The sequence below is a fragment of the Paenibacillus gorillae genome, assembly GCF_000513275.1.
GTDB lineage: Bacteria > Bacillota > Bacilli > Paenibacillales > Paenibacillaceae > Pristimantibacillus > Pristimantibacillus gorillae.
Map to the genome: position 1 here is coordinate 1 of NZ_CBVJ010000033.1, position 57,671 is coordinate 57,671.

A 57,671-nucleotide genomic window follows, 5' to 3' on the forward strand; every position below is an offset into this window, starting at 1 on the left:
TCGCGTCACGCAGCATCCGCTCCACGCCATATTCCTTCATATAACCGTACCCGCCGAACAACTGAACCGCCTCCAGCGTTACGGCTATCGCCGTTTGGGCGGATATTTTACGCGCAATAGCAGCTTCTCGCGCACATGCCAGCTTCTCGCTCATGCGCCATGCGGCCTGGTAGACGAGAAGCCGCGCCGCCTCCACTTGCGTTAACATATCGGCAAGCTTAAAGGCGATGCCTTGCTGCCGGCTAATCGGCTTGCCAAACTGCTTGCGCGTTTTGGCGTAATCGACAGCGGCGCGTAGCGCCCCCTGAGCGATGCCCACCGCTTGGGCAGCCGCCCCGATATTGCCGATTTCGACGACGGAAGCAGCGATCGCGCGCCCTTGACCTAGGCGCCCCAGTTGGTCGGTGTCCTCGACTAACCGGCAATTCTCACATTGCAGCAAGCCTGTGCTGAAGCCCTTAAGACCGATCTTGGCACCACCGGGTACAGCATGAAAGCCTGGTGTCCCTTTTTCTATCACAAATGCAGTAAGCTTCCCCCGTTTTCCTCCCTGTCTATGAATGCGAGCAAATGTAATAATCAGATCGGCAGTCTCTGCATTTACAGCCATATTGGTAACGCCATTCAATCTATAACCGCCTTGAAGCGAATTATTAGGCTCTGCGATAAGTGAACCTTCGTCCGGCGGCGGTGCAGCGAATCCGCCAAGAAGACGGCCTTCCGCTAATGCAGCGAGCCTGCTGTTGAACTTCCCGTTACCGTTATGACAGGCATAATGTCGAATTGGCCACACTGCATAACCAGTGTGCGCCGCCAGCATGGCCGCCGATGATGGGCATGCCGCTGCGAGCTCCTCCAGTACAATCGCATAGTCGAGCACTGTGCCGCCAGCGCCGCCATACTGCTCCTCCAGCGGAATTGCTGCCAGACCCATAGCCGCCATCTTGCCCCAAACGCTCCGCCCCACACCCCCGCGCTCATCCCGCTCCCGCGCGAAGGGCGCAAGCTCCTTTTCCGCGAAGGCGCGAACCGCCGCCCGCAGCATTTCCGTTTCCTCGCTTAGCTGGAAGCGCAACCTCCCACCCCCTTCATCGCTGTAACCTCACTGGTGGACAAGGATCGACGGCTTTTGCGGATGATATAGGATATGAATTGGACAATCGTAAAAATAACCCGGTTTCGGCATAAAAAAATAGAGGGCATGCGCCCTCTATCCTTAAGCCAATATTATTTTCAAACCTTCAAGCTTCAGCTGATCCATGCGGACCACCCAATCTTTGAACGCTTCATACGTCTCCTCGGATAAACTGAACAGCTCCTGCAGCTTTCTAGCCAGCTGTTTCTCATCGTCATTGTAATCCCCATCGGCGAACACGAGCAGCAGTATTTCTGCGAAAAAGATACGCTTTACTTGCTCATCCTGCAAATCCCCGATAATTTCTTTAATGTCCCGATGATCCTGGCATTGATAATCTGCTTCCGAAATATTCATCTCGTTCATAAACAGCCGGATGTAGTCCTTTTCCTTCGTGTTTATGCAACCGTCAGCCTTCGCCACCCGATTCGCCAAATCCAGAAATGCTATTTTATGTTCCATATGATGAAGAAAGTGCAAAAACATTTGCGTTCACGCTCCTATGTCGAATTTAAATGTCTGTGTATGGATTCGACGCAGAGATTCGCATTTCCTACTCTCAGGAGCAGATTTATTCAACTATTGCACCTGTTTCTCTAAAAAACGATTAATTTCAGCGGTCTGCAAGTTGTTGCTGCCGTCCAGCAGCTTCAACAGGCTCTGTATCGAGGAGAGAAACACGCTGCCGCCGTTTCCTTTCTTGACCGCTGCCTCATAGGCCGCCCGAACTTTAGGATTAATGGCTGTCTCGCCTTTCGGACCAAAGCTGTCATAAACCGGTGTGTTGCTCGCGCCGTAAAATGTGCGGGACTTCAGAAGCTGGAAATGCTCCTTAATCACGGTCGCCCGGTTCGATTTCGGATATTGCTTCAGAAAAGTTTCCAAAGCCACCGTACGTGAGATCAGCTCATCCCAGCCGATCACAATCGCACCATCGAAAGCGACGGGGCTGTTGGAAGCGACAGCCATTAGATCGATGTATGACGCTATATCTTTGTTAATATGACTCTGGAACTGCTTAAAGCTTTGGTAATGCATAACCGGGTAATACATGCCTTCACTCGTCTCCAGTTTATATCCTTTGTCTCTGGCTTCTATAAGCAGAGCTTTCGTTTTCGCATCCGTCGTTGCCCCGATCAGCGCATCCAGCGAAATCCCTTTTTTACGATACGCTTTATCGATTTCTTTCTGAATATTTTGCGGGTAGAGCTTCTCGGAAAAAGCAGGCAAATGCGCCAGCTGTGCATTTTCCAGATGCAGCGTCATAATTGTCGCCTGTGTTTTGCTTACCCGGTTAATGTTATTAATCAGATAAGCGCGTGCTTTCGCTAATGTCGCAGGCTTGCTCACATATTTTTCGAATTGCTTGTAGATGGAAGCTGCAACGCTGGCATTGACAGTGCCGCTAGCCGTTGCGGAAGCTGCTGCTGCATGCAGCGGACTTTTTGCAATAACAGCTGTACCAGCCGTCAGCGAAAGCGCCAAACCTAATACGAGTGTCTTTTTCAATAGTTGATGTGGTTGATTGAATGCTTTCATTTTGGAAAGTCCTCCTTTATCACCCGCGTTTGCAGGCTTCGTACCCATACAGACGTAAGGGCCGCCCTAAAGGTTACGGTTTTTATCCAATTTTACAAATCCCTATCATTTCCTCCTATAAAAAAGAAGCCCTCTAAGCGAAGGCTTCTGCTAGACTCATTAGTTAATAATGAAGTGTAATTATGGAATGTATTGCTGTACGATACGTACCACTTTACCGTCTTTTACCGTTATGTGATAAGGGAAATCTTTCAGCTTGATCGATTCATCCTTACTGAAATGCTCGGCAAATGCCGCCAGCGAAATTTGCTCATCCCACTGGATGTCTGCATTTGCAGCATGGCCATCGCGATCATAGATTTGCATCAGCACGACAGCATCGTCTGCAATAGGCAGAGTTTTTACAGAAGGATCGTCGTTAACAATATAATAACCATCCGGCGGAGCATCCAAACCGGAATCTCCTTCTCTCTCTCTGAACTTCGCAGTCGCAGCATCGCCTTCATACCATTCTATTGAATCGAAATCTAGCGAATAGCCTTTATCGGAATGGACAAGCCGTTCCACATAACCAGTCTCCATGCTTGGTGTCTGAACGACGGGTGCATATTCACGGCTTCCAGCCATGACAAGACTGACAGAGGTTAAACAAACAATTGCAACGAGGGCAAACATCGTATATTTTTTCATCGGACCAGCCGCTCCTTCTAAGGGGTGTAGATTTATATTCGTCTTGTATATAGAATATAACGTTCATGGGCTGCAAGAAGTTACAAAAAAGCTACAGTCCATAAAAAAGATTTATCAAACACAAGTTATCCCTTAGATAGGCGACATGTATCTGCCGTAGCCAGGCTCAATCTCCGTTGCTTTCCCGTCTGCAATCGATAGAAACACGACGTTTTCCCCTTCAGCTCCCATCCACTTATATCCGATTAGAACGCCGTCCTTTGTGGCAGCCGCAAGCAGAAACGAGAATTGCTCCGGCTCGATAACGCCGCCGTCATCAACTCGCCATGTCGAATTCTCATCATAAGTGGCAGGAAAATCATGAAACACCCATTGCTCACCATCGCTGAAAGCGAGGCTAGCGAGCATGTTATCGCCTTCCCGGGCGAATACGACGAGATAAGCGTGTTGATCAGCACCGATCGCTTGCAATGGCGACACCGATTTCACTTTGCGGCCTTTAAGCTTCTCGATATCGGCTTTCAAGGCTGCAGGCTCCGTCTGCTGGTCCGCTTCACGAAGCGGGAGAAGCATATTTTCGTTCAGCAAGCTTTTATCTATAATAAAATAGCTCTCATTATCGGTCGCTTGACTTCCGATAACGTCATACAGCCACCCTCTTGATTGGTCGAAGTTTTGTGAGGTCTGTCTTCCGTTATCTGCTTCCGTCTCTTCTTGGCTGCCGGCATACGTTACAGTAACGACGCGGCCCTGATCCCCAATTGCAATCAAATTCCCTTTCGGCGGTTGCCCGCCGTCGCCACGTTCGGCAAGCAGCTTGCTGCCCGTGGAATTGGCAAATCCGAAAATCCCTTTCGAAAGAACCGAAAGATCCGCAAGTTTGTCGGGAGAATTTGGCGTTTCTGACGGCTCCAGTGATTGTTCCGGCGTTGAAGCAGGCGTCGGTGTTTCATTGCTCACGGCTGTTGACGATGATGGCGAAGCGCTGCTTGGTCCATTTGGACTTGTTGCCCCGCACCCCGATAGAACGAATACGGCAGCAAATAAAGTAATCCATAATTTTCTCAACCTAATCCCCCCGACGATTCAATCCTGCGTTAATTACCCACTCAGACGAGATAAGCTGGAAAAAGGGTGCAGCTCTGCACACTCCAAGTTTATACAACTTTCCCCCACTTCTGTCTAAACAATTCGTAAATAGAACCATATACAAGACCGTTAATGGCGCCCGAGAACGTAAACAGTGAATCCTCCAGCCTAAAGCTGCTCTCGAACGACGTGCCTACCGATAGATGAAAGATCATAACGGCTCCATAACCTGCAACCATATGCGCAACAATGCGAAAAAATGCGCTTAAAGAATCGCTTTTCCGAATCATGCTATGAATGAGCAGCGATAGCGGTACGCCGACTACAGTCGTCATCACAAAACAAAACATACAGACTATAAGTACAGCTCCAAAATTGAAACACAATAATGAAATCAACAGTGCGCTGGCAAAACTGCCCGCAAAGATCGAAATCGCAATGGCAGCAACCTTATCGTCGATACGCATTTTATTCCCTCCCATTTTGTAACCAAACGCTGCAACTGTGCAGCTTTCTGTTACATCTTATCAACGGGAACGTTCATGCGAACAGTTCTATCTTTCGTAGTCCCGCTAGTGATTAGTGTGCATACGGGCGAAAATCCATTTCTTCCTGTCAGCCGCTCTTCGATATCTGGTATCATTGTAGATATACGACATATTTCGAAGGAAGATTGATTGCATGAGCTTTATCGTTTCCAAACGAATTATTAAACTGCTATGCGGAAATGAAGCCTACAACGAAGGCGAGCATTACGCAGGCCAACATAAAGTTGCCATGATTATGAGCGACCCCGACTCCCATCGCTACAAAGCAGAGATTGCTGGCGGCGGCAGCCGTTACCGCGTCAACGCGGAGATTGACACGAACGGGGATGTGCATGCGACCTGCAACTGCCCGCCCTTTTATTCGCGATCTACCTATTGCAAGCATATCGCCGCCCTATTAATTCATGTTCATAACGAGGCGGAAAAGGGCTTCGTGCCCGTTCGCGCCTTCCCATCGCTGCTTCACCCCGAGCCTCAAGAAGACCGGTCCGGGGCTTTAACTCCGCGCTATACGGACGAGGAGCAAGCGGCGGACAGCATCATCCGTTTGTTCGAAAATAAGCGTCTACCGGCAAGCGGCGCCGGCCGCCTGTTCGATTCCCGCATCCCGCTTGAGGTGGAGTTTGCCGTTCACACGATACCCTACGGCAGCCGCAAGCATGTGCTTGGCATCGAGCTGAAAGCCGGACCGAAAAGGATGTATATCGTTCAGCATATTCAAGATTTTCTGGAGAAGCTGGAGAAACGGCAGCCGTATATGTTTACGAAAAGCTTCGTCTATGATCCCGAGCAATACTGCTTCCGGCCGGAACAGGATGCTGTGCTGCAGCTGTTCATTCAAATCACCAAGCAAGAGAAGCTGCTTCGCGGATCGGCCATGACGCCAGGCAAATCTTCGGTGTATCCTTCCCGCAAAGCGGGCTCGGGCAATGAGCGGATGCTCCTTATTCCGCCAATGTGGTGGAACGCCGTATTGCCTTTGCTTACAAGCTCCCCGGGAGTTTTGCTTGTTCACGACTATGGCATTGCAGAAGGTATCCGGATTAGCGATCAGGCTCTGCCTGTGAAGTTTCAGTTCGACCAGTCCGAGCGCCAATCCGATTCTAGCAGTTATCAATTGACGGCAGACGGCTTAGAACAGCTGACCGTGCTGGGCGATTACGGCGCTGTAATCGGTGCCGGTGGGGAATTGTTCCAGCTGCCGCCAGAGCAGCTTGCCAGATTGTCTGAGCTGCAGCTCATGCTGGAGGGCTCGTTCAAGGGACAAGTGCAGATTGCAGCCCCGCTTATCGAGCCTTTTATGGAAAAGGTCGTACCCGGGTTGATGAAGCTGGGCTCGGTGCATATCGCGGAGCCGGTCGCCGAGAAGATCGTACACACCCCGCTGAAAGCGAAGCTGTTCCTTGACCGCGTGAAGGACAGGCTGCTGGCAGCACTTGAATTTCACTACGGGGAGATTGTCATTAATCCGCTGGAAGCTGAAGCCGGCCGCTCCCGTTCCACTGACCGCATTCTGATGCGCGACGGCGAGCAGGAACGGCATATATTGGAGCTGATGGACAGCAGCGGCTTCCTCAAGACGGAGAGCGGCTACGTCACCGCCGAGGAAGAGACAGAGTATCATTTTCTGTATCATATCGTTCCGCAATTGGAGAAATTGCTGCGGGTATATGCAACGACAGCCGTTAAGATCAGACTGCATACGGGTACCATACCTCCGAAAATATCGGTTCGCTCCGATGAGCGGATGCACTGGCTGCAGTTCACCTTCTCGATAGACGGCATTCCCGAGTCGGAAATTCGCGAGGTTATTCAATCCGTGGAGGAGAAACGCCGCTACTACCGGCTGCCGAGCGGGGCTTTAATGCCGCTTGAGCATGAGCAGCTGCTTGCAATGATTCGCGTATTGAACGAAGTGGGCATCCGGTCAGGTGATCTGGACGGCAACGGTGTCCGCCTGCCGATCGTCCGCGGCCTTCCGCTTATCGATGCCGACACATCGTCCAGAGGCGTCGTCAAGCTCGATAAAAGCCTGCGAGAGCTGCTAGAAAACTTGCGCAATCCGGATCAATTCGAATTCGAGCTCCCGGACGGTCTTCATGCAACACTGAGAGAGTATCAGAAGTTTGGCTTCCAATGGATGAAGACGCTGGCGAATTACCGGTTCGGGGGGATATTGGCTGATGACATGGGACTGGGGAAAACGGTGCAAAGCATCACCTATCTGCTCTCGGTCATTCCGCAAATCCGGGAGGAGAAGAAACCGGCGCTGATCGTCTGCCCTGCCTCTCTCGTCTACAATTGGCGCAACGAGCTGAAACGATTCGCTCCAGAAATTAACGTCATCGTCGCAGACGGGACCAAGGCGGAACGCCATGCATTTATAAACAACGCTCCAAGCGGAGCCGCAGATATTCTCATTACCTCGTATCCGCTGCTTCGGATGGATATTGAACGGTATGCGAGGCAAAATTTCCATACGCTGATTGTCGATGAAGCCCAGTTTTTCAAAAACCATTTGACGCAAACGGCGCAGGCCGTCAAGCTGCTGAATGCCGATTACCGCTTCGCTCTCTCCGGCACGCCGGTAGAGAATCGGCTGGAGGAGCTATGGTCGATCTTCGAGGCTGTATTCCCGGCTCTGCTGCCGGACCGCAAGACTTTTAACGAAATGCGTCCAGAGCTGATCGCGAAGCGCATACGGCCGTTCCTGCTGCGCAGGCGGAAAGAGGATGTGCTGAAGGAGCTGCCGGAAAAAATCGAAACGCAGCAAATTTCCGAGCTGCTGCCGGATCAGAAGCGGCTGTATGCCGCCTATCTGGCTAAGCTCCGGCAAGATACGCTTAAGCATTTGAATAATAAAACGTTTGAGCGCAACAAAATCAAAATTTTGGCCGGCTTGACCCGGCTTCGCCAGCTATGTCTCCACCCTGCCCTGTTCGTGGAGGATTATGCCGGCGGCTCTGCCAAGCTGGAGCAGCTGCTTGACTTAATAGAAGAATGCCGGGCATCCGGGCGGCGTATGCTCATTTTCTCCCAGTTTACCGAAATGTTGAAATTGATTGGCCGCGAGCTGACTTCAACGAGCAGCCCGTTCTTTTATCTCGACGGGCAGACTCCAGTGTCAGACCGGGTAGATCTATGCAATCGATTCAACGATGGCGAACGGGATTTGTTTCTCATCTCGCTCAAAGCTGGCGGAACCGGCCTGAATCTGACTGGGGCTGACACCGTCGTTCTGTATGACCTATGGTGGAATCCGGCTGTCGAACAACAAGCTGCTGACCGTGCCCATCGCATGGGGCAGAAAAACGTCGTCCAAGTCGTCCGCCTGATCTCGCAAGGAACCGTCGAGCAGAAAATGTACGAGCTTCAGCAAAAGAAGCTTAACCTGCTGGATAATCTTGTACAGCCTGGTGAAGAAGCGCTGTCCGCCTTAACGGAGCAGGATATTCGCGAGCTTCTGCAGCTATGAATAGAGCTAGGAACAGCGCTGCCATCCGGCAGCGCTGTTTGTCCTTTTACCGCCCAACGCAAAAAAAAAATCAGCCAGAAGAATGGCTGATGCTAATGTCCGCCAAGCCGCTCCCGGCGCTGCTTAACGGAATGATTCCCTTACGGTTGTGAAAATACGATTTCCACTTCATCACGATTCTGATACAACTGCCAGTACTTCTCGGCGATGACATCCGGATCATAGAACGTTTCCTTCGCTACGTAGCCGCCGATCGTAACGGTGCCGACGTACACGCCATGCGGCTTAAGTTCCTCAGCGAGCGAATAAGCGAATGACCGGACGCCCGCTTTGCCAATCGACAAAGCAGAGTACGCAGCATTTGGATAGATACCGAAACCGCCGCCTGTAATCAGGATGGTGCCTTCCTTGCGGTCGACGAATCCAGGAACAACCTGCCGAACGCTGCTCAATGCGCCTACTACATTGACTTTAAATTCGTCGATCAATCGTTCTTCCTCCAGTTGGGAAGGCAGTCCGGACGAGATTACGGCAGCGTTATAGACAAGAACATCCGGCTCTCCATGCTGCTCCCTAATGGTCTGGAACGCTTCGGCGATGGATGCCGGATTTCCGGCGTCTCCTGTTATGCCAAATGCTTCGACGCCAAGCTCTTTGAGCGCATTGGCTTGCTCCTCTAGCGACGACTCTCTGCGTGCAACAAGCCCAATACGAAATCCGTTATCCCCGAATTTGCGTGCCACTGCTGCGCTGACTCCAGAGCCTGCACCAACGATTACGACTAGCGGTTTACTCATATCTCTACACTCCCTTGCGTCATTTTCTATAACTTACCATTCCCATCGGAATTAATCTAATAGAAAATTTGAGAGCTCGATTATATTTTTCAATGCAGGTCCGACTAAGCAGCCATCCTAACGCCGAAGCCGGCAATTGGGCCAGTATGCTGCATGATAGCTTTCTCCCGCACAGCCTGCTGCAGCTGCAGCGCTTTATTCTGCACGAGGCCAACCGCAATCGCTGCATGCGAAGCGTCATGCTGAACGAGCGCGATCAGCGAATTCGTATCATTTAACCGGTATGCAGCGGCAAGCGAACGAATGTAGAGCTTCATTCCCTCTTCCTTCGGCTCTGGCAATCCTTCGCTGAGAAGCTCCTTCCGAATAACAGCTAATGATCTCCGGGCCCGGTGCAGCGCTGCCTTCACAGCCCCTTCACTAGTCTGCAGAAGAGCTGCCGTTGCATCTATCGAGTAACCCATCGTTTCCCGAAGCACGAACACAAGCAGCTGCAGCGGCGACAGATGTTTCTGAAGCACATGCAGCAACGCTTCAATTTCGGCAAAATCATCCTCTGCCTTCGTATCTGCGGCATGGCTATCCGTTTCCAGACGGGCACTTCTGGCTTTTCTCCGAACCCGGTCCACCCATGTCGTGCGTGCAATGCGCAGCAGATAGGCTTCCGCATTCGCATGCCCCTCACCATTAAGCTTGCTAATCGCTTTTAGCCAAGTTTCCTGCGCCAAGTCCTCAGCTTCATGACGGGAAGCGGTGATCGCCATGCAATATCGCCCCAGCGCCGCATCCAGCAGCTTTGTCGTCTCCTCGCCCAGCCGGGCAGCGGGATGTTCAACTCCCTCTTGATTCCATCCGTTCATTCCAGCACCCCCTTATTCAGTAAACGAATTACCCGCTTCAAAAGATACGCCTGTGTTAAAAAAATAAACCGGATTTTTTTCGTGAAAAATCGTATCCTGTCAGGTCGTTAATTCGTCTTCCTAGCGAAAACCAATTATGAAACATGGAGGAATGTCAAATGAGTTCATATGTCCCTTATGTAGTGGAGCAGACGAAAAACGGCGAGCGCTCCTACGATATTTATTCCCGTCTGCTGAAGGATCGGATCGTTTTCCTGGGGTCCGCTATCGATGACCAGACGGCAAACAGCATCATTGCCCAAATGCTGTTTCTAGCGGCGGAAGATCCAGAGAAAGAAATCTCGCTGTTCATAAACTGTCCGGGAGGCTCAACAACAGCAGGCTTCGCGATCTACGATACGATGCAATTTATTAAACCGCCTGTTCATACGATTTGTATCGGCATGGCCGCTTCCTTTGCCGCTATTTTACTGCTGGCAGGTGAAAAAGGCAACCGGTTCGCGCTGCCAAGCAGCGAGATCATGATCCACCAGCCGCATGGCGGCGTACAAGGGCAAGCATCCGATATCGCCATCAGTGCCAAGCGGATCTTGGATACCCGCGCCAGATTGAACCGGATCGCCTCCGACCGGACCGGCCAGCCGCTGGAGCGGATTGACCGCGACATGGATCGCGATTACTTCATGTCAGCTCAGGAGGCCGTTGATTACGGCATGATTGATAAGATCATCACATCGCTGTAATACAGTCTGATACCCCCCATAGTACGGCCAATCCAAATTAATGATCACTCCAACCACCTGCACCGGTTGGCTGATGGACCTGATTACACAAAGGGGCTGTCTCGGCCTGGCGCGAAAACGCCAGTCGTGACAGCCTCTTTGTACAGTTCGTGCTTGCAGGAAAATGTGCCTTACACCCGCGGGCGCAAAAGCTCTCTTTTCTCGCCGAACACTTTCATTTCCAGATCCTCGATCCGGCGTTTAATCATAAATTGATCGTATGATTCCTTGTTCTTCAACAGTTCAACATGAATAGCGGCGAGATCCGCTTCATATTTGAGAATCAAATCCTGCATCCGGCTATAATCCTTTATGATTTCATCAAGAAAATCATCCACCTCATCCGGATTGTAGCCGCGGAATTTTTTCTCGAATTGCTTCGCATGAACAGCGTTTGCAGTTAATGTAATGCCATAGTTGCCGAGCTCGCTCATAATACGTAATACCCCTTTCAAGCGCTTTTCAAATCAATCAATAAAAACTTTATAGTATTAACTATACGATGTTTGAGGGTGTTTTGCCAAATCTTTGACCTTTCAACTTGAAAAAACGCAGCAAAACCGTGCAGTATTGCGGTTTGCGGCAGCTCTTACCTGCTGACTAGACCCCCATAGAATGCGGCCCAGAGCGCTTTTGCTTTCGTTTCAACCATTCAGGCAAGGCAATGCCGACGAGCACCAGCACAACGCCGGCCCATTGGAGTCCGCTAACATGCTCATGCAGGACGAATGTCGACAGCAGTACGGCCACTGGAAGTTCGGCTGCACCCAGAATGCTGGCCATTCCCTCTCCGATATGGGGAATGCCGACCGCGTATAATAATGGCGGTATAAACGCTCCAAAAAATCCGAGCAGCGCTCCAAATAGCAGCAGCCCCTCGAATAAATGCCCGTTGAACAGAAAATGCGGAGGAAATAAGATGAACGCCAAGGCAACCGAGCCGGTGCTCATCCATGCGCTGCGATATGCCGGATGTGCGTCCGGAACTGCTTTGCCGCTGAATAATATCATGAGCGAATAGCTGATGGCGGCCAATAGCCCCAGTCCCATGCCCGTCAGATTGAATGATGCCCCTCCGGGAGCCGCTAATCCTGCTGCCAGCGCTGTTCCGATTAACAGGACGACAAGTGAAATCAAAATCGCCCTGTTTGGCCTTTTACGCTGAATAATAGCTTGCAGGACGACACCAATCCAAGTGAACTGGAATAGCATAATGATAGCAAGCGATGCCGGAATATACTTGAGCGAGTGATAATACAGCAAACCGGTCACCCCAGAAGGCACACCTGCCAGCACCAGAAGCAGCTTATGCTTCCATTCCAGCTTCCGCCACTTTGCGGACGGATCAGACAGACTTTCAGCCTTGGCACCTCGCTTTTGCTTGAATTTGATAAATGCTGCCAATAGCCATGCCAGCAGAAAACCGAATGACAGCTGGCTGCCAACCACCTCTCCCAGCGTAAATCCGTGGTCGTAGGCGTGTACGACGATGGTCGATAGAATACCATAGCTCATGGCGCCAGCTAGGACGGATATCAAATATTTCATGGGGTTAAATGTCCTCCTGTCTAAGCGTTCATGCCTCTATAGAACGCAAAAAAACCTAACTGCGGCGGGAAAAACCGCTTGGCGGTTCTCTCCGATCATTCGCAGTTAGGAAGTTAAGGCTCCCTGTAGGACCCCCGCCCTTCTTGCTTCAATATGCGGGGTTATACGAGACATGAACTGTTCACAAATTAATCTTTTTCATATCGTCATATGCTACATGACAGGTGAGTTATTGTCAATCGGCTAATAATCGCCGCATACTGAGAAGCAGAAATAAAAAACTTGCAGTTCGTGAAAAAAGGGTATAGAATGCTCATTAATCAAGCGTTATTCGAATAGCATTGACAGGCAATGACGGAGAGAGTAAGCAAGGTTACATTCCTGACAGGGACGGTGCGCCACCGATTGAGAGCCGCCGAGCGAATGTCCTGGCCGAAGTTCACTCCCGAGCCGGAACTTGAAGGCAAGTCCTTTTGCGGCTTGCAGTAGAGCTCCCCGTACTCTCTGCGTTAAAGAGATCAAAGTGAGATCGCGCGCCGCCTTAGAGCTCAAGGCCAGCCGATCTAATTAGGGTGGTACCACGGCTTCTCGTCCCTTGCGGAGAGGAGCCTTTTTTGCGTTCATTTTCATAACAAAACAATAAGGAGATGTTCAAATATGAGCTATAACCATCTACTCGTCAGCCGAGGAAAACAAACTGAAAATACATCGATTCACCTCGGGTCTACAATCATTGGGGGCGGACAACCGGCGATGATCGCCGGCCCTTGCTCCGTGGAAAGCTATGAGCAGCTTCGCTCTGTCGCAGCACTGTTGAAAAAAACAGGCGTTAACGTCCTTCGCGGAGGTGCCTTCAAGCCGAGAACTTCTCCTTACGATTTCCAAGGGCTTGGTCTTGACGGACTGAAGCTGCTGAAAGAGGTCGCCGATGAGTTTAACTTAATTACCATTAGCGAAATCGTCGATCCTAGACATTTGGAGCTGGCTGGCGATTATATCGACGTTATCCAGGTCGGTGCTAGAAACATGCATAACTTCGAGCTGTTGAAAGAAGCCGGACGATTGTCCACGCCGATTCTGCTCAAGCGCGGTTTGTCGGCTACGCTGGATGAATTTCTGCATGCTGCGGAATATATTTTGTACGGCGGGAATAAAAACCGTCATGCTTATCGAAAGAGGTATCCGCACCTACGAACGGGCGACGCGCAATACACTCGATATTTCGGCGGTTCCATTGCTCAAGCTGGAGACGCATCTGCCGGTATTGGTCGATGTGACGCATTCCACCGGCCGCAAAGAAATTATGGCGCCTTGCGCCAAAGCTGCCCTTGCAGCAGGCGCTGACGGCGTTATGGTAGAGGTACATCCAAACCCGGCTGCTGCCCTCTCCGATTCCGCCCAACAGCTGGACTTTGAGCAGTTCGAAGCTTTCTACAGTGAAGTCAAACGGTCTGGGCTGCTCTCCCCGGCTGCTTCAGCCGGAATTACAGTTTCTTGAAGTCGCTTTTCATAATTTTGAGCACGAGATTCGGCCATTCCGGGTTCGCAGGACAATATTTGCGGGCGATCTTCTCCACAGTTGTATAGCCTTTGTTGACGTAGTTTTTAGAGAGCAGCTGTCCGAACTTCAGTACGCTGTCACCCTTCGTCTCAAAAGTGAATGCGCGGTTATGGGGATTGCTGCCGGTAGCGTTTAAGCCGAACAGATTGATTTTTGATTTTTAGCCAGCTTGCTTTGCCGTTGCCGCTCTCAAGCTTCATGACGGCAATGGTAAAATAAGCGTTAATGCCGTATTCCTCTTCGATTTTTAATATCGCTTGCTCCAAGTTCTGTCCGGCGAGTGCCGTATTATCGAGAATTTCGGCGATATGTGATTCGGTCAGTCCCGAATCAGCACCAACAATCGAGGATGGCTTGAGAGGTTCTGTTTCTTTCTCCTCCGGAAGCGGCTGCGGAATTGTTATACGCAGCGTATCCTCATTGCGCAGGTAGGCTTGTTCAATGACTTGCTGCAGCCGTTCCGGGGTTTCTGCTGCTGAGGCGGACTGATGAAGCTCCTTGACGTAGCGGCCATGCACAAAGCCTCCGTCTTTAAGAGCCACCCAGCCATTATCAAGCGAACGATCGATGACAAGCTTCGTCCCCTGCTTAACGACCTGGACGATTTCTGAATTGGCATTGGACTCAGAGCGGATGTTCAAATAATGTGCCGTTACCTCGTAGACAGGATCAGCGGGTTGCGGTTCGATGGCGGGCTTATTGCCTGCAGCCTCATCGGCAGGTATGCTGCTTGAAGTCTCGCTCGTTACATCTATTGGCAAGTCGCTAGCTGCTTGCGGTTCCGTAGACGCTGATGAAGCAGATTCATCGGAACTGCTCGCTATATGTACGGATGGTCTTTTCTCCGGCTGGGGAGCTGAGAATGAGAAGTTGTCAGCCGGTGCCTCCAACTGGGGCAGGGACAGCCATTCTTGATCTAGAGAAGCTGTTAAGGAAACACCTTGGGACTTATCAACAGCGGCTGACTTGCTATATGGATCGGGAAATTGCATACCTAAAGTCGTGAGTAAGGCTGCACAAAGCACATAAACGAACCATTGCAGATTCCGTTTTTTACGCATATTCGTACCTCTCCCTTCATCACCTTGCGATATAGGATAGATTGTACACACGAGATATTGCGAAGCATGTCAAACGTTCTGATGGCGCCGTTGGTATATTTGTCGATAAACAAGCTGTATTATGGCCGATATTGACACATGCACGCAGCTCAAAATATTCGTCTTGCCGGAACCTAGCAAATACTGATAGATTAGCCGCAGAAAGCTCTTTCCCGGCCTGCGGTTGTCCGTCCCGCTCTATCAAATGGAAATCTTTCAACAAAAAGCGCGAATGACGAACATTAAAATTATTAGAAAATTCGGAGACGAACCGTCCCGTGCCCGGCTTATACAGCATAAATAGCAAAGGAGCAGAGGAAATTCCTCTGCTCCTTTATTTGTAATGGTTTAGTTAGCTGTGAAAGAAACGCTGTTTGCTGCAGCCCAGCTGCCGGCTGGCGTTACTTCATAAGAGACACCTGCAGCCAGCTTGCCGCCGTTCTGTAGTTCAAATACGCCAACAGCGCCTTTACGCGTCTGTACTTTGTACTGAGCGGTTAACGTTGTCCCGTCCGAGCCTTTCAATTGAATGGAACGATAAGCAAATAGCTCATCCATCGGATCGGCCTTGAGCGTAACGTTCAAAGTAGCGGAATCAGTCTGTGTGACGGACTCAATGGCAAGCGGCTCGATTGTTCCCGCTACAAAACTGCCGCTATCCAGCGTGAACCAATCCGACGATACGGTGTATTTCACCCCAGGCTGAAGTGTCATCCCTGCAGGCAGCCGGAATTTCGGCTCTTGCTTGCCATCCGTCGATTGTGTAAAGCCGACATAATTAACTGTAATCGGCTCCCCGCCCTCCGGCGTCAATACAGCTTGCCGTGAAGCCAGTGAAGAAATGATCTGCATCGCTTTGCCATCCAGCGTATTGTTCTCGCCCATCACCACCGCGTTCGCGCCGCGGCCGCCGGCATAAGCCGAGATCAGGTAGCCGTAATCGATAACGCCGTCCGCCCGGAAAGAATCGACCTCGAACGTATCCATCGCTACTTGACGGGTAGCGTTCAGCTTAATTTTTTGCTGGCTGGAATCGACCTTGAACGTTTGCTTGCCTTTGTAGTTCAACGTGTACACCGTATCGGCTTTCATCGTATGAACCGGTACGATGTAAGTCGCGATAGAGCCCGTCTTCAACCGGGGCTGATTATTAAGCTTCAATCCGTTATCGAAGGCAAAATTTGCAGTCGCAACAGCCGTTTCCTCATCCGTAAGCGTAAGCGGTGCATCGAATGTAACTTCGAACGTGATCGCATTCAGCGCCTTAATGGATTGAATTTGAGCCGTTTCTTTACGGATCGCTTGTTCGGACAGCACTAACAGCTGTGCGGTCTCTCCACGTGTCAGCTTTGTCTGGCTGATACCGATGCCGTCCATCCAGTAACGAACCGAATTGACGTCGCGCTGCAGCGCTTTTGCAATCATCGCGGCAGCCTCTCCGCGGTCAGCCAACTGGTTGGGCTGAAAGCTTTCTTCATCTGTTATCAGGCCGTTCGCAACGGCTTTCTCTACATATTTGGTATACCACTTGCCTGATTCCGAAGCTTCAGGCGCCGATCCGAGCGTCAAGACGATCATTTTCACAAGCTCGGCATTCGTAACATCCTTCTCCGCTCTCAGCTTGCCGTCTTCATAGCCTTGAAGCACGCCCTTTTTCACCAGATGCTGTACGGCTTGGTCAACCTGCTGGTTAAACGCAGCGGCAATGGACTGCGGTGCTGTCCCTGCTGCTGAAGCTGTTGTCATATGAAAGGGGAGCAGCGCTCCTCCGCCAATAATTGCTGTTAAAGCTGCGATTGCCGTTTTCCGCTGAATGATGTTCATCTTTATCTCTTCCTCTCGCTCAAAGTGTTGTTCGGTACATGCATTAATGATAGAACAGCACTCTAAAACGGAGCATAAAGATGTATAAACTTTTTATAAACAAGGTCATAACTTTGTTCAAACAAGAAGCGGAATCAGACGGTAAAGCGGTATCCGGCTCCCCATACGGTCTCGATAAATTGCGGATTTGAAGGATCAGCTTCGATCTTCTCACGAATGCGGGAGACGTGAACGGTTACCGTCGCAATGTCGCCGGTCGATTCCAGTCCCCAAATCTTTTCGAACAAACCCTCTTTGCTGAACACACGGTTCGGATTTGCCGCCATAAAAGCCAGCACCTCGAATTCTTTTGCGGTTAAAGCGATTTCCTTCCCGTGCAGGAAGACCCGGCGTGCCGATTTATCGATCCACAGCTCCCGGATCTCGATCCGATCAGGCTCCTTCTTGCTGTCGGTAAACCGTTCATAGCGCGACAAATGGGCTTTTGCCCTCGCCACTAGCTCGTTTGGACTAAACGGCTTCGTCACAAAATCATCGGCGCCGAGGCCAAAGCCGCGAATTTTATCCACTTCTTCTTTTTTGGCCGACACAATCAATATGGGAACATCAAGCTTCTCCCTAATCTGCCTGCATATTTCGAATCCGTCCGTTCCCGGCAGTTGAAGATCCAGAATGATCAGCTGAAAGCTTCCGCTTAATGCCAACGCCAAGCCTTCACGACCGTCATGGGACATCTCCACGGCAAAATCATGCAATTGAAAATAATCGCGCTGGAGCTCAGCGATATAAGGGTCATCCTCTATAATTAAAATCCGTTTCATAGCTGCATCACCGACGATCCTCAAATATTTTTAACGTAAAATAAATGCTTGTTCCTTGCTGCGGCAAGCTTTCCGCCCCAATTTCCCCGCCATGCCCTTCAATAATTTGCTTGGCAATGGCAAGTCCAAGCCCGCTTCCCCCTGCTGCTTTGCTTCGAGAAGGCTCTTCCCGGTAAAACCGTTCGAAAATATGCGGCAGCGCATCAGGCTGGATGCCAGGACCGTTGTCTTTGATCTGCACAATGGCAAAGCCGTCCTTCGCATCCAGTCCGATCGTAATCCGTTTAGGATGGCTGACCATATATTTCAGACAGTTACTGAGCAAATTAACGACGACACGCTTTAGCTTCTCCCGATCCGCCAGCACGAATAGCTCCTCTGCCCCTTCTGCCAGCCAGCTGACCTCGACTTGCTCGTTATCCAAATCAATCGCAAGCTCCTCGATGAGGTTCTTCAGAAAAGGAAGCAGCATCAGCTGCTCGAACGAAAACGGCTCCTTGTTCAAATCCAGCTTGGAGTAAAGCAGCAGTTCATCAACGAGCTGTTCCATATCAGACGCCCGGGTATGGATGGCTTCTACATATTTGTCCAGCTTGTTCGGCGTATTCGCCACCCCGTCGCGAATGCCCTCCGCATACCCTTTAATGGTTGTAATCGGCGTCCGGAGATCATGCGAAATGTTCGAGAGCAGCTGCTTCCGGTTCTCCTCATAATGGAGCTGTAATTGGACAGAATCGTATAGCTGCCTGCGCATTTGATCAAAGGTGAGCACGAGCTGCCCCACCTCATCGCGCGAGCTTGAATGCAGCCGAAACGTTAAATCTCCGTCGGTAATATGCTCGGCAGACTGCCGTAGCGCATCTAGCGGCTTGATGATTTTACGGGTCACGTAGCGATACAACAGCCAGCCAGTCAGCAGCAAAATGGCTGTTAGCATCCCGATCAGTATCGGCAGAAGCGTGCGGATCATCTCTGCGAACGGGCTGCGCTCCCGGATAACGAAGATGCTGCCCTTCTCGCCGGTTTCGGATGAGAAATGAAAAATCAAATTTCGCGTAAGTAAAAAAAACGGTTGCCGACATTCATCGTATTGCGGATCGAACGATTGCTCAAATCATATGCAGGCAGTGCTGCCTCCATATCGACATTATGGAGCGTCGGCGTTTGATAGAGAATGCCCTCTTCATCACGAACGACAAGACCAGCCTGCACCATTTTCAGCTGCTGGTCGTAATCTTCAAGCAGCAACTGCTCCTTCAGACGCTTGGGGTCATGCTTGGCCAAATATTTGAGGTCAATGAACAGATTATCTTCTTCATCAGAAAGCGGATGAACGGAATAGTGTACTTTATAAAATCGGCTGATACTGCGGAAATCACCGGTTACCGCAACCGACAACGAATATGCAGCCAGCGCGAACACGATAACGGACACGACGACTACCGACATGAACGACAGCAGCAGCCGAAAGCGAATGGACAATGCCGATGCCTCCTTCAAAAGTCTATTGTTCCCTATTGTACTATCCCGCTTCTTAGAAATCTATTAGTAAAGAATAACGAATCAAAATGCAAATCTGCATGTTGTCAGCTGCTTTTTTGTTGATTTATCGCTTCAAAATGCAATAGTGCAGTTTGATTGGCCCAAAATAGCCCCATAGCGCTAAATGGAGTGATTTCAAATGCACTTTTGCATTTTGAACAGTGTTTTGGAGCATTTATCGCTCATCAGCCTGCACTTTTACATTTTGTTCCTTATTTCGTGGGGTAAGGTTAGCGTGAACATCTGACTTCACAACTAGAAGCGTGAGTTAAGCCTAGCGGGTACCGCAATGTCGGCGAATGAACAAGTAATCTGTACTCGGAGGCAATGTCGTAGTGGATGTATACTGTATATGGGCCATTCACCAGTAATCCATATCTTTAAATGTCACTAACTATTAACGCTATTAATAACTTGGTCCTACACAGCGGCTCTTCTCCTCTTACTTCAATCATAAACACATCGCAGCCCTCCATTTTCCAGCATTCATGCTATAATAGAACAGTCGTGTTCACGAGCCTGCCGTTGTGCGGGCGATTCAGCCGATAGGAGGATAACGATGGATATTGTTCAAATTGCCACTCATTTAATTGACGAAGATACGGAGCAGCCCCGGTACCAATTCGACGAAGAAGCGCTGCAGGAATTAATGAACAGCATAGACGAGCTCGGCCTGCTTTCTCCTATTAAAGTAAGGGAAACCGCGGGCGGCCGGTACAAAATTATATATGGCAACAGACGCTATAAAGCTTGCAAGACGCTCGGCCGGCCCGCCATTCCTTGCATTGTCTCGACGGTAACGAACGAGCTGGACATTTACTTGGAGCAAATCGCGGAAAATTTGACGCGGGAAGGCTTCTCTCCAATTGAAGAGGCAGAAGCATTCCATAAGCTGCTGAATGATCCGAAGTTCAGCAGCTCGACGAAGTTTCTATCCAGCAAGCTTGGCAAGCAGGAGTCCTATATTAAAAACAAATGCGAGCTGCTGAAATTCAGCAATGCGGTGAAAAAGCTTATCGTCAGCGGTACGGAAATCCGTAAGGATAAACTGACCGAAGACCAGCTCTTGCCGCTTAAGGATTTGCCGATGGAGCATCGTGACCCGCTCGCGCTGATCATGGCCCGCGATGAAATGCCGGTAAGTGATGTGAAAAAAATCGCAAAGCTCTTTAAAGACAGCGAGATTACCGCTTCTACAAAGGACAAGCTGCTTTACAAGTCAGGACCTGGGCTGCTCGAAACCTGGTATACGATCCAGCATAATAAGGCGGAGAAAGCCAAGCAGCCTGCAGAAGTGAAACCGAAACCAGGCAGCAAGCCAGAAGCGAGCAAACCGGATACAGACAAACCTGATGCAGTCACAACAGCTACAGACATAACAGCTACAGGTAAGCCGGAATCACCGGTGCAAATGGACATTGCGATCACTCCGCCAGAGCCTGCGAAGGTTCCAGAAGTAAATTCACCGTTCATCGCACAGCAGCTCCAGCAATTGCTCGCCGCGCTTCCTCCCCATTCGGCTCTGCTGCCGGAGGCGCTGCAATCTTTTCAAGAGCTTAGTACCGAAGAGAGACAAGCTTTGCTAAGCGGTATCGACTCGCTGCTTGTGAGCCTGCAAAGCCATCTGACGGAGTGGAATAAAATTAAGAGCTTGACGCAAACGCAATAACGACATTGCACAAATAATAAGCCAGCCCTGCTGAGCTGTCCCGCTGTTGTTAACACGGTTAACAATTGGGTTGCAGTTCAATGGGACTGGCTCTTTTTTCACCTTATATATGACGGTCAGGGTCGATCCCCTTCGTTTCGGGAGCGAACAGCAATACCGTTGCCGCCCCAATGAGAATCGCGATAAAGAAGACGATAAACACGGCCGTCAACGAAACGCCGCCTGCAACCAGCACACCGACCAGATAGGGACCTATGACGCCCCCTACCCTTCCAAACGAAGCCGCAAAGCCTACTCCTGTTGCCCTAACCGAGGTTGGATATAACTCCGGGGTATACGCATACATCGCGCCCCAAGCACCCAAATTAAAGAAGGATAGGCTGATTCCGGCCGTTACAAGCATCGCTTCCGAGCTTGCGGTTCCAAACCAGATGGCGCTGAGAGCAGTCATTGCTAAATACGACACTAGAACGAATTTACGGCCATATTTTTCAATAAAATAAGCAGCTGTAAAGTAGCCTGGCAGTTGAGCAATCGTGATGATCAATACATATTGGAAGCTTTTCAGCAGGCCAAAGCCCTTCAATACCATAACGGTCGGCAGCCACAGAAACATGCCATAGTACGAGAATACAACCGTAAACCATAACACCCATAACGCCGCAGTCGATTTACGATAGGGACTGGACCACACAGACTCCATTCGATCGCGAAAGCTTAACTTGGCTCCAGCTTGCTGCATAAACCGCGGGGAATCCTGAACAGCTTTCCGTAAGTACAAGGCATATAGGGCAGGAACTGCTCCGATCACGAAGGCCATTCTCCAGCCATAACAGGGAATAACGAAATAGGAGATCAGCGCCGCTAAAATCCACCCGCCAGCCCAGAAGCTCTCCAGCAGCACAATAGCTCGTCCCCTATCTTTAACGGGCACAGATTCAGATACGAGCGTAGAAGCGACCGGCAGTTCTCCGCCTAGACCAAAGCCGGCAATAAAGCGCAAGAAGCATAGGACTACAAAGCTCACTGCCAGTGCTGACAAGCCGCTGGCGACCGAGAAGATCAACAACGTCCATAACAAGATCGAACGCCTGCCATAACGATCCGCAAGTGAACCTGCAACAGCTGCTCCTACAGCCATACCAACGGAGTTAATCGCGGCCATCAGTCCGATCTGCTGGGCTCCAAGTCCCCATTCTACGCTTAATGCCGCAGCAATAAAGGAGACGAGTCCGACATCCATCGCATCGAACATCCAGCTTAAACCGGTGCTGACGAGCAGCTTGCGAAGCTTTGCATCACGGAATAATGTTCCTGCTGTATCATTGCCCATATAGCCAGCCTCCAGCAATAGATCGATTTTGCTGTAATTTGCCCGGCTAAAGCTTGCATTATGTGAAGGTAAACGCTCGCCCTAATTTTCCGAAAGCTGTTGCAGCACCTCGTTGAACCGATCCGGATAATCGGTATGTACGCCGTCTACTCCCCAATTCACTGCCTTCTCCATATTGATCTGATAGTTGACGGTGTAGGCGTAGACGAGAAGCCCCGCCCCTTTCACCTTCTGAATATAGGAAGGGTTGATCTGTTGAAAGTTTAAGCCGATGCCGGAAGCATACGAGCTAATATCCTGAAGCGCAGAGCTGCTTATAAAGGCCGGTGTGTTGTACCACATCAATTGGAAAAGATCGATGTCCGCGTTGAGCTTGTGAATTTTCCGCAGGCTGCTCTTACTGAAAGACTGTACAACTACATGATCGGCCAATCTGAATTCGTCAATCAGCGCAATCATCTTTTCCTCTAAGCCCGGATTGGTCTCCGGCGCCTTCGTCTCCAGCATATAATTGGTTTCGCTTCCGAATGTCTCGAATATTTCGCGAAGCGTAGGCACTTTTTCATTCGCAAATTCTTCCCTTGCATACATCGGATGAAGCTCATTAAACCATGAACCGGCATCCAGCTCCTTTATATCTGATAAATTCATCGAAGTTACTTTGCCCTTGCCATTGGTCGTGCGGTTGACCGTCTCGTCATGCATCGCGATGAGCTCGCCGTCCTTCGTCATTTGCAGATCGATTTCAATATAATCGGCGCCTGACCGGATGCCCATGCGATAACCCGATAAAGTGTGCTCTGGAGCATAGCCTGAGGCTCCGCGATGAGCGACAGTGGCCACCTGAATCTGATTCGAGAACCAGCTCTGAATCGACAGCGGTTTTCCTATAAAGGAGAATACGGCTGCAATAAGAGCCAGAACGAGTAATACATGAAGACCGTAAAAATACAAAGATGGTACCTGCTTTTTGCGCAAAACGGTAATTCCTCCTGATCCCGAAGCATAGATGCTTGTTTGTTGGCATGAGACAATGCTGCCTATAAATACAATAACATGAATATGATGAGCCGTCAGGGAGGCGATTATGAAAAGCACCAAGCAGCAACCTTATATTTGCATCTTTATTTCGATGTCTGACATTAAGAAATTTATCTGGATTGACTTTATCGCAAGTACTTTCATCTACTATGCGTTGAAAATTCCGTCCCACTCCTTAATCGCAGCGACGGCTGGCAGCATGGTTGCTCCAATAATTATCCGCCAATCGATTATTATTCGCGGCCGATTGAAATCGTATGCCGCGTAGAACGATTGTAGTATGGAACTTTAGTGGAAGCAGGCAACTTTCTATAAAGAAACGAATAAAGCAGACATGCGTTCTCCCGACCCGCTGCCTGCTTTATTTGCTTTACTCTCCTATTCCCGGCGTTCCTCACGCAGCGGCCTTACATCAGCAGGCAGCAGCTTTGCTTGCCGCTTTTCCGCTGTGAAATGTCCCCGATAACAGAAAACAGTGCCGATCAGGGAGCTGGTGACTTTAACTGATATGCAATAGCGCTGGGCAGTATCGTCATACCATTCCTCAACATCCGCAATTCCCGTTAGCATTCGGGGGAGCCGGAACCCCATCATCCCTTCGTAAAAACGCTGATCGCCGGAGCGGATACGAATCCCTCCTTTGTCCGTTACAGACAATGCCAGATCGACCGCCAGATGCTGCTTATCTCCCAAGTAATCGACGATCTGCTCTCTTTCCTCGCTATAGATCATCGTTGCATCGAATCGGCGCACTTTATTATTGAATTTGAATTTGCGGATCCAAGTGACCGTCTCTCGTCCATACCGGTCGCGATACGCAAAGTTTTCGATCGAAAACGGAATTCGTTTGCCGCCTTGCGGAAACATAATATGCCTTGAAGCACCTAGCATCAGCGGGAAATACGCTAGTTTATTGTACCAAATAAAATCCATCTCCCCGCTCCCGATAGAAGCAACACCGTCGGAGCTGCTGAAGCCAAAGCGTTCCTGAATACGCGGATGAAGCCGGCGGAACTCATCGCCCAGCATTTTCTCATAAATGGAGACGTATGCCGGAGCAGCCTCGAATATTTTTGCAAGAATGGCCATTATCCAACACTCCTATCATTAGGTTTGCGCAGACAACGGCTGGCCTGCGGCAGCTGACGGGTAGTCAATGCTGTAGTAAAAGCGAGTGCAATCATAGGCAAGCTTAGCGTCAACGGATTGAATGGCGATAGGGCAATTGTGGGGTTTCCCAATATCGCCCCAAGGGGCAGCAGCAACAGCAATACGGATTGCCAGACAAATATGGACGTCTTCCGATGCCATCTCACCGTCACCAGAGCGATAACGATTTCACCTGCCCCAAGCAGCTGCAGCATAATACGCTCCAAGCCAGTAAACCACCCTAACTGCTCCAGCATCGCCAATTCCCCGTATTCAGGATATAACAGCTTCGGTACAATCCCTTCATAAAGCCATAGTACGGCTAGCATTGTCAGCGAAACATAATGTACAATTGCCCGTTGGATGCTGACGGAAGGCGGTATCCGCTCTTCCAGCCAGATGCGCAGCATGTCGAAGCTCCAGGCAGTGGCATAGCCGAACATCGGTCTGAATACGATACGGTCAAACCATTGGCCCGCCGCTCCCCATCTCGTCTCATAATCATACTGCGTCAAAAAGGTGACCCTATCGCCATGCGGCCGGTATTTCCAAAAGCCTGAGCCTTCCTTTATAAGGGAGATCTGCTGCCCGGAGCCAAACCGAAGCGTAGAAGTCCGTTCTCCGCTTCTTTTGTGAAAGATCGCCTTCGTCTCACCCGTTCCGGATACAGCCAAGCCAAATCCGATCCTAGTCCGATATAGAAAACGCTGCGGAAGCCCCTCATCATCCGGCTTCGGCAAATAGGCAATTTCCGAAAATCGCAAATCCCATTGCTGATGCAAATCCGGCGATTGGGTATGAAGCCAAAGCGCTTCTATATCAGCTGCAATTTCAGTCTCAACATAGACCGGTTTATTGTGCATTCAATCCGCTCCCTGCTCTTCATCTTCCAGCGATCGGTTCCGCATAGCCGCCGTCGGCAGTGGACAAGACTCCTCTACACGGCCGAATACCTTATAACGAGTTCCGGCGATGAGCGAATACACAACATTACGGAGCGGAGCGGGAACAATGACAGCTCCATACAAAAGCGGCCATGCGCCATCCAGCTGTCTGAGCACGCGCAGCGCAGCATCCGATTTCGTATAGTAACGGCTGCCGTCGATCATGACGAACGTATCCAAGTCTTCCGTGGATAGACCGCCTGCCTGAAGCAGCCGCTGACCTGCCTTTGACTGAAGGGCCGCGAAACGGAATCTTTCCTTGCTGTCCCGCTTCGTTACGAAACGGGTAATCCAGTGGCACAATACACACTCGCCGTCTACGAGCAGCGTGATCTGCCCTGCGCCCCCTTCTGCATCTCCTTCAATCTTGCCCCTGCTCATCCCAATCGCTTCCTTTCTGCTCTAAGTGTATCCCGTTTTTTCCTCTGGAGGCAGTTCCAACTTCTATAGAACGGTACGGAAAGAGGGTACTACATTCCGTAGTACCCTCCCCAATGGAACGATCAATGCAAGCCTTTGCGCTTTACTTTCGCGACCGCTTCCTTGCTGCTGCGCACGCCCAGCTTCTTGAGCATTTTGTTTACTTGATTTTTCAACGTACTCTCTGCTTTGAACAGCTTTTTCTCAATTTGCGGCTGGGTATAGCCCTCTTCAATCAATTCGAATACTTCGCGTTCCGCTGCGGTTAGTACGTTCAATTGCTCCTCCCGCTTCAATCGCGACAGCTCCTTCAATAGGGCTTCCATCGCCGCAGGATTCCGATGAGCACTTCGAATGGCGTGAGGCAGCTCCTTGAAGCTCGCCTTCTCAATATAATTGATCGCACCTGCCGTGAACGCTTGCGTCATAACGGCTTCATCGCTCAAAGAGGTCAGCATAATAAGCTTGGCCGGATTAATGTCTTGCATTTCGATCGCAAGCTGAATGCCGTCCAGCCGGCTGCCGCTCAGCTGGATATCAAGAAGGGCGACGTCAAACTCAAGCGTACCGGCAAGCTGCAGCGCCTCAGTCGCGCCTTCCGCAGCACCAACAACAAGCAAATCCTCTTCTTTATTCAAGTACGCGGTCATCGCTTTGATCCAATCGGGATCATCCTCGACGAGCAGCACTTTAATATGGCTCATTTCCCATCCTCCGCTCCTGATAGCTTGGCCGGAAAAAGCAAGGCAACAGAGGTTCCCGCGCCAATCACGCTGGTTAGCTCCGCCGTTCCTCCACTTTTGCGCATTACATTGTAAACGTAAGAAAGTCCTAGGCCAAAGTTGCTGCCCCGATTTTTTGTACTGTAAAAGGGTTGGAACACCTGTGCGATGGTACTCGGTGGTACGCCTTCTCCTGTATCCTGAACTATTAATCTGAAACTCTTCTTCTCTGCTGTTAGCCGGATCGTGAGCAAACCGCCGTCCTGCATCGCCTCAATCGCATTCATCAGAACGTTGCCGAGTGCTTCGCTGACGTGAAGCGGGTCTCCAAGTAGCGTCGGCCGGACCACATAATCAACTGACACGACAATTCCCGCTTGCTCGAAAACGGACCCATGCTGCAGCAGACAACGATCTGCTAATTCATCCAGCCGGTACCTCTGCTTAGCCAAAACGAGCTCTTTAGTCTGGCTATGCATCCGTTCCGCCATTTGCAGCAAATGGTCCGAAGCATTGGCAATGATCTGAAGATGCTGCTTGGATACGGCGTCACTGTCCGCCAGCGAGTACTTCAGATTTTCTGAGCTTAAGGCGATTTTGCCGATTTCGTTTTTAATCGAATGGTTGAGCAGCGTCGTCCCGGAGCTTGCAGTCTTCATTGCGTCTTCCAGCGGATCACGCTCGAACCGGAGCTTCACGCCAAGCACGCCAATTGCAAAGCTGCCTAGCAGCGCAACGGTAAGCGAGAACAATATAAAAAACGATATATAGCGGAAAAATTGAAAATCCGGAATAAATATATTCGCAACGTTAATAAAGACGAGCACCGCGATAACGGTAGGAACGATAATGACAGTAACAATCAAGCGGCTCCTCCGCCTCTTCCTGTCCTCTTCCCGCCACAATGCCCATAGCAGCAGAAAGCATGCCGTTAAATAATAAGGAGCGGTCCATAGTAACAATAGTCCGTATGGAATTTCGAATACCTGCCTGCCGGAAGAAGCCGCTAGAATTGTAGCTGCCGGAGGCAGGAGCAGCAGCAGCTTGGCGTACAGCCGTGCCTTCTTGCTCCGAATCGACTCCGAATAAACGATGCTGAACAGGAGCACTCCATATGGCGTGATTGTATGATTCAACAGTTGAACGGCATGTCCCGCCGCCCTGTAACCGGCTTCATACAGTGTATCTGCAACGCCGCCGATTGAAGCGAAGACTAGAAACGCCGCCGCCCATCGGTTCGGCTCGCTGCGCGGATTCGCGGCAGCCACGACGGCCGCCGCCGCAAGCAGCGCGAAAAAATAAAAAAGCATAGCGATACCGCCTATTCAAGTAAGTGATAGCGTAATCGTATCATAAGCGATTACAGTCATCACCTGTTATTTCACGCATTGGGCATTTTCCCCATCATATAGGTGATGAGCAGCTTTGCCGTATTCACAACTGCATCGGCATGCGTACGCTCCATTCCATGGGATGCATGTACGCCAGGGCCGATAAGCGCAGCACGGACATTGCTTCCTCCCCGCAAGGCAGCAGAGGCGTCAGAGCCGTATTGCGGGTAAATGTCCACCGCATGCTTAATGCCCGCTGTTCTAGCAAGCTCAATAAGTTTTGAAGTCATTTCATAATCATACGGTCCTGATGAATCTTTGGCACAGATCGACACATCATGCTCCGTGGTCGTCAGATCGTCCCCAATCGCTCCCATATCGACCGCAATCAGTTCCGTAATATCAGAAGGCATATAGGCGTTGCCATGACCAACCTCTTCGTATGTGGAAAAGATAAGTTTGACGGTACGTTCCGGACGAATGCCTGATCTCGACATCCATTCCAGCACGCCAAACAGCGCGGCTACACTCGCTTTGTCGTCCAGATGGCGGGACTTGATCCAGCCGTTCGCAAGAAACCGCGTGCGCGGGTCCCATGATACGATATCGCCCGGCTGGATGCCAAGCTTCGATACGTCCTCCTTGGAGGCAACCTCCTCGTCAAGACGAATCTCCATGTTCGCCTCTTCTCGTTTCCAGTCACGAGCTTCCGGATAGACATGGACGGAAGGCTTGGTCGACAATACCGTCCCTTCATATTGACGGCCGTCGCGTGTATGAATCAGACAATATTCGCCTTCCACTGTCTGCATTGCATATCCGCCGATTGGCGTAAAGCGCAGCATGCCATTTGGTTTTACAGAGCGAACCATAGCGCCAAGTGTATCGACATGGGCCGTGAGGGCGAGCGTATTGCCGCTGTCTTCCAAAGTGCCAGGAATGGTAATGATGCCATTGCCTTTTGGCGTCCGCTCCATCGTCCAGCCCAGCTTGGCAGCATCCGCTTCCAGCAGCTTCATGATTGCCATACAGTAACCACTTGGACTTGGCGTAGCGAGAAGCTCCGCCAATCGCTCCAATATGTAAGCTCGATTCAAGTCAGGTTGAAATGTATTTGTCATCTTACTCACTCCTTCAGCTCTATCCCGTCATTTTACCATATCCTATGCACCGGCTAAAATATGGAGTAAAATCACTTTGTTGTACTTATTCGCTATCTGATAATTTCATGGAGGACTTCGTATGCTGCTCAATCCACATACACGATATGTATTTATAGCAATCAAATGGCTTGCTTTAGCAATCGCAGCCGGACTTCTCGCCGGTACGGCATCCGCAGGTTTTCTGGCATTACTGGAAGGCGCTACAGAACTTCGCATGACACATGGCTGGCTGCTGTGGCTGCTCCCGATAGGGGGAGCTATCGTCAGTTGGATGTATTCACGGTACGGGAAGGAAGCTGGCAAAGGCAACAATCTGCTGCTCGAACGGATTTACGAGAGCGGCGGTACTGCGGTGCCGCTTCGAATGGCGCCGCTCGTGCTGTTTGGCACGGTCGTTACCCATCTGTTCGGTGGCTCGGCAGGTCGCGAAGGCACAGCCGTACAAATGGGCGGCAGTCTGGCGGACGGATTAAGCAGGCGTATTGGGCTAAGCGCCCCTGAACGTCAAATCCTGCTCATGTGCGGCATCAGCAGCGGCTTCGGCTCCGTATTCGGCACACCGCTTGCCGGCGCGGTATTCGCACTAGAGGTCGTCGCCCTCGGCTTTTTGCATTATCGTGCAGCCATTCCTTGCTTGCTGGCCAGCTTTGCAGGCCACTTCACTGTACTTGCATGGGGTGTCCGGCATGCCTCCTATTCCTGGGGCGAGGTTCCCGCATTCAGCTTGATGCTTCTCCTGAAAATAGTAATAGCCTCCATCCTGTTCGGGCTGACAGCGTGGCTGTTCAGCGCTTTGACGCACAGGATAAAGGCTATGATGACAAAATGGTTTCCGAATGCCCCGCTCAAAAGCTTCATCGGCGGCGCAATTATTATCGCGCTCGTCTTTGTCTTTGGCACTCGGGATTACTTGGGCTTAGGCCTGCCCTTATTAGAGCAGTCCTTCGAGCAAGCCGCCTCTCCTATAGTATTCATAGCGAAGCTTCTCTTCACGACAGTTACTCTTGGAGCAGGCTTTCAAGGCGGAGAAGTGACGCCGCTGTTCGTGATCGGCTCTACACTTGGCAGTACGCTTGGCGGTCTGCTTTCCGCCTCCGTGCCCTTGCTTGCCGGGATCGGCCTAATTGCCGTGTTCGGGGCAGCAGCCAATACGCCGCTCGCAAGCGTCGTGATGGGCATCGAGCTGTTCGGCATCGACGGCTTTGGGCCGCTTTATATGCTAATCGGCTGTGCCATCGCCTACTTCTGCTCCGGCCGCGGCGGCATTTATAGCTCACAGCGGCCCCGATTTCAGTTCATGGATCTTAGAAAATAAATACGAAGTAGATAACGGCCGCAAGTACGATCCGATAAATCGCAAACGGCAATAACTTAATGCGGTTAATTAGTTTCAGGAAGAAACGGATCGAGATTAGCGCCACAACAAACGCCGCAATAAAGCCGACGATGAAGAACGGCAGTGCATCCATCGTAAAGTATTCCAAGTTTTTGTACAGCGACAAGATACTGGCGCCGAACATAATCGGCACGGCCATAATAAAGGTAAAGTCAGCCGCCGTACGGTGGCTGAGTCCCATCAGTACGCCCCCCGAAATGGTTGAGCCGGAACGGGAAAAGCCTGGCCACAGCGAGAAGCATTGAATGAGGCCGATAACGAGCGCCTGCTTGTACGTAATTTGGTCGACCGAATCGACCTTCGGTTTTTTCGAGCTGTAAAAATCCGCGATAATCATTAATATTGCACCTACTACTAGACCAATCAGTACGGTAGCAGTCGAGAACAAATAATCATCGATATAATCTTCAAACAGGAGACCAAGAACAGCTGCCGGAATTAAACCAACGATAACTTGCGCAAGCTTCAGACGCTTTTGACCTTCGACTGCTGTTGGAGCCGCTTCTCCGCCTCTAAGGCCCTTCTTATTGCCTAACAGCTTGTTTAAACCAAGCAAATCAATAAATCTTTGGCGGAATACGATAATGACCGCTAGAATGGAGCCAAGCTGAATCACGACTTTAAACGTATTGGCTACATATTTCGTTAGAAATTCCTCGGATTTCAGCCACATGTCGTCGACGATAATCATATGTCCCGTTGACGAGACCGGCGCAAACTCCGTAAGTCCCTCTACCATGCCGAGAATAAATGCTTTTAAAAGTTCAATAAAATCCATTGCTGCTTGATCTCCTTTGTTTAACGGGTTATATTCCTTGCGCTGCCGCGCAATTCCTTATTCATAATAGCATATTGCGATTACCTGCGCGCTCCTTCGAGCTTTTTCGCAATTTACGAAGCTGTGACCATAGTTCCAGCAGTCAGCTCATTCTTTTCCTCAAATTCCGTAAATACCGCTGCCGGATAAAATAAAAGTAAGCCAGCTGAGCGGCTACAAAGCTTGCCAGCACAATTATAAGCTCAGCAGCAACGGACAAATAGAACATTGTCTGCAGCGCTGCGAACGCGAACAGGCTGTGCACGACTGCCACACCTGTCGGAACGAAGAACAGAATAGCAAGCTGCCTCGTTACGATAACGGCCAATTCTTTATCCGTCAGGCCCAGCTTGGCAATCATCGCATATTGCCTGCGGTCATAATCCAGATCGGAGTATAGCCGGAAATAAAGGAAGCTTCCTGCGGCAAGGAAGAACATAGCTCCTATCAATAGCGAGATCAGCAGCATCATGCTGTACAAGCTTCTCTGCACCTCATACAGCGTTCCGCTTACCGTGATGGCATAAGGCGCCTCAGTCTGGTAACGGACGAGTCCGTCTTTCGCCAATTGTGCACCAATCCCTGCTGTCTCCTTATAGTCCGGAACATAGAACCCGGTATACCGGTCTACGGAATCCGGCACGATGCGTTCAAATAAGGCGTCGCTTACGACGATACCGCCGAATTGGGCTTCAAGCTCAATGTCCAGTTTAGCTGATAAGTAGTTCGGAATTGGAACCTGCGACGTGTAGCCGATTTCACGAATCGTTATGCCGGGCTGGTCAATAAGCAGATAGCTATCCTTCTTGCGGGCGGCTATAAAGCTTCTCTCACGCTGTGTGGTCAGAATGACGAGTCCTTCCCCGTCCTCTAGCGGTTTCTCATCGAAAGTATGTCCTGCCAGCTCGACTGCCGTCTTGTAGTCTGAGAGCCGGATGATCGGGAGCGTCTGCAGCCGCTTGGGCGTGCTGGTACCCCGAACCTCGACATAATGAATTGGCATCTCTGCAACCTTGTACGGAATTCCCTTCGACGCCAATTCCCCTTTCAATTGCTCCACATGTTCTTCTTCCACCTGACTGCCCTGCTTGGCTATATAAGCGATCGCCGACGGGTAATCGTCCAGAAAGGATCGCAGCAGCGTATGAGTGGAAGCGAATACCCCTACGGAACAGAACGAGACTGTCGATAAAATCGTCACCATGAAAAACATCCGGGCATTATCCTTGAACCGATGCGCCAGACTGGCAATTGTAACGACATTGGTGCGCCGCCAGGACAAGGGACGATACTGCTTCAGTCTTTGAACGGCCAAGCCAATGAACTGTGCATACAGTAAGTATGTTCCGCAGACCGTCATAGCTACGACTGGAATCACGCGATAATAGACCGTGGTAGCGACCGACGTAGCTGCCAGCACATAGCTTGCGGCAAGCAGCAGGATCGCCAGTAAGGCAAGTGATGCCGACGGTTTTTGGTTCGCCTTCGGCCGCTGCCCTGCCTGAAACAGATCCACAAGCTTGCTGGACCCCAGCATCGCAGATGTAATGAGCGAGATGGCAACAAACAATGCGGTGAATGATCCGATGGTCCAAAACAGCGGAGACGCTGTTACTTGAAACGGCAGGGATGGAATGTCGAGAAAAGCACTGCATACCATCAGGAACAGCTTTCCGGTCAACAAGCCTGCGACGATGCCAAGTCCGATAGCTGCAATTCCGATCAGCATATTCTCCCAGAAGACGAGGCTGCCGAGCTGCCGTGTCGTCATTCCATGCATCCGGTATATGCCAAACTCCCGGCTGCGGCTGTTCAGAAAAGAACTGACTGAATACAGCACGAACAGAAAAGCAAACGCGTAGAGAATCCATTCTGCTCCCACCATCGCATTCACAGCCGAGTCTGCCAGCAAACCGTCTTTAATGGCCGGATGGCTTGTGAACAAGGCACATACGAAAAAGATCATGACGGAGAAAGCACTGCTGATGAAATAAGCGGCATAGGTTCGTTTGTTGCGTATGACGTTTCTAAGGGCGAACGAAAGAAAGGTCACGAATGTCGCCTCCGAGCAGCGACAGCATGTCGATGATGTTCTGGAAAAACTGCTGTCTGCTGTCTCCTTTATAAATTTCGTTATAGAACCTTCCGTCCTTTACGAAAATAACCCGGCTGCAGTAGCTCGCTGCCACCGCATCATGCGTCGCCATCAATACGGTTGTTCGCTCCTCCGCATTCAAGGCAGAAATCAACGACATCACATCGCCTGCCGATTTGGAATCCAGATTGCCTGTCGGCTCGTCGGCCATCAGCAAAGCGGGATGGTGAATTATCGCTCTAGCGATTGCCGTACGCTGCATTTGCCCGCCAGACAGCTCGTAAGGAAATTGTTCGCCGTTTGCAGTAAGCGACAGCTTCTGCATCACTCGCTGCAAGCGCTGCTCTGACTCTTGGACTGGAATTCCGTCGAGCAAAAGCGGCAGCGCGATATTTTCCTCCACCGTCAGCGTATCCAGCAGATTGAACTGCTGGAAGACGAAGCCAAGCTCCCGTCTGCGGAAAAGCGCCATCTCTTCCTTATTTAGTGAGTGCGGGTCATGTCCGCGCAGGCTGACTGAGCCTGCCGTCGGTTCGTCGATTGTTGCGATCACGTTCAACAACGTTGTTTTCCCGCTGCCGGAAGGCCCCATAATGCCTACAAATTCGCCTTCCTCAACAGAAAAGTGCAGATGATCCAGCGCTGTACGGGCTACTTTTCCCTCATAAATTTTTGTTAATTGATTCACCTCAAGCAATGCCAACTCGCCGCTTCACCCCCTGCCGCCCTCTTGCAACCAGTATATCGAATACTGGTACGCGCTTTCTATTTATGCAGCTTACAGTTTCCTTACTAAATTGTAAGGTTAGATGCCATTATTGAAGAAACGCTTGTTAAACCGGATCGTTACCGTCGTTCCTTCGCCAGCCACAGAATTGATCTCAACAGTATGCCCTAGCTTTTCGCATATTTGCCGGACCAAATACAAGCCCATGCCCGTCGATTCTTCGTATCTTCTCCCGTTCTCTCCTGTAAAGTAGGCGTCAAACACTTTCGGCAGATCGCTTTTCGGAATACCGATGCCTTCGTCCCGTACTTCAAGAAGGGTCTGCTCCCCGCTTAGATAAGCGTTAAAATAAACCTTCGTACCTTTGCCCGCCGTATAGCGAACGGCATTCGTAATTAGCTGAGCGATAATGAAGCTTAGCCATTTGTCATCCGATGCGACCGTTAATTGCTTGCCGATATCGATTTGCGGATAGACGCTGCTGCGGATGAACAGCCGTTTGTGGCTGGAGGTTGCATTCCGAATGACGGTTTCAAGGACTAGCTGCTCAACATGCAAGTCATGCTCGAAACGATCGAGCCTCGACGTGTAGAGAACCGTCTCCAGCCCCTTGCGAAGCCTGTCCAGCTCGTCGCCGATGGCGCGAAACCGGCTGTCATCCTCTTCTTGTATCAATAAATGAATGACCGAGATCGGTGTCTTCATCTGATGAACCCATTGATTGACAAATTGGCTATGCTCTTCGTTCTTATGCTTCAGTTGGAGCAGCTCCGACTGATAAAGCTTGAATTGGCTTTTTTGCAGCTGATGAAGCGCCTCGGCTAACGGTGTATATTGTTTGGCAGCTGCCGCACCTGTCGAATAGGATGCCAGTGAACCGGCAGGTGCAGATAATTGCTTATAGAAGGTCCGATTCGATAAATAGCGGTACACCAAGTAGATCAACAGAATACAGCCGCTCAGCAAGGCCGCATAGATGGCCGTGTCCAGCTTATGAAAGCCATCGAGCCAGTAAACAAGTCCTGTTACTAGCAGTTGGCATACATAAATGAGAATAAGCGAGCTTTGCTCGCGCAGAAACAGCTTCACTGCGCCAGCCCCCAGTCAGGATTGAGCCGATAGCCTTGGCCGCGTATCGTCTGCAAGGCATGCTCGATTCCGAGCTGCGCCAGCTTTTTACGTATACGGGTCATATAGACATTAAGCGTGTTGTCATCTACAAAAGCTTGGTCATCCCAGATCGTCTCTAGCAGCCGGTCCCGGCTGACGACCAGACTTGCGCGCTTCATTAATTCATTCATCATTTTCATTTCTGTAAAGCTAAGCTCCACAGATTGCGACTGATAGTTCAACTGCAGCCGTTCGGAATCCAGCGTCAAACCGCTAACGTCCAAGATGCGGTTATCTGTCTGCGCTGCTGCATAGCTGCCGTAAGCACGCCGGAGCTGGCTGTTTATTTTCGCGGTTACAATCTCATAATCGAATGGTTTGGTCATATAATCATCTGCGCCATTCTCTAGCGCCATCACTTGATCCATCTTCCCCTCTCGGGCGGAGATGAATAGAATCGGGCAGGTGGACGAGCTTCTGATCTGTCTGCACCAATAATAGCCGTCGAACCGGGGAAGATTGACGTCCATCAGTACGAGATGAGGTGAATATTGCTCGAATTGCTGCTTGACCGTCTCGAAATCCTGTACGGCACGTGTCTCGTAGCCGAATTTTTGCAGATGATCCTCCAGCAGCCGGACAAGATGTTGATCATCCTCCACAATAAAAAGTTTGAACACCTGCTTCCCTACCCTTCCCTCTAAACCTATCTTCTTCATTATTCACGAATAAACGCTGTATCGCAAATGTTTTGGCTGGCGATCACCCGCTATCTTTTCCAGCACGGATAGGCACATACCGCTATAAGATAGAGCACAAGCTCGACATCTAATGGCTGCTATCAAACCTTCAGGAGAGATGGTGCTACTTTACAACATTTTGAAAAACAATCCGTCCATGCTGCAATTGTTTATTCAACAGCGCCTACAATCGCTGCAGCAAGCCGCTCAATTCACGCAGATCGGCGGCGCAGCTGCACCGCGCTACTTCGATTGGCGAATACTGCCCGGCATATGCTACAACCGCTAGACGCTTGCTTCGCCTTCAACGACGTCTTTTTGTTTTTCACGGTTACGAGCATGTTCGGCTTAGTTGTCGCCTACTGCTTCCCGTTCTTTACTCCATGTATTGTTCCAAACTTTTCAGATATTGTTCGCGCTTTGCTAGCACTGACAGCATACTGCAAAATAAGCAGCCGCGATCTTTCGCGGCTGCTTATTTTCATTCATTGCTATCGCTAAGTTCCAAAACGTTTGCGATAGCCGCATTTGCGGCATAACTCTTCGACCGCTTCCCGTCTTGAAAAACCTTCATAGAGCCGGGTTGCCCGCTCGCCTTCAACGATTTCAGAAAACGGCTGATCATTAATATTGCCAAGATCGATTACACCTTCGCCGTCCAGACAGCACGGTACAACGGTACCGTCTACCAGAATACCCGCTTGATTGCGAAGTCCGTGGCAGAAGCCTTTTCCGTCATCCTCCTCTGCCTTCAGATCCGGCCACTCAAATTCATAATCCTGATTAAGATATACACGATCAGTCAGCTTCAAGCCGCTTCCCGGCGATACACGCTCCTCGATAAGGTAATCGAGCTCAAATTCCTTTTCAATAGTGGACAAAATCTCGCGGTTGCGGTTGCGCTGCGCATTTGTCATATTATCCTCGCTCAAATTCCATAACCGCAGCGAAATGAGCATATCCGTCTGCTCCAGCGCCTCCCTAACGAACGAAAGCACACTGCCGATATAACCGTCTTTATCTACGGAGCCTTCATGTCCGTCAAAACTGTGTAAGGAAAAATTCATTTGGCGAATCGCTGGTTTCGTCAGCAGCTTTTGCTTATTTTTCTGCAGCAGCGTGCCGTTCGTCGTAATATTGACCTTAAAGCCCTTCTCATGGCTAATATCCAGCAGCTGATCGATCTTCGGATGAAGCAGCGGCTCGCCCTTCAGGTGAAAATAAATATAATCAGTATGCGGCTTGATCTGATCCAAGCGCATTGTGAAATCTTCCACTGCTATAAATCCTTTCGCCCGCTGGGTTTGCGGACAAAAGCTGCATGCCAAATTGCAGATGCTCGTTATTTCCATATAGAACTTTTTGAACTTCTTCATGCCGGAATGCTCCAATCTGGTAAATGCCTGTTTCTCTACCTATTAGGTTATTATACCATCATCGGGCTCACTCAGCCTATCTTTAACTTCTAGTGCACCATAACCCGGCCTCGCTGCGCGTTTTGGTTCATGCTGCCGTTCTTGATTCTATTTCCCATCGCTTACATGTTGATATATGAACGAATCTTCAAAATGTCATCCTGAACTCAAAACGCTCCGCTCACCCTACAACGCTGCAAACAATAGAAAACATTAGTTCAAACAGTAAACATAAAAACAATAAGCAGAAGTAGACTGCTACAAACACCCCATTCACTTCTGCCTCGATTAATCACCCGTTTCCCACAACAACTTCAAGAAAGTAACCTGCAACGAACCTGCTTCGCAATTTAACGAAGGTCGGATCGCAAATTGTACTCAAAATGCACAAATGTCAGCTGCTTTCGAGTATTAGCGAAGGGATTTTCGCTACTGGGGAAGCTAGGTTCTCCAACAACGAAATTTAGTTCGCTGTAGCGTTGAGCATACTTGTCTAGGCTGCGTGTAGCGAAATCCAATTCGCTCTTTAGCGAAGCAGGTTCGTTAGAGGTGCTTGTTCATGAATCAAAATGTAAAAATGCAGGTTGTCAGCGGCATTATCGACGATTGAAATCGTCATATTGCTGCAAATATGCAGGTTGATGGGGGAACTGGAGGAAAAAGTGCCCAGAGGGGAAAGCAGGTTCCTTATTGGCAGAGGAATAAAGGGTGGCGGCGGTCTAATCAGTGACTACTGCTTAGATCCAGCAATTTGTGAGAGGTCAAATGTCCAGAGATTTAGTTAGTTGCTTACGTGTAGCTTATATCCATCAGTAGTGCTAGGAGGATGGTTTGATCGTTTATTACTGTTCTACATTAGAAAGCGGGGCGGCCTTGTTCAGAGGCCGCCCCGCTTTCTGCTACAATTCTATGATTTCTCTTTCACTGCCGAAGCCGACACTGCTGCTTCCATTCCATCTGTGTATTGCCTGAACAGACCAAGCCGCCAGAATGCGGCGCCTTTTAATCCATTTCGCTTGACCAAGCCAAGCTTATCATCGATAGAGTCGGGCTTTTCGGCGCTCATGTCAATACCGAGCAGCAGCTTATTGGCTGGTACGCCCGCCTTCAGCGTCATTTCAATCGCTTCATTTACTTTGCTGTTCGGCTCAGGAACTTGGGATCCTATTCCTGCCGGATTGTATTTATAAGCCATCAGGATCAGATCATCCACGATAGTCGCCAGCGTTTTATAATCATAGCCAAGATAAGCGCTATTCGATGCATGGACAGCAATCGATAATGCAGTATCAGCAGGCAGAGCCGCTTTCAGCTGCTTCACATAGTTGTTTAGCAGTTTTTGCTGTTCCTGCTTATCTAACTTGAAGCCCAGCCCTTCGAAATCGAGCACAACCCCGCCAAACTGATAATCGGTCACAGCAGCGGCGATTCCCTCTATCGAATCGGCGCGAAGCGTCTCGCTGCCCAGCATCTTCGTCAGCTCGCCTTGCCCGTCAACCGAATAGACCATCAAATAAGGCTTGATGCCGTTAGTCCCGGCATCATCAATCAACGATTGTGCAGTCGTCTCGCCAGACGACTCCGGAATACGGTATTCGGCACCAGTCAGTGTAAACTTGCCGTCCCGGTCAATTCGGCTCCATCCGAATGCAACCGAATTCATCGAATCTATTAAATCCTTCTCTTTAAAAGATTGCAGCGCATAGAAAGCGCGCAAATGCATCTCCTTTTGCGGAGATACGATCGTAACTGTTGAGGTCTCCTGCTTCCAGCCTACCGTTGCGCCGAACTGCGTACTGAAAAAGCTAAGCGGAATGAGCACGCGATTGCTGCGCATCGCGGCAGCAGCAGGCAAGTTTACCTTTTGCCCGTTGACCACCGCTGTTTTCGAGCCGACCTGAAGCTTTACCGTGACAGCTTTGCCGTCTTTGGTACCTGCAGCCGTTACCGTATTACTGGATGATTCCCACTTCACTCCGATACCAAGCGCCTCACCGATTGTCCGGAAAGGCACGAGCGTAACGCCATTCTCGATAATCGGCGGCGAGTCAAACGCCAGCGGCACATCATCTAATAGAATCGTCGCCGTAGCTGCGGCGTTTGCTGCCTGCGAAGGAACTGATCCTTGCAATACGACAGCGGCTAAAATTGCAGCAACTGCGGTCTTTCCCCATTTTCGCATGCTAGATTCCCTCCAAATATACTAATATCTGTCTATTATATCAGAGGAAACGCTATGAACCAAATTATGGAGCTGCTAGACTGATAGACTGCGATGCATATCAGCGTAAACGCCCGCTCCTCGCATCAGCTCGTCATGAGAGCCCTGCTCGACGATTTGGCCGCGGTCGATGACGATAATCGTATCTGCGTTCTGAATGGTCGAAAGCCGGTGCGCAATGACGAAGCTGGTTCGGCCCTCCATCATCTTCAGCATCGCTTCTTGGATTTTCAGCTCGGTCCGGGTGTCAATGCTGCTGGTCGCTTCATCCAAAATAAGAATCGACGGATTGGCCAGCATCGCCCTGGCGATCGCAAGCAGTTGCCGCTGACCTTGGCTCAAATTGCCGCCATTCTCTGTCAAAGGGGTATCGTATTGCTGCGGCAGCCTGCGGATGAAGCCCTCTGCGCCTGCCATCCGTGCGGCAGTCTTCACTTCCTCATCGCTAGCATCCGGCTTACCGTATTTCATATTTTCTTTAACCGTGCCCGAGAACAAATAAGTGTCCTGCAGCACGATGCCGAAGCTGCGCCGCAGGCTGTCTCTCGTATAATTGCGAATATCGATGCCATCAATTGAAATCGAACCGCCGGATACATCGTAAAAACGAGCTAACAGATTAATAACCGTCGTCTTGCCTGCGCCCGTTGGACCAACGAGTGCGGTACTGCTCCCAGCCTCTGCTGTGAAGCTCATATTTTGTACAATCGGTGAATCACTGCGATAGCCGAATCGTACGCCTTGGAATTCGACCTTGCCTCGCGGATTCACGAGTTCCACCGCTCCTGGAGGATCATTCTCTTCTTCTTGTTCATCCAGCACCTCAAATACCCGTTCCGCCCCCGCAATACCCGATTGCAGTACATTGTACACGTTAGCCAAATCATTAAGCGGTCTGACGAACTGCCTCGAGTAGCTCAAAAAACTCGCTATAACACCGACGGTAATCATCCCTTTTACGGCCATAATCCCGCCTGCAATGGCAACGGCAGCAAACCCCAAATTACTGATTACTGCGAGGAGCGGCATCATGAAGCCCGACCAAATCTGCGCCCGCGTGCTAACTTTCCGCAATTGCTCGTTAACACCTTGAAATTCCGTAATAGCGGTACGTTCATAATTGAAAGCTTTAACCGCAAGAAAACCAGATACGGTTTCCTCCATTTGCCCGTTCAGCTTGCCTAATTCCGCCTGCTGCGCCTTGAATAGCTGCTTCGTGCGCCGCGTCACCGTTCTTGCCAGCAGATAAACGAGCGGAACCGTAATGAGGCTTGCTAAAGTGAGCAGCGGACTAAGCACCAGCATCATAATCAGAGAGCCAATCAGCATAATGCCTCCGCTCATCAGCTGTGCCGCCGTCTGCGAGACCGAGGTGCTGACATTATCGATGTCATTGGACAACCGGCTCATCAGTTCACCATGCCTGCGCGTATCGAAGTAGACAAGCGGCAGCTTTTGCAGCTTGCTGAAAAGCGTTTTACGAAGCCTGCTCACGATTCGCTGAGAAATGCCAGCCATCATCCAGCCCTGCACCAAGTTGAATGAGGCATCGATTACGTAAGCGCCCAATAAGACTAAAAGCACCGTATGCAGCAGGTTAAAATTCACTTGATTGTCAATCGTCATGGCATCAATGGCTCTGCCGATCAGGTAGGGGCCAAGCAGTACAACTCCTGTCCCTGCCAAAATAAATAAAAAAACAATCATAAGGCGCTTTCGCTCATCGCCCATATAACTCCATAATCGCAATAGCGTTCCTTTGAAGTTTTTCGGTTTTTGTACCGCTCCCCGATTCATGCCAGGTCTTCCCGGAGCTAGCTGAATGCGATCCTGATCTGGCGGAGCAGCGCCTTGTCCGGCTTCCGGTCCTTTGCTTTTGCTGTTCCGTTCATCCTGCATGGCTGCCTGCCTCCTTGCCGGTCTGAGAACGATAGATTTCTTGATAGACGCTGCATCGCACCATTAACTCGTCATGCGTACCGCTGCCTACGATCTCCCCATCGTCGAGCACAATGATTTTATCTGCATCTCTGACCGACGAAATACGCTGTGCCACAAGCAAAGTCGTCGTCTGTCTCGCAAACTGGCGAATCGCCTGCTTGATTGAAGCCTCTGTCTTACTGTCCAATGCACTTGTGCAATCATCCAGCAGCAATATATCCGGCTTGCGGATAAGCGCCCGTGCAATGGACACCCGCTGTTTCTGCCCGCCGGAGAAATTAACGCCGCCTTGACCTAATAACGTACTATAGCCCTCTGGCATTTTCGAAATAAAGTCATGAGCAGATGCCATTACTGCTGCTTCTTCAATCTCTTCCTCCGTAGCATCAGGCTTGCCAATCCGGATATTGTCGGCAACCTTTCCCGTAAACAGAATCGATTGCTGCGGCACTAGCGCTATCCTATCGCGCAGCTCCTCTGTATCCATCTCCTTAACGTCTACGCCATCAATACGAAGTACGCCAGATGTAGCATCGTAAAACCTTGGAATAAGGTGGATCAGGCTGCTTTTTCCGGAACCGGTTGAACCGATGATCGCCACCGTCTCTCCCGGCTCGCAGCGGAAGCTGATCGTTTTAAGCGCAGGCTCGCCGTCCGCTCCTTCATAAGAAAACGAGACCTGGTCGAATTCAATCGCGCCGTGAAGCTCCCTGCGTTTGCTGACCGATGAATTTTCTGCTGCAGCTTTTGTATCCATTCCATCCTGTTCTGCCAGCACTTCTGTAATTCGGCCTGTGGAAGCTTTAGCTCTTACGAACATATTCGTAATCATCGTCATCGTTGTGAGAGAAAACAGAATTTGCGTCATATAATTGACGAACGCAATAATATGGCCGACTTGCATATTGCCGCCGTTCACTCGAATTCCACCCAGCCAGATAACAGCCACAATGCCAACGTTCATGGCAAATGTGACACCGGGGCTGAATAAAGCCATCAGCCGCTGCGTATGAATAGAACGTTTTTCATACTGTTCGTTAATGTCATTAAATTTATCGACCTCATAGTCAAAACGGTTAAAGGCTTTCACAACTCTCACACCGGACAAATATTCGCGCATCGCGCTGTTCAACTTATCAAGAGCCATTTGCACCTTCAGGAAAAGCGGGAATCCAACTCGCATGTTCATTACAATGAGCAAGCCAACAATGGGAATAACGACAACAAGCACCAGTGATAAATACGGATTAAGCCGAAAAGCCATAATGATGCCTCCGATGCCAAGCAGCGGCGCTTTCACGAATACACGCATCATACCATTGACGAAGTTCTGCACTTGTGTGACATCGTTCGTAAGCCTGGTGACGAGTGATGCACGGTCGAATCGGTCGATCTGAGCGAAGCTGAGCCGTTGAATTTTTTCGAAAAGCTCCTCTCTCAGCTCCGACCCGAATCGCTGCGACACCCAGCTGGATACGATATTTCTGCCGGATGCACAGATCGCGCCAATTGCCGTTATGAACAGCATCCAGCCGCCAAGTCGTAATACGATATCCATGTCCCGCGAAGCAACGCCTTCATCAACGATCCGGGCCATGATGGTCGGCTGCAGCAGATCGACGAACGCTTCACCGGACACGAGCAGAATGGAGAAAGTAAACAATACACCGTATTTGCGGATGTACTTTGTCATATATCGCAAGCTGTCACTCCCCTTCTTCTAAAGCGGGGTTCGATTTCGTGTTGAATTGACTGAGCCAAAGCACGAGTGATTTCCGGTCGCGTTCAGCACCGAGCTGCTCCAGTTTTTTCCCCGCCTCGGACACAACCGCCTCTTCGCCGTTCCATTTGTCGATGACAAGCTTCGTTAGTTTCTGCCTGCGAAGCAGTTCACCGAATACAGCTTGCAGCTCTTGCAGCACAACCGGTTCACTCGACTTTCCGGCTGCGGTCTTCCGATTGTCACTTGAATCGAATGTAAATACCCGCTTGCCGTTGCCCTCCATCCAATACAGCAGCTGCTCCCCTTTAAAAGCGAGATAATTGCCAGGCTTACGGGCAAATGTGCAGCCCTCCCGCTCCGGCCAATCCATAATCAACCCAAAAGGGTTAGCCGGATCTACTGCAGAAAGCAAAGTAATCGCAGAGTTGCTTCCTTGAAGAAGCGGCTGGCGTATCGATTGTGCAAGTTCCGGTGTCGTAAACTGCATCGTCATCGTACCTTCGATAAAAATGCCGCGCGTAATGGTGCCCCATTCCTCCAGCTTCCGCAAAACCGGCAGCAAATGCTCCCAGCTATATGGTGTTAAAGCGGTGACAAGCTCCTTCGTCACGATTCCGTAGCCATCGAGCAAATGTCTAATCCAATAGGCTGGAGACGGCTCTTTGTCCGCACTTGCGCTTTCCAATTCGTGACCAGAGGCGGACTTCTCATCAACCAACGAGCCGGTCCAGTACCATCGGCCAAGGCCCGATCCGCTTCGCGCCCAATCCTTCCCTTTCTTCCCTGCAGTTAGACGGAGCGGCGCGAATTGGTCATTAGACGCTTGACCTGACCAGGCGAGCTCAAGCAGCTCCGACAACGTCTCCGTAGGCAATTGCCCTGCATCCCGGCTTAACCGAGTGAGGAAGCTCGCTCCGTTAGAACGCAAGCTTTCTAGAAGCTTGGGATGAGAAGCCTCTCGCTGTTGGCCCGCTTGCACATAAGGCTCATACAGCGGCTTATTTTCCGTCAGGAAGAAAGCGACCTTTCCTTCCTTCTCGCCTGCACTCTTGAGTCCCAGCCACAACACCTCACCCGTTGCGCATAGCAAATCAAGCTCTTCCTTCCGGTAATCTGCAAGCCTCGAAGGAAATATAACGGTTTCCCAGAGCGATAATGGAAAATAAAGCCCCTGCAGCTTCTCGATAACCGTTCGCAAGCCCTCACCGCCTCGCAGCTGCGTCCCTTGAAGCGCATGCTGCTGGAGCGCAATTTGCGCGCACCAGCGCATCGGCTGAACAGGCGCCGTCGCCTTGCGCGCTTCTCCAATCGACAACTTGACGATTCTCGAAGCAGCGCGGCGGCCTGTCCATAACCGTTCCTCTGCACTTCCCGCGAACGGGGCTTGTACAATTACGCCTTGTTCGCGCAGCGTGTCGACCATTCGCTTCGCGGCTTGCAGATCGAGCATAGGATAACGCTCGTATAACTCCACCTCCGTGAAGGATAACACCTGCTCGGCATATCTTCCGATTATAAAAGCAGCGGATGTGCTGGTGTTAGGAAACTCAGCGTACACGTCCGCTTCATCACTGCATATCCACCTCTCGTTATCGAGATATCCTTGCTGCTGATCTCCAAAATCGATACGGAGCAGTTGACCTGACCGCAGAAGCACATCTGTCCATTCTCCAGCCTTCTCCCCGGCAATCTTGGTTAGCTCGGCCATACTCAAATCACCTCTGCTTTTCAACAGGCGATACAAATCCTCCGGCGCTGCCATCCTCTCATGTTCTTCCTCCAGCCGTCTTCGCTCCATCTCAAGCACCTGCTCGGGAATGGACTTACGAACCGCATCATCGCCGAACAACCGGCCAGCTAGATCCTTGCTGACGCTCATCAGCTGCATTTGAATGGCAGCATCAAGACCGTCGCCCTCATAGACCCGCATATTCACATAATCGGACAAAAACTGAGTAGCGAGTGTCGAAGGGAAATTCGTCTCGCGAATGACGACCTCGATCTGCCCGCTGCGAATTTGACCGAGCAGGTCGCGAAGTCTGTCCAAATCCAGATATTGATGGAGGCATTCTTTCACCGCCTCCGTCAAGTAAGGAAAGCGATCAGCATAAGGCAGCGCTTCCCGAAGCAGCTCTTCACTGCGCAGCCGTTTTTGCCATAGCGGCGTCCGGGTAAAGCTGCGCGACAGCAGCAGCGACGTTTCCGCGATATGGCGGAAAGCGATCGCAAGCAGCGGCGAACCGGTGATCCCTTCCATGAGAAGCGATTCCACATTTTCCGGTACGACATGCCAGATCGCTTGCAGCCAGGACTCGTCCCACTCCGGCAATACAAATTCAATACCGTTGTCCTTGGCGTTTCCGTAAAGACGATAGGGCAGCAATTGCTCGAATTGACGCTCTATCGCCAGCAGCCACGTACGATTCACCCTTCTCCCGAACGGATTATGCATGATGACATGCGTCTGATTCATCACATCTTTGTAATGCTCAATAACGATCCGACGGTCGGTCGGCAGCTCGCTGAAGGCAAGCTGGGAGCGAACCAAGGAAATCAGCTGATTGGCCGTATAATCGTCCAAATAGTATTCGCTGTTTAACCAGTCGATAACTTGCTGATCCTGCGTTTCGGTGCCTCCTTTAACCTCGTCTTTCTCTGGCTCGTAGACCAGCCCTAGACGGCTTTGCAGCTCGGCCAGAAAAGAGCCAACCTGCACTCCGAGCGCATAGCTGCGGCCCGGACCTTCATTACGCCAGAACGGAATCTCGCTGAAGGAATTCGCCGCCTCTCCCACATAGATGCGGTCCTTGTCGATACGGCGGATCATCCAGGCATTCGTGCCCAGCTGGAATACGTCGCCAACCCGGCTCTCCTGCACAAATTCTTCATCCAGCTCGCCCAGATGCACACGGCTGTCCACATGATGAACGGGATAAGCCGAGCTGGAAGGAATCGTCCCGGCTCCGGTTAACGCGGCAACTGATGTACTTCCCCGTTTGCTCAGCAAGCCCGTCGCACGATTCCAGTCGATTAGCGGCTTGGCGAACGGATACATGCCCGACAGCACCTTGACCATATCCTCCAGCCGGTCCCTCGGGAAGCTCCGATAGCTGTCGCTGCCTGCAATTAGCCGGTGAAGCTGCTCCAGCGTTACATTTTCTGCGGCTACAATGGACACCGTCTGCTGCGAGAGCACATCGAGCCGATCCGCTGCGATCTCGATCGGCTCGATTTCACGCTCCGTTATCAGCTTGCTGAGCACCGCGACTTCCGGCAGAATGCCCCGGTTGCGGGCTACGATCGCACCGCGGCTAACGCTTCCGACAGCATGACCTGCCCTGCCGATACGCTGTATGCCTGCGGCAGGATCAAGGGGCGAATCTAACTGAATAACAAGATCGACATGGCCAACGTCGATGCCTAATTCCAGTGACGAGGTCGCGACAATGCAGCGCAACTCCCCGGCTTTCAGCTGCCGCTCCACTTCCAGCCGCCGTTCCTTCGCCATGCTGCCGTGATGGGCACGGGCAATTTCATAGCCCGCATGATCATTGAGCCGCAAGCAAAGCCGCTCGCAAAGTCTTCGGCTATTGACGAAGAGCAGCACCGAGCGGCTGTCCGCCATTAAAGCAAACAGCCGGTCAAGCAGCGGAAACCACACCGACTCTCGCGTCGGCATCGGCTGCTTGTGATCGGGCATTGTCGCAAGCACGGCCATTCTTTTCTGCATGAAGCTCTCAATAATAGTAACCGGCCGTGGTGTATAACCTAAGGGATGCACCTCACTGGCGACAATATCCGCCGCACTAGCCCTTTCCTCAGTCTCAGCCGACCAGCCCCCCAAAAAACGGGCCACTCGCTCCATCGGTTTCTGGGTAGCCGATACGCCAATGCGCTGAAGCCGGCGGCCGCCCAGCCGTTCTAGCCGCTCCAGCGACAACGACAAATGCGAGCCTCTTTTATCCGCTGCAAGCTGGTGAATTTCGTCGACGATGGCATATTCGGCAGTCTGCAGCAGCTGACGACCTTTCTCTGAGGTCAGTAAAATATAGAGTGATTCCGGAGTCGTAATGAGTACTTCCGGCGGCTTCCTCAGCATCGCAGCCCGCTGGGAGCTTGTTGTATCACCGGTTCGCACGGCGCAGCGGATGCCCGGCCATTCCAGCTCGGCAGCACCTGCCGCCGCGTCGATTTCCTCGACAAAACGAATCAGATGATCAAAAATATCATTGTTCAACGCCTTTAACGGCGTAATATATAGGATACGGACACCAGATTGTGATTGTATAACGCTGCTTAATTTGGACTTCACGACGCTGTCCAGACAAGGTAGCAGCGCAGCCAGCGTTTTGCCCGATCCGGTAGGAGCCGCTATTAGCGTATGCTCCCCTGCTGCTATCGACCGCCAAGCTTGCCGCTGGACGTCAGTTTCCTCTCCGAAAGAGGAACGGAACCACTGTGCTATAGCGGGATGGAACGCTTTCATCGATGAATTCGGCAACCTTCCTCAGCTCCATAACTAAAGTAACTTTCTTTATCCCTTATTATACCAGCCGTCCATTCGATAAGCCAAAGCAAAACGACCCGCCATCATAAGGAATGGAAGGGTCGTTATTCAGCTTTCAACTATGAACTGTCTCTATCCGTGAAAAGACCGCCAAAAATCACCCTGCTTATTAATCAGCAATTCAATTTGTGAATACGGAATGGTGAAGGTCGGAAAGCCAGCAGCATAAGGCGCAATATCATAGGGTTGAAAATAGAGCTTCAGCGCATTCTCCGTTACATAAAAAGGCTGATCCGGCTTAATCCCCTTATACGAACCGGGAAACACATAATCATATTGCGGATCATTTTTAATCTGTTCTCCAACTATGCGGCTTAAGGTTTTGACATAATCACTGCCCGGCTTAAACAGGTCCTTCAACTCGTAAAACTGGCCGTTTGTAACATTGATATGAGAGTAGATTTGACTTGGCATGCCATGCGCGGCGCCAAATGGATAATTGTATCCGGTCAACTCAAGCACAAGCAAATTTTTGTGGAACCATGCAATGTCAAAATCTCCGGTATACGAATAATCCAGTTGGGCCTCCGGATCGATAGGCTTCACCTGCGACAGCTCGCGAAGCTTCTTGTTGACGCGCTTCTCTGCCGCCTCATCCCCCATCCCCTCCAATACAGGATAGTAAACGAGATAATCGCGGTTCGGCTTATATTTCTCTTCCTTCACCCGATATGGTGTACGGAGCGGAATTGCCGTTGGCGGCTGCCAAACGATTCTCCCATTGCGTAGGGCATACAGCGTACGCTGATCGATGTTGACCTGTATGATCCCATCATCCATTAATACAAGATTGCCGCTTCCATTAAAAACAGGAAAATCCGGCGCAGCTTTCCCGCTTCCATCAATAAAGAAAGTCGTTTTACCGTCCGATGCCGACGCTACGCCATGCTTGTAGGAATCAATCTCTGTGAAAATAAAATCGGTTAGCTGCTTGCCAGCGTTATCAAACAGCGCATAGTTGGAGCCGAGATACGGCTGCTCCGTATTTCTTGCCTTTCCAACCGCGAACCGCTCATTGCCAAGCTGCAAAATATCGTTATAGATAGGCTTGATCACTGTATTCCCTTGCCGGTCGATGACACCGTATTGATTGTCGACGCCCTCCGACATATTGATTATCGCACGGCCAGCTTCGAACGGAAGCGCCATCGCGTAGCGAGGCGGAATGACGATTGCACCTAATTCATTGATGTAGCCGGTTTTCCCGTTCTCCGTTTGCCGAAATGGCAAGTAGCCGTCACCGGGCTGCCCAACAAAGGCATAATTGTAGGTGGCCAGCTTCACTCCGTTTGGCAATATGAGAGCAAATTCATGATCTTTCACCTTAACGAGCGCTCGGCCATGAGAGAAATCGCCGGCATCCTCATATTGAAGCGGTATCGCAACCGCGCCCTGCCTGTCGATATAGCCGTATTTACTGTCTCCGCCTTCTTGAGATGCACTAACCACTGCACGTCCATCATGCATCCCCGCCATATAAGTAAAGCTTTGCTCGCCAACAAGCTCCCCTGATTCATTCATCAACCGATAATTATTCCCTTTAATGACAGGTACACGGCCCTCTGAGAAACCTCCGATATAGTCATAGACCGGTTGAGCCACATACGCCCCCGAGCTGTCGATTAAGCCTTGCTTCCCGTTTAGCTGAACGACGGCGTAACCGATCAGTTGAAAAGGGTTCGCATATTCGTATTGCGGCCGGATTGCAACCGTTCCGTTGCTGTTCATGTACCCCCATTTCGTGCCAGCCGTCGTTTTTACCGTGATCGGGTATAACACTCGTGACCGGACACTGAAAAAGCGATTCACAGCCATTCCAAGCACCCCTCTCCGTCATTTCGACGCAACTAAATAATCGTATGCACGGAATTGCGAATTATGACTAATTGTTGGTTTACATAATAAATGTTATGTATCTCCGATGGAACTTAGTTAACATAATTCTTGTTATGTTATTAATAATCGAATTGGTTTACATAAATAAAATTATGTTTGCTCAATCCAAGTTAATTTACATAACTATATTTATGTTACCTATCAATCACCGAGTAACCCGCTTGGAATTTTACTGGATATATTGCCCATAGCTGTTTGCAGCTGCTTATTGTCGATGTGGGTATAAATTTGTGTCGTCTCGATGCTCGCGTGTCCGAGCAGCTCCTGCAGTGTCCGTATATCCGTCCCGCTGCGAATTTGCATCGTTGCGAAGGAATGGCGCAGCTTATGGCTGGAAATCCGTTTGTCAGCAAGCGAAGGCCGCTCTTCCTTGAGCAGTGCGATCGTCTGGTCGGCCACCGTCTGGATCATGCGTATTGATAACCGTCTTCCAAACTGCGATACGAAAAACGGCTGTTCCTTGCCCTGCCGCGAATCAATTCTCTCTTCCAGTGCTTTGCGCAGCACCCGATGAAGCGGCTCTGGGAGCGGAATGACACGCCATTTGCGGCCTTTCCCAAGAATGTGAATGACGCCGTCTGGCCGCAAATCCGGGATGTTCATCCGGTGAATCTCCCCGACCCGGAGGCCTGCATACGCCATCAACAGTACGATAGCCAGATTGCGGGCGTAATATTTGCCTTGTATCGTCTGGAGCAGCTCCTCCAGCTCCTGTTCCTCCAAGTAGACCGGTATCCGGTGCTTTTCTTGCTTAGATTTTGCGACTAATGCCGCCGGGTTCGCCGTGCCTGCCTCCATCTCGATCAACGCCTTGAAAAAAGCCCGAAGCGAGGAAAGCTTTCGATTACGCGCTTCATCCCCCGCTCCCTTCTCTCTGGCCGATGCCAAATAACGCATCACATCCATTTTTCCAAGCTGCGAGATGGCAGCCGGATGCACCGAGCTCAGGAAGCTTTGCGCATCCTGCCAGTAAGCTTTCTGTGTCGCTTTGGTCATGCCTCTATTTTTCATCCAGATCAGAAATAGCTCTAACTCCATGCCATAGCTGTCTGTCAACTCATGCTTTTGTATTGCCAACGGAATCCCTCCAGATTATGTAAAAAATTAAGCTAAATTTAATGCGTTATGCCCTATTATCGTATCAAAAAAGCAGCTCACAATTCAAATTGCGCGAAATATGTATTTCGCGCAATTTTTTTCGAACCATTTTCAGTCACCTAAAGCTAATAAAATACCAGCAATCCAATAGCAGCAACCTCCTGTTATTATGAAGTGTCCTTCCACGCAAAAAAGGACAGTCCATCATTCCGATGACTGCCGCCCATTCTTTTTTTCAATATTCCTTTCAAAAAAAATGAAGCCCGCATTATGCGAGCTTCGTCGTTTCTATATTTAACCCCGTTAAAGATTGCAGCACCACGCCTTTTGGCAAAACGCGGACTACTTGCTTTCTAACTTCGTCAGCATTCAGCTCATCGCCGAAAATCACGATCCGTCCGCTGTCGTCCGAAGTCCGGATGAGCCGGCCAATCCCTTGCCGCAGCCTTAACAGCATATACGGCATGTCCACCGTCTCGAAAGGCTTATCGGAATCGGCGCGGCGCGCCTCGAATACCGGATCTTTCGGAGGGAACGGCAGCGACCATATAATGACTTGCGACAGTGAAGGACCGGGAATATCAAGCCCCTCCCACAGCGTGACCGCGCAAAGCACGCTCTCCTCTTCCTGTTGGAACTGCGCGATCAAGTGACTGATCTCCGCCGAGCCCTCGTACAGGAAGCGATACTTCTCACCGACTGGCTGAATAGCCATCGCTTTACGGAATTGTCCCAATTCCTCCATGGAAGGGAACAGCAGCAGCGTTCTTCCGCCCGATTGCTCGATCAGCTTGCAAGCTTGACTTAGCTTCGCAGCGTCCGATATGGATTCCCCCAACTCCGGCGCAAAAATCTGCATCCGGTTCTCGTAATCATATGGAGAAGGAACGGTGAACTGCAGCGCCTCCTGGATGCCGAGGCTTGCTTTCATATAATCGAAAGACCCATCGACGGAAAGCGTTGCGGAGGAAAAGACGATCGGCATTTTACGGGAAAATACCTGCTCCTTCAGCACTTCTTTCACCCATTTCGGCATAATGACCAAGGAGATACCTTCCTTATCCTCCGATACCCAGCTGATCGGCTTCTCTTCCCTCTTGTACAGGTTGAGCGCAAATTGGATCATCTCCAAATGCTCCTCGACGATTTTGAGCTGATACTCATCGATTGTGAACAAGCCGCTTTCAAAGACAAGCTCCTCTTCAATGGAATCGATGATGGATTGAAGCCGGTTAACTTCCCGCGTTAGCGACTCGTTCCACTGAATTTCCTTGCGATTCGAAGCTTGTACACTCACACTATGCTTACCGAGCATCCGGAATAAATGCTCGCTTTGCGAAATCGCTTCTTCGATGGCGACGGCCAGCGACTCGCGAATTTCGTCCTGCAGCAGACGGGTAATAATCGATTCGAATACGCTATGATTCAGCTTGTACGTAAGCGCCTGCTGCGCTGCTGTCTCCAGCAAATGGCCTTCGTCGAATACGACCGAGCTGTGCTCAGGAAGAAGCGGCAGCTGCCCTTCACGCTTTCTGGCTTCATAAGTCCATACATGCTCCATATAGAAATCATGCGAGCAAATAATGATATCGGCCGATTTCCGGTAATGGTCACGCGATAACGTTTGTCCGCAGCGGTGGCGGCGGTCGCAGACGAGACAATCCTGGAAGACGTCCCAGCCGACTTTGCCCCATTGCTCGTCATCCAGCTCCGGATAATCCGTCCGGTTTCCGTAAGGGTGGAAAATCTGCATCGTTTCCGGCTTATGGACGAAGCTCGGCAATTCCCGGAAAATATCGTCATAGATCTCGTCTTCGAATGCGCCTCTAGCGTCATCGAGCTTGTTCAGGCACAAATATTGATCGGCCGACTTGCCCAGCCGGGCGTCGACAATCAAATCCAAATGCCGAGCCAACTTAGCAATATCGCCTTCCGGCTTCACAAGCTGCTCGATCAGCGATTCGTCCGCGCAAGCGATAACGGCAGGCTTTCTTGTATAGCGGGCGTAAGTGATGGCATAGAGCAAATAAGCAAGCGTTTTGCCCGTACCTACGCCGGCCTCGGCAAAAATCGTCTGCTTTTCCGCATAGGCACGCTCCAGCTGGAACGCCATGAAAATCTGCTCGTCCCTTACTTCAAAGCCCGCTTCAGGCAGCTTTTCATAAAACACATCCGCGATCCAATCGCTTGCTTGCTGAATGAAAGGCTCCTTTGGGTCGAACGAAAACGGATATTGATTCACGATTCTGTATCCCCCATTAGTTGCAAACGACCGCATGTAAGCATGCAGCCGTTTCACCAGATCCCCTATTTACTTTACAATGTTAAAAATCCGATTTTGGTTTGCGCGGCTGTCTTTTCGGTTTGTTCTGCACAGCAGGCAAATGTTTCATGCTTCTTGCCATCGGCCCTTTGCAGATCGGACAGCTTTGCTCCGACGATGCAAATTCATCGCGTACCCATGCTTTGCACTCCGGGTTTTTACATTTCAAAATTTTCGTTGGCAATAATTTCTGTTTCGTTATGTCTTCGCTTGTAGCCAAATGTTGTCGCATCCCTTTCATTAACCGCATAAAAAACAAATCTCGATAAATATATCATTTTCATACGGACTAAGTCAAAGGTCTTATCTATCAAACTTGCTGCCTGGCCGGTTCCTCTTCCCGCAGCCGTCTTAACCGGTCTCGTTCCATCGCTTCCTTGACGGGATCAGGCCTATCCGCTTTTGGCAATTTACTGTTAATACGCAATAGGATTACGATAATAATGACGAGAAGGATGACAATAACAATTCCCATCTACACAGTCCCCTCGCCAAGTCTAATGCGGTATTCCCTTTTTAACAGCGAGAATATGACAGCATCGACAAATTGGCTTTTTTCCAAATAATAATCTCTCAATAAACCCTCTTCCGTCAGGCCTGCCTTCTCCAGCAATCGCCTGGAATCGTCATTAGCAGGATCAATCATCGCTTCAATCCGGTTCAGCCCCATAATCTCAAAGCCGTACGGTAAAATCGCCGCAATCGCTTCCGACATATACCCTTTCCGCCAATGTGACGGTGACAGCTCATATCCGATTTCGGATTTGAAATGCTCCTTCTCCCAGCTATGATAACCGATCGTACCAATCGTCTCGGAAGTATCCTTTAACGTAATCCCCCAGCGTATGCCCAGTCCAAGCTCATAACTGCTGTTCCAAGTCTCAATTAAAGCGACCGCTTGGCTCTGTTCTGTAAAGCTCTCAAGATCATAATACCGGGTAACCTCGTCTAGTGAAAAATAACGATACAGAGCATCGGCATCATCCAGCGTCAATTGATGCAGCAGCAGCCGGTCGGTTTCTAGTATGGGAAAATGAGTCACGCTAGCACCTCGCTTTATGTAAATGAAATTGCTTGCACTTCATTGCCACTCGTTATCGCTTTCTCGTACAAATTCGCACGCCATCCATTGGACCAATGTCTCGTGCCAACTTGAACATATCCATTGCTTTGATAATAGTTATTTAACGCCGTATTATCGGCCATACAATCCAGACGGACCATCTTTTTGCCCCGTGCTTTAATCTCCCGTTCTGCCCAAGCCAGCAAATAACGGCCAATTCCGGCGTTGGTATGCGTCCGGCTCACCGCAAATCGGTGAATATAGCCGGCATCCTCGCTGTTCAACTCTTCCCATACACTAGGGTCGGTCCAGCAGATGAGCAAAGTGCCTACCGCTTCCCCATTCATGCTGGCGATAAAAATATCCGCGCCGCTATCCATCCATTCCTTGATTTGTCCGATATTGAAATATTCCGGCGCCCATTGCGCGATTCCTTTCGCTTGCAGCCATCTAGCTGCAGTCTGCCACAGCGATAAAATCGTCTCGCCGTCGGAAATAACGGCTGGCCGAACCTCGATCGGACTGGTATTCCCATTCATGATGTCACCTTCTGTTTGGATTATTATTATCGATAAGCCGTATCGAATTGCTCCTGATTTCCATTATAAACATTCAGATCGACATAAGCATCAATTCCGTCTGCCCGGCCCCGATTGCTATATTGCCAGAACTCCCATTGCCGGTCCTGCTTTAAGTTGGGATGCTTGACGATATCCCGAATCCAAATCCGATAATCTTCGAAGCTTCCAGCAATGTACGTCTTGTATGTAGCATAAGTAACATACAGCATGGGGCGCTGGCCGTAGTGGCGCTCCAGCTTGCTGCTTAAATCGGTTAACTCCTGCCTGATATGGGAGACATCCTTATTGAGCGCAATTTCAATATCAATAACTGGAGGAAGCATATCGTCATCAGTCGGAACCGTTGCGATAAAATGATCCGCCTGCTGTTCACCTGTGCTTTGTGTCGTGAAAAAATGATAGGCGCCGGTCAAGAGACCATTAGCTTTCGCTTCTATCCAATTATCCGTAAAATAAGGATCGGTCCAATCCCGGCCTTCCGTCGCCTTGATGTACGCAAATTGGAACCTTCCCGTACCTTGCAGCTTCGTCCAGTCAATATCGCCCTGATATCTGGCCACATCAATTCCCTTCACTTCATATCTTGAAGCGAAGAGACTATTATGCCAAATATAGCCTTTAAATTCTAAAAAAGCCGCAATAATCATCATACCGAGGATTATTACGGCTTCTGTTATTCGCCTTCTATGCTTCATGGCCTCTCCTTATCGATAGAATCGAATAATTAGACGGAATCAGACCAGTCCCGTTCCAATCGGATCGCCCTGCCCATCTTTCCCGACTCCAATAGTGGTATATTTATCCATAATAGCGCACATTTGTTCGTTGGTAAAGAAAGGACTAGATATTATTTTTGTTCCGTCCATGCAGAGCGGATGTAGCCGATTCGCATTCCGCTTCGTTCCATGTTCCGATGGCTTTGGGATAAATACGCGCATTGGCTGACAACGAGCTTGCAGTCATTCGCTCTTGCGATTTCGAATCGTTTATCAATTAACTGCCGCTGCAAGCCTAGATTGCGATATTCAGGCAACGTGGCGGCAAATGTCAACGAAGCGATTCCATCCTTCATATACATGACGGCAGTCGCGGCAGGAGTGCCGTTCACCCGTGCCAGTAAAAACACCCAGCCTGGCCGGTTATACAGCACCCTGTTGTTGCTAGCCACCGGAGGTATACCTGCATCGGGCAACCCTGTTGCCCGACAATGAATAGTTGCGTATGTATCAAACTCATCACCCTGAAGCTCTTCAATGACGATTTTCATGGGATTTACGTCACTGTGCTCCTCTTCTGTTTCGTCGTCAGCGAACAGATATTCATTCAATCCCATATACATCGTCACATGAAATGAGGAAGCGTAGAAACCCTGTCCAGACAGCGCTCCGAGCGCAACTCCATCAACAAGCGAGGGAAGCACCTCAATTTGCGGCTGGCGGTCCCGCGACTTAAAAAAAGCGATGATGTCGGGTATATAATCTGCATCGGCAGAACGGAATCCTTTAACCGTATTAAAGGTTGGCCATGGCATCGTCCTGCTATAGAAGCAGACGGCACCGCCAAACTCGGCGATCTCAATACCCTCGGGATTGCCTTCCCGCTCTTGGATCGCCAGCATGCGGTCCACCATGTAATGAATTTCCGCCCTTTCCATGTCGGAAGTCAGCTCTTGGGCTGGCAGCAGCATGCTCATTGCTCCACTCCGTTCCCGTCGTTGTCCATTTCCACTTCAAAGATGGAATCAACAATGATCGGCAAATTGTCTCTAACCGATACGGCGCCTAGCACCGATCTTGCGTGCTTGCCCTTTTCTCCGAAAACGTCTATCAGCAAATCGGAATAACCATTCAGCACCTTATGATGCTCCTCATAGTCTGCAGTCGCATTGACGAAGCCTTGGATTTTTACCGCACGCTTCACTTTATCCAAAGACCCTAATGCGGTTTTAAGTACCGCCAGCACTTCGATACCGGCAAGTCTTGCAAATTGATAGCCCTGCTCCGTCGTATAGTCAAGCCCCAGCTTGCCTCTTGGGTTGCCGGAAGGCCCTTTGCCAGAAACGAATAACAGTCCGTTTAAATAGACGTAATTCACGTATTTAGCTGCGGGATCACTTGCATCTGGCAAAACAATATTTAATTGCTGCAATCTATTCTCAATTGACATTGTCATTCTCCTTTAATGATTTTAGCCCAATTTCCGTACTGCCCAGGTCAGTAGATTTCCTTTGAAAATAATGCTCTTCCCGTCTTTCGTTTCATTCACCCTTCGCTCGCTCCACTGTCTATCAATCATTTCCCAGCCGGCATAAAGCTGCTCCAACAGCTCAAAGGCATGACTCGTACTTAAATTCAATTCAATCAGACCTTCATGGATCACGCCTGACTCTGTCTCGATTTCTTCAACGCTCGTGCTCATTTGAATGCAGTGAATACCACCATGCTTCGTCCCCTCTTGCATACGGAGAACCATACTTGAAAACCTCCGCTTCCGAGCTAAGATGCTCCAGACAGCAGCAGGCAACGATATAATCGTAGAGGTTCCTTTCAATAGGGAAAAATTCTGCATCCTGCGCAAACGGTACAATCGTATCGGTTACTCCATATTGCTCGGCATTAGCAATTAAACGTTCCACTGCCATCGGCAGCAGTTCGACACAGGTTACTTGTCCACCACTGGCCTGTATCTGCTCGGCGATCGGAATGCTGTTTCTTCCAACCCCGCAGCCAAGATCCAGCACCTGAACCGCTTCATGCTCGAATTGCTGCAGCTGCTCCATTACGATCGGAACGGGACGAGACATCCAATTGCCCGGCTCGAACAGTTCTGTTGCCGCGTAAAATTGCTCATGATAAGCCATTTCTTTCTGACGGGC

The 57,671-nt window shown here is 50.3% G+C and carries 50 protein-coding genes and 2 pseudogenes (2 of these 52 only partly in view); 7 read left to right on the forward strand and 45 right to left on the reverse strand.

The window, feature by feature from the left end; genetic code table 11:
* The 6 genes from TY10_RS06195 to TY10_RS06220 form a co-directional block, all read right to left on the reverse strand.
* The coding region (locus tag TY10_RS06195) for an acyl-CoA dehydrogenase family protein (protein WP_042161684.1) at window positions 1–1,075 on the reverse strand (1,075 nt) is incomplete at its 3' end.
* 141 nt (window positions 1,076–1,216) lie between these two features.
* Entirely contained in the window at window positions 1,217–1,621 is a 405-nt protein-coding gene (locus TY10_RS06200) for a tellurite resistance TerB family protein (RefSeq protein WP_042161686.1), read from the reverse strand.
* Between the two features lie 93 nt (window positions 1,622–1,714).
* Complete coding sequence (locus tag TY10_RS06205; RefSeq protein ID WP_042161688.1) at window positions 1,715–2,674, reverse strand: hypothetical protein; 960 nt, start codon at window positions 2,672–2,674, stop codon at window positions 1,715–1,717.
* Between the two features lie 180 nt (window positions 2,675–2,854).
* Window positions 2,855–3,364 carry a hypothetical protein gene (locus tag TY10_RS06210; protein WP_042161690.1) on the reverse strand — a complete coding sequence of 170 codons (510 nt, stop codon included), beginning with the start codon at window positions 3,362–3,364 and terminating at the stop codon, window positions 2,855–2,857.
* Window positions 3,365–3,496: 132 nt separating this feature from the next.
* Window positions 3,497–4,432, reverse strand: coding sequence for a hypothetical protein (locus TY10_RS06215; RefSeq protein WP_042161692.1), 936 nt, complete (start codon window positions 4,430–4,432; stop codon window positions 3,497–3,499).
* A gap of 89 nt (window positions 4,433–4,521) precedes the next feature.
* The gene (locus TY10_RS06220; RefSeq protein ID WP_042161694.1) at window positions 4,522–4,920 is read right to left on the reverse strand and encodes a hypothetical protein; all 399 of its coding nucleotides are present in this window, start codon (window positions 4,918–4,920) and stop codon (window positions 4,522–4,524) included.
* A 214-nt stretch (window positions 4,921–5,134) separates the two neighbouring features.
* On the opposite strand from TY10_RS06220, the gene TY10_RS06225 reads away from it, so the two are divergent.
* On the forward strand, window positions 5,135–8,476 hold the full coding sequence (locus tag TY10_RS06225) for a DEAD/DEAH box helicase (RefSeq protein WP_042161696.1): 3,342 nt from the start codon (window positions 5,135–5,137) through the stop codon (window positions 8,474–8,476).
* Between the two features lie 140 nt (window positions 8,477–8,616).
* On the opposite strand, the gene TY10_RS06230 is transcribed toward TY10_RS06225, so the two are convergent.
* Together TY10_RS06230 and TY10_RS06235 are read right to left on the reverse strand one after the other, a co-directional pair.
* The gene (locus TY10_RS06230; protein ID WP_042161698.1) at window positions 8,617–9,273 is read right to left on the reverse strand and encodes an SDR family NAD(P)-dependent oxidoreductase; all 657 of its coding nucleotides are present in this window, start codon (window positions 9,271–9,273) and stop codon (window positions 8,617–8,619) included.
* Between the two features lie 104 nt (window positions 9,274–9,377).
* A complete protein-coding gene (locus TY10_RS06235) occupies window positions 9,378–10,133 on the reverse strand; it encodes an RNA polymerase sigma factor (protein ID WP_052350398.1) in 756 nt (251 codons plus the stop codon).
* A gap of 158 nt (window positions 10,134–10,291) precedes the next feature.
* Here TY10_RS06235 and clpP point away from each other — a divergent pair, with 158 nt between their 5' ends.
* The gene (clpP, locus tag TY10_RS06240; protein ID WP_042161700.1) at window positions 10,292–10,876 is read left to right on the forward strand and encodes an ATP-dependent Clp endopeptidase proteolytic subunit ClpP; all 585 of its coding nucleotides are present in this window, start codon (window positions 10,292–10,294) and stop codon (window positions 10,874–10,876) included.
* Window positions 10,877–11,046: 170 nt separating this feature from the next.
* Here the strand turns inward: clpP and TY10_RS06245 are convergent, their stop codons facing one another.
* Window positions 11,047–11,349: a DivIVA domain-containing protein gene (locus tag TY10_RS06245; RefSeq protein WP_042161702.1), complete on the reverse strand. Its 303-nt coding sequence runs from the start codon at window positions 11,347–11,349 to the stop codon at window positions 11,047–11,049.
* 166 nt (window positions 11,350–11,515) lie between these two features.
* Window positions 11,516–12,463 carry an EamA family transporter gene (locus tag TY10_RS06250; protein ID WP_042161705.1) on the reverse strand — a complete coding sequence of 316 codons (948 nt, stop codon included), beginning with the start codon at window positions 12,461–12,463 and terminating at the stop codon, window positions 11,516–11,518.
* A gap of 669 nt (window positions 12,464–13,132) precedes the next feature.
* Between TY10_RS06250 and TY10_RS06255 the strand changes: the two are divergent.
* Window positions 13,133–13,961, forward strand: a pseudogene (locus tag TY10_RS06255) (bifunctional 3-deoxy-7-phosphoheptulonate synthase/chorismate mutase); the annotation flags it as partial.
* A gap of 170 nt (window positions 13,962–14,131) precedes the next feature.
* On the opposite strand, the gene TY10_RS06260 reads toward TY10_RS06255, so the two are convergent.
* The 4 genes and pseudogenes from TY10_RS06260 to TY10_RS06280 all read right to left on the reverse strand — a co-directional run bounded on the left by TY10_RS06260 (window position 14,132) and on the right by TY10_RS06280 (window position 19,251).
* Window positions 14,132–15,085, reverse strand: coding sequence for an SH3 domain-containing protein (locus TY10_RS06260; RefSeq protein ID WP_042161707.1), 954 nt, complete (start codon window positions 15,083–15,085; stop codon window positions 14,132–14,134).
* 387 nt (window positions 15,086–15,472) lie between these two features.
* Window positions 15,473–16,948, reverse strand: a complete 1,476-nt coding sequence (locus TY10_RS06270; RefSeq protein ID WP_042161711.1) for an S-layer homology domain-containing protein — start codon at window positions 16,946–16,948, stop codon at window positions 15,473–15,475.
* 134 nt (window positions 16,949–17,082) lie between these two features.
* Window positions 17,083–17,769 (reverse strand): response regulator transcription factor, encoded by a 687-nt coding sequence (locus TY10_RS06275; protein ID WP_042161712.1) that lies wholly within the window; start codon window positions 17,767–17,769, stop codon window positions 17,083–17,085.
* A gap of 7 nt (window positions 17,770–17,776) precedes the next feature.
* A pseudogene (locus tag TY10_RS06280) lies at window positions 17,777–19,251 on the reverse strand (sensor histidine kinase).
* Window positions 19,252–19,870: 619 nt separating this feature from the next.
* Between TY10_RS06280 and TY10_RS06285 the strand changes: the two are divergent.
* The gene (locus tag TY10_RS06285) at window positions 19,871–20,980 is read left to right on the forward strand and encodes a ParB/RepB/Spo0J family partition protein (protein ID WP_042161714.1); all 1,110 of its coding nucleotides are present in this window, start codon (window positions 19,871–19,873) and stop codon (window positions 20,978–20,980) included.
* Between the two features lie 103 nt (window positions 20,981–21,083).
* Here the strand turns inward: TY10_RS06285 and TY10_RS06290 are convergent, their stop codons facing one another.
* Both TY10_RS06290 and TY10_RS06295 read right to left on the reverse strand, forming a co-directional pair.
* Window positions 21,084–22,313 (reverse strand): MFS transporter, encoded by a 1,230-nt coding sequence (locus TY10_RS06290; protein WP_042161716.1) that lies wholly within the window; start codon window positions 22,311–22,313, stop codon window positions 21,084–21,086.
* 81 nt (window positions 22,314–22,394) lie between these two features.
* Window positions 22,395–23,291, reverse strand: coding sequence for a glycerophosphodiester phosphodiesterase (locus TY10_RS06295; RefSeq protein WP_042161718.1), 897 nt, complete (start codon window positions 23,289–23,291; stop codon window positions 22,395–22,397).
* A gap of 109 nt (window positions 23,292–23,400) precedes the next feature.
* Here TY10_RS06295 and TY10_RS06300 point away from each other — a divergent pair, with 109 nt between their 5' ends.
* Window positions 23,401–23,622, forward strand: coding sequence for a hypothetical protein (locus TY10_RS06300; protein WP_042161720.1), 222 nt, complete (start codon window positions 23,401–23,403; stop codon window positions 23,620–23,622).
* Between the two features lie 110 nt (window positions 23,623–23,732).
* On the opposite strand, the gene TY10_RS06305 is transcribed toward TY10_RS06300, so the two are convergent.
* From TY10_RS06305 to TY10_RS06330, 6 genes are all read right to left on the reverse strand, one after another.
* Window positions 23,733–24,443, reverse strand: coding sequence for a DUF4166 domain-containing protein (locus tag TY10_RS06305; protein ID WP_042161721.1), 711 nt, complete (start codon window positions 24,441–24,443; stop codon window positions 23,733–23,735).
* Window positions 24,443–25,366 carry a DoxX-like family protein gene (locus TY10_RS06310; protein WP_042161724.1) on the reverse strand — a complete coding sequence of 308 codons (924 nt, stop codon included), beginning with the start codon at window positions 25,364–25,366 and terminating at the stop codon, window positions 24,443–24,445. The genes TY10_RS06305 and TY10_RS06310 overlap by 1 nt, the downstream gene beginning before the upstream one ends.
* Window positions 25,367–25,828, reverse strand: a complete 462-nt coding sequence (locus tag TY10_RS06315; protein WP_042161727.1) for a thiol-disulfide oxidoreductase DCC family protein — start codon at window positions 25,826–25,828, stop codon at window positions 25,367–25,369.
* Window positions 25,829–25,950: 122 nt separating this feature from the next.
* Window positions 25,951–26,571 (reverse strand): response regulator transcription factor, encoded by a 621-nt coding sequence (locus TY10_RS06320; protein ID WP_042161729.1) that lies wholly within the window; start codon window positions 26,569–26,571, stop codon window positions 25,951–25,953.
* Complete coding sequence (locus tag TY10_RS06325) at window positions 26,568–27,899, reverse strand: sensor histidine kinase (RefSeq protein WP_042161731.1); 1,332 nt, start codon at window positions 27,897–27,899, stop codon at window positions 26,568–26,570. The genes TY10_RS06320 and TY10_RS06325 overlap by 4 nt, the downstream gene beginning before the upstream one ends.
* Before the next feature lie 71 nt (window positions 27,900–27,970).
* Entirely contained in the window at window positions 27,971–29,041 is a 1,071-nt protein-coding gene (locus TY10_RS06330; RefSeq protein WP_042161732.1) for a M42 family metallopeptidase, read from the reverse strand.
* 121 nt (window positions 29,042–29,162) lie between these two features.
* Here TY10_RS06330 and TY10_RS06335 point away from each other — a divergent pair, with 121 nt between their 5' ends.
* The gene (locus tag TY10_RS06335; protein WP_042161734.1) at window positions 29,163–30,398 is read left to right on the forward strand and encodes a voltage-gated chloride channel family protein; all 1,236 of its coding nucleotides are present in this window, start codon (window positions 29,163–29,165) and stop codon (window positions 30,396–30,398) included.
* On the opposite strand, the gene TY10_RS06340 is transcribed toward TY10_RS06335, so the two are convergent.
* The 5 genes from TY10_RS06340 to TY10_RS06360 all read right to left on the reverse strand — a co-directional run bounded on the left by TY10_RS06340 (window position 30,388) and on the right by TY10_RS06360 (window position 35,908).
* Window positions 30,388–31,257: an undecaprenyl-diphosphate phosphatase gene (locus TY10_RS06340; protein ID WP_042161736.1), complete on the reverse strand. Its 870-nt coding sequence runs from the start codon at window positions 31,255–31,257 to the stop codon at window positions 30,388–30,390. The genes TY10_RS06335 and TY10_RS06340 overlap by 11 nt on opposite strands.
* A gap of 142 nt (window positions 31,258–31,399) precedes the next feature.
* Window positions 31,400–33,349, reverse strand: a complete 1,950-nt coding sequence (locus tag TY10_RS06345) for an ABC transporter permease (RefSeq protein WP_042161738.1) — start codon at window positions 33,347–33,349, stop codon at window positions 31,400–31,402.
* Window positions 33,324–34,094: an ABC transporter ATP-binding protein gene (locus tag TY10_RS06350; protein ID WP_042161742.1), complete on the reverse strand. Its 771-nt coding sequence runs from the start codon at window positions 34,092–34,094 to the stop codon at window positions 33,324–33,326. The genes TY10_RS06345 and TY10_RS06350 overlap by 26 nt, the downstream gene beginning before the upstream one ends.
* A 102-nt stretch (window positions 34,095–34,196) precedes the next feature.
* Entirely contained in the window at window positions 34,197–35,207 is a 1,011-nt protein-coding gene (locus TY10_RS06355; protein WP_042161744.1) for a sensor histidine kinase, read from the reverse strand.
* The gene (locus tag TY10_RS06360) at window positions 35,204–35,908 is read right to left on the reverse strand and encodes a response regulator transcription factor (protein WP_042161746.1); all 705 of its coding nucleotides are present in this window, start codon (window positions 35,906–35,908) and stop codon (window positions 35,204–35,206) included. The genes TY10_RS06355 and TY10_RS06360 overlap by 4 nt, the downstream gene beginning before the upstream one ends.
* Before the next feature lie 178 nt (window positions 35,909–36,086).
* On the opposite strand from TY10_RS06360, the gene TY10_RS30295 reads away from it, so the two are divergent.
* The gene (locus TY10_RS30295) at window positions 36,087–36,257 is read left to right on the forward strand and encodes a hypothetical protein (RefSeq protein ID WP_155985728.1); all 171 of its coding nucleotides are present in this window, start codon (window positions 36,087–36,089) and stop codon (window positions 36,255–36,257) included.
* A gap of 208 nt (window positions 36,258–36,465) precedes the next feature.
* Here TY10_RS30295 and TY10_RS06365 read toward each other — a convergent pair whose 3' ends face one another.
* Window positions 36,466–37,344: a radical SAM/SPASM domain-containing protein gene (locus TY10_RS06365; RefSeq protein ID WP_042161748.1), complete on the reverse strand. Its 879-nt coding sequence runs from the start codon at window positions 37,342–37,344 to the stop codon at window positions 36,466–36,468.
* Window positions 37,345–38,290: 946 nt separating this feature from the next.
* Window positions 38,291–39,565, reverse strand: coding sequence for a stalk domain-containing protein (locus TY10_RS06370; protein ID WP_042161751.1), 1,275 nt, complete (start codon window positions 39,563–39,565; stop codon window positions 38,291–38,293).
* Window positions 39,566–39,640: 75 nt separating this feature from the next.
* Window positions 39,641–41,401 (reverse strand): ABC transporter ATP-binding protein, encoded by a 1,761-nt coding sequence (locus TY10_RS06375; RefSeq protein WP_155985735.1) that lies wholly within the window; start codon window positions 41,399–41,401, stop codon window positions 39,641–39,643.
* Between the two features lie 91 nt (window positions 41,402–41,492).
* Window positions 41,493–43,247 (reverse strand): ABC transporter ATP-binding protein, encoded by a 1,755-nt coding sequence (locus TY10_RS06380; protein WP_042161753.1) that lies wholly within the window; start codon window positions 43,245–43,247, stop codon window positions 41,493–41,495.
* A 4-nt stretch (window positions 43,248–43,251) separates the two neighbouring features.
* Window positions 43,252–47,769, reverse strand: coding sequence for a DEAD/DEAH box helicase (locus TY10_RS06385; protein ID WP_052350400.1), 4,518 nt, complete (start codon window positions 47,767–47,769; stop codon window positions 43,252–43,254).
* Between the two features lie 138 nt (window positions 47,770–47,907).
* Window positions 47,908–49,650, reverse strand: a complete 1,743-nt coding sequence (locus TY10_RS06390; protein ID WP_052350401.1) for a WG repeat-containing protein — start codon at window positions 49,648–49,650, stop codon at window positions 47,908–47,910.
* Window positions 49,651–49,872: 222 nt separating this feature from the next.
* A complete protein-coding gene (locus tag TY10_RS06395) occupies window positions 49,873–50,808 on the reverse strand; it encodes a tyrosine-type recombinase/integrase (RefSeq protein WP_042161755.1) in 936 nt (311 codons plus the stop codon).
* A 289-nt stretch (window positions 50,809–51,097) separates the two neighbouring features.
* Window positions 51,098–53,071, reverse strand: coding sequence for an ATP-dependent DNA helicase (locus tag TY10_RS06400; protein ID WP_155985730.1), 1,974 nt, complete (start codon window positions 53,069–53,071; stop codon window positions 51,098–51,100).
* A gap of 82 nt (window positions 53,072–53,153) precedes the next feature.
* Entirely contained in the window at window positions 53,154–53,402 is a 249-nt protein-coding gene (locus TY10_RS06405; RefSeq protein WP_337588336.1) for a cold-inducible protein YdjO-related protein, read from the reverse strand.
* 60 nt (window positions 53,403–53,462) lie between these two features.
* The gene (locus tag TY10_RS30300; protein WP_155985733.1) at window positions 53,463–53,627 is read right to left on the reverse strand and encodes a hypothetical protein; all 165 of its coding nucleotides are present in this window, start codon (window positions 53,625–53,627) and stop codon (window positions 53,463–53,465) included.
* Window positions 53,628–54,194 carry a GNAT family N-acetyltransferase gene (locus TY10_RS06410; protein WP_081735141.1) on the reverse strand — a complete coding sequence of 189 codons (567 nt, stop codon included), beginning with the start codon at window positions 54,192–54,194 and terminating at the stop codon, window positions 53,628–53,630. It lies immediately after the preceding gene.
* A 14-nt stretch (window positions 54,195–54,208) separates the two neighbouring features.
* Window positions 54,209–54,754 carry a GNAT family N-acetyltransferase gene (locus TY10_RS06415; RefSeq protein WP_042161758.1) on the reverse strand — a complete coding sequence of 182 codons (546 nt, stop codon included), beginning with the start codon at window positions 54,752–54,754 and terminating at the stop codon, window positions 54,209–54,211.
* Window positions 54,755–54,780: 26 nt separating this feature from the next.
* Window positions 54,781–55,491 carry a glycoside hydrolase family 25 protein gene (locus TY10_RS06420; protein ID WP_042161760.1) on the reverse strand — a complete coding sequence of 237 codons (711 nt, stop codon included), beginning with the start codon at window positions 55,489–55,491 and terminating at the stop codon, window positions 54,781–54,783.
* Window positions 55,492–55,643: 152 nt separating this feature from the next.
* A complete protein-coding gene (locus tag TY10_RS06425) occupies window positions 55,644–56,489 on the reverse strand; it encodes a GNAT family N-acetyltransferase (protein WP_042161762.1) in 846 nt (281 codons plus the stop codon).
* Window positions 56,486–56,968, reverse strand: coding sequence for a RidA family protein (locus tag TY10_RS06430; protein WP_042161764.1), 483 nt, complete (start codon window positions 56,966–56,968; stop codon window positions 56,486–56,488). The genes TY10_RS06425 and TY10_RS06430 overlap by 4 nt, the downstream gene beginning before the upstream one ends.
* A 15-nt stretch (window positions 56,969–56,983) precedes the next feature.
* Complete coding sequence (locus tag TY10_RS31335) at window positions 56,984–57,268, reverse strand: hypothetical protein (protein WP_238327478.1); 285 nt, start codon at window positions 57,266–57,268, stop codon at window positions 56,984–56,986.
* Window positions 57,198–57,671, reverse strand: partial view of a class I SAM-dependent methyltransferase gene (locus tag TY10_RS06435; protein ID WP_238327479.1) — the 3' portion only. The gene runs 18 nt beyond the window's last position; the window shows 474 of its 492 coding nt (coding positions 19–492); the start codon falls outside the window, past its right edge — the gene reads right to left on this strand; its stop codon occupies window positions 57,198–57,200. The genes TY10_RS31335 and TY10_RS06435 overlap by 71 nt, the downstream gene beginning before the upstream one ends.
* A protein-coding gene (locus TY10_RS06440; protein WP_052350402.1) for a ferritin-like domain-containing protein crosses the window boundary here: on the reverse strand, window positions 57,643–57,671 show its 3' end. The gene runs 748 nt beyond the window's last position; only the last 29 of its 777 coding nucleotides appear in the window; its start codon lies off the right edge, out of view — the gene reads right to left on this strand; its stop codon occupies window positions 57,643–57,645. The genes TY10_RS06435 and TY10_RS06440 overlap by 47 nt, the downstream gene beginning before the upstream one ends.

Excerpts from the sequence above, each read along its gene's own strand:
- TY10_RS06200 (WP_042161686.1), bottom strand. The coding sequence starts at position 1,621 with ATGTTTTTGCACTTTCTTCATCATATGGAACATAAAATAGCATTTCTG.
- TY10_RS06205 (WP_042161688.1), bottom strand. The coding sequence starts at position 2,674 with ATGAAAGCATTCAATCAACCACATCAACTATTGAAAAAGACACTCGTA.
- TY10_RS06210 (WP_042161690.1), bottom strand. The coding sequence starts at position 3,364 with ATGAAAAAATATACGATGTTTGCCCTCGTTGCAATTGTTTGTTTAACC.
- TY10_RS06220 (WP_042161694.1), bottom strand. The coding sequence starts at position 4,920 with ATGCGTATCGACGATAAGGTTGCTGCCATTGCGATTTCGATCTTTGCG.
- TY10_RS06225 (WP_042161696.1), top strand. The coding sequence starts at position 5,135 with ATGAGCTTTATCGTTTCCAAACGAATTATTAAACTGCTATGCGGAAAT.
- TY10_RS06230 (WP_042161698.1), bottom strand. The coding sequence starts at position 9,273 with ATGAGTAAACCGCTAGTCGTAATCGTTGGTGCAGGCTCTGGAGTCAGC.
- TY10_RS06235 (WP_052350398.1), bottom strand. The coding sequence starts at position 10,133 with ATGAACGGATGGAATCAAGAGGGAGTTGAACATCCCGCTGCCCGGCTG.
- clpP (WP_042161700.1), top strand. The coding sequence starts at position 10,292 with ATGAGTTCATATGTCCCTTATGTAGTGGAGCAGACGAAAAACGGCGAG.
- TY10_RS06245 (WP_042161702.1), bottom strand. The coding sequence starts at position 11,349 with ATGAGCGAGCTCGGCAACTATGGCATTACATTAACTGCAAACGCTGTT.
- TY10_RS06250 (WP_042161705.1), bottom strand. The coding sequence starts at position 12,463 with ATGAAATATTTGATATCCGTCCTAGCTGGCGCCATGAGCTATGGTATT.
- TY10_RS06260 (WP_042161707.1), bottom strand. The coding sequence starts at position 15,085 with ATGCGTAAAAAACGGAATCTGCAATGGTTCGTTTATGTGCTTTGTGCA.
- TY10_RS06270 (WP_042161711.1), bottom strand. The coding sequence starts at position 16,948 with ATGAACATCATTCAGCGGAAAACGGCAATCGCAGCTTTAACAGCAATT.
- TY10_RS06275 (WP_042161712.1), bottom strand. The coding sequence starts at position 17,769 with ATGAAACGGATTTTAATTATAGAGGATGACCCTTATATCGCTGAGCTC.
- TY10_RS06285 (WP_042161714.1), top strand. The coding sequence starts at position 19,871 with ATGGATATTGTTCAAATTGCCACTCATTTAATTGACGAAGATACGGAG.
- TY10_RS06290 (WP_042161716.1), bottom strand. The coding sequence starts at position 22,313 with ATGGGCAATGATACAGCAGGAACATTATTCCGTGATGCAAAGCTTCGC.
- TY10_RS06300 (WP_042161720.1), top strand. The coding sequence starts at position 23,401 with ATGAAAAGCACCAAGCAGCAACCTTATATTTGCATCTTTATTTCGATG.
- TY10_RS06305 (WP_042161721.1), bottom strand. The coding sequence starts at position 24,443 with ATGGCCATTCTTGCAAAAATATTCGAGGCTGCTCCGGCATACGTCTCC.
- TY10_RS06310 (WP_042161724.1), bottom strand. The coding sequence starts at position 25,366 with ATGCACAATAAACCGGTCTATGTTGAGACTGAAATTGCAGCTGATATA.
- TY10_RS06315 (WP_042161727.1), bottom strand. The coding sequence starts at position 25,828 with ATGAGCAGGGGCAAGATTGAAGGAGATGCAGAAGGGGGCGCAGGGCAG.
- TY10_RS06320 (WP_042161729.1), bottom strand. The coding sequence starts at position 26,571 with ATGAGCCATATTAAAGTGCTGCTCGTCGAGGATGATCCCGATTGGATC.
- TY10_RS06325 (WP_042161731.1), bottom strand. The coding sequence starts at position 27,899 with ATGCTTTTTTATTTTTTCGCGCTGCTTGCGGCGGCGGCCGTCGTGGCT.
- TY10_RS06330 (WP_042161732.1), bottom strand. The coding sequence starts at position 29,041 with ATGACAAATACATTTCAACCTGACTTGAATCGAGCTTACATATTGGAG.
- TY10_RS06335 (WP_042161734.1), top strand. The coding sequence starts at position 29,163 with ATGCTGCTCAATCCACATACACGATATGTATTTATAGCAATCAAATGG.
- TY10_RS06340 (WP_042161736.1), bottom strand. The coding sequence starts at position 31,257 with ATGGATTTTATTGAACTTTTAAAAGCATTTATTCTCGGCATGGTAGAG.
- TY10_RS30295 (WP_155985728.1), top strand. The coding sequence starts at position 36,087 with ATGGTGCTACTTTACAACATTTTGAAAAACAATCCGTCCATGCTGCAA.
- TY10_RS06365 (WP_042161748.1), bottom strand. The coding sequence starts at position 37,344 with ATGAAGAAGTTCAAAAAGTTCTATATGGAAATAACGAGCATCTGCAAT.
- TY10_RS06370 (WP_042161751.1), bottom strand. The coding sequence starts at position 39,565 with ATGCGAAAATGGGGAAAGACCGCAGTTGCTGCAATTTTAGCCGCTGTC.
- TY10_RS06375 (WP_155985735.1), bottom strand. The coding sequence starts at position 41,401 with ATGAATCGGGGAGCGGTACAAAAACCGAAAAACTTCAAAGGAACGCTA.
- TY10_RS06390 (WP_052350401.1), bottom strand. The coding sequence starts at position 49,650 with ATGGCTGTGAATCGCTTTTTCAGTGTCCGGTCACGAGTGTTATACCCG.
- TY10_RS06405 (WP_337588336.1), bottom strand. The coding sequence starts at position 53,402 with ATGCGGTTAATGAAAGGGATGCGACAACATTTGGCTACAAGCGAAGAC.
- TY10_RS30300 (WP_155985733.1), bottom strand. The coding sequence starts at position 53,627 with ATGGGAATTGTTATTGTCATCCTTCTCGTCATTATTATCGTAATCCTA.
- TY10_RS06415 (WP_042161758.1), bottom strand. The coding sequence starts at position 54,754 with ATGAATGGGAATACCAGTCCGATCGAGGTTCGGCCAGCCGTTATTTCC.
- TY10_RS06420 (WP_042161760.1), bottom strand. The coding sequence starts at position 55,491 with ATGAAGCATAGAAGGCGAATAACAGAAGCCGTAATAATCCTCGGTATG.
- TY10_RS06425 (WP_042161762.1), bottom strand. The coding sequence starts at position 56,489 with ATGAGCATGCTGCTGCCAGCCCAAGAGCTGACTTCCGACATGGAAAGG.
- TY10_RS06430 (WP_042161764.1), bottom strand. The coding sequence starts at position 56,968 with ATGACAATGTCAATTGAGAATAGATTGCAGCAATTAAATATTGTTTTG.
- TY10_RS31335 (WP_238327478.1), bottom strand. The coding sequence starts at position 57,268 with ATGGTTCTCCGTATGCAAGAGGGGACGAAGCATGGTGGTATTCACTGC.